The sequence below is a fragment of the Clostridium bornimense genome (assembly GCF_018917145.1).
GTDB lineage: Bacteria > Bacillota > Clostridia > Clostridiales > Clostridiaceae > Clostridium_AN > Clostridium_AN bornimense_A.
In genome coordinates this window covers 1-57,671 of the sequence record NZ_JAHLOD010000012.1, presented here as the reverse complement: position 1 = coordinate 57,671, position 57,671 = coordinate 1, and the positions used below count along the sequence as shown (strand labels likewise).

The window sequence follows — 57,671 nt, the reverse complement described above, 5'->3', positions numbered from 1 at the left end:
TTTTGCTATAACACATGATACTCCAGCATATTTTATTGCGATAGGTGCATGTTCTCTTGAAGAACCACAACCGAAATTACTTCCTGCAACTATAATATCACCTTTTTTCATTTTCTTTAAAAAATCTACATCTAAATCTTCCATACAATGTTTTGCTAATTCTTCTGGCACAGATGTATTTAAATATCTTGCTGGAATTATTACATCTGTATCGATATTATCTCCATATTTTAAAACATTTCCTACTACCTTCATTCTAATTATACCTCCTCTGGTGAAGTTATTCTACCTGTTATAGCAGATGCAGCAGCTACTGCTGGTGAACATAAGTAAACTTCTGATTTAGGGCTTCCCATCCTACCAACAAAATTTCTATTTGTAGTTGATAACGCTCTTTCACCTTCAGCTAATATACCCATATGACCTCCAAGACAAGGTCCACAAGTTGGTGTAGAAAGAACTGCTCCAGCTTCTACAAAAATCTTAGCTAACCCTTCTTCTATAGCTTGTAGATATACTTCTTGAGTACCAGGTATAATTATTGTTCTTATATCACTACAAGTTTTCTTTCCTTCTAAAATCTTAGCAGCAATTCTAAGGTCATCTATTCTACCATTTGTACATGAACCGATAACAACTTGATCTATTTTAACTTCTTCTTTAATCTCATCGATAGTCTTTGTGTTCTCTGGTAAATGTGGAAATGCTACTGTTGGTCTTAGTTTTGATAGATCTATTTCTATAACTTCACTATATATAGCGTCATCATCAGCATTAAAAATTCTTGGTTCTCTATCAGTTCTATTTTTTATATAATCTAATGTCTTATTATCTACTGGAAAAATACCATTTTTAGCACCAGCTTCAATTGCCATATTAGCTATTGTAAATCTATCGTCCATTGATAATTCACTTACACCTTCTCCTGTAAACTCCATAGATTTATAAAGAGCACCATCAACACCAATTTTCCCAATTATATGAAGTATTAAATCCTTACCACTTACCCACTTAGGTAATTTTCCTTTTAATACAAACTTTATTGCTTCTGGTACCTTAAACCAAGCCTTTCCTGTAGCCATACCAATAGCCATATCAGTACTTCCAACACCTGTTGAAAAAGCTCCTAAAGCTCCATAAGTACATGTATGTGAATCGGCACCTATTATTACATCTCCTGGAATAGCTAATCCCTTTTCTGGAATTAAACAATGTTCTATTCCCATTTGTCCCACTTCAAAATAATTTTTTATTTCATTTTCTTTTGAAAATTTTCTTACACATTTACAATGTTCAGCAGATTTTATATCTTTATTAGGTGTAAAGTGATCTGGAACTATTGCTATTTTATTTTTATCAAAAACCTTAGCATTGTCTAACTTATTGAAAGCGTCTAATGCAACTGGTGTAGTTACATCATTTCCTAACACTAAATCTAAATTTACTGTAATAAGTTGTCCACTTTCTACATACTCTAATCCTGCCGACTTCGCCAATATTTTTTGTGTCATAGTCATAGATTTTTTCATCTTAACTTTGCCCCCTTATATTATTTATTTCCCCTATAATTAAAACAAGCTTAGTAACCTAAGCTTGTTCAATTTTACAGCTGTTCAGTTTTATCTTATAAATAGAATTTATATTACCTCATAAACTCCATCTCTTAGATAATGATCTTAGAATATAGAATAAATCTAGTTTCTAATTAAAATATATTATTTCTTTAACCAGCACATCATTTTTCTTAAATCAGCACCAACTGTTTCGATTTGATGTTCTCTATGAATTCTCTTTTGAGCATTGAAATATGGTCTGTTAATTTGATTTTCAAGTAACCAGTTCTTAGCAAATGTTCCATCTTGAATGTCTTTAAGAACTTCTTTCATTGCTTTCTTAGTATCTTCAGTAATGATCTTTGGTCCTGTGATATAATCACCATATTCTGCTGTATCAGAAATTGAATATCTCATAAGGTTAAGTCCACCTTGGTTTATAAGGTCAACGATTAATTTCATTTCATGGCAACATTCGAAATAAGCCATTTCTGGTTGGTATCCAGCTTCTACTAATGTTTCAAATCCAGCTTGAATTAATGCAGTTAAACCACCACATAATACTGCTTGTTCACCAAATAAATCTGTTTCAGTTTCTTCTTTAAATGATGTTTCAATTACACCAGCTCTTGCTCCACCGATACCAGCAGCATATGCTAATGCGATATCCTTAGCTTTTCCTGTTGCATCTTGATGTACACCGATTAAGCAAGGAACTCCTTTTCCTTCTAAGTATTGGCTTCTTACAGTATGTCCTGGTCCTTTTGGAGCTATTAAAAATACATCAACATCTGCAGGTGGTACGATTTGTCCAAAATGTATTGCGAAACCATGAGCGAATGCTAATGCCTTTCCTGCTGATAAATTTGGTAATATATCTTTCTTATATAATGCAGCTTGTTTTTCATCATTTACTAATATCATGATTATATCAGCATTCTTAACCGCATCAGCAGTAACCATTACTTTTAATCCTGCTTCTTCAGCCTTAGCCCAAGACTTACTTCCTTCATATAATCCTACAATTACATTTACTCCACTTTCATGTAAATTTAAAGCATGAGCATGTCCTTGGCTACCATAACCAATAACAGCTACTGTTTTATCCTTTAATAAATTTAAATTTGCATCACTTTCATAATAAACTTTTGCCATAAAATAGACCCCCTAATATTTTTGTTTATTTGTTTATTTATAAGACAGAGTTTCCTCGTTCCATAGCTATATAACCACTTGTAACAAGTTCAACTATATCCTCTTTAACTAATTCAATAAATGCCTTTAACTTTTCATCATCTGCAGTCATTTCAACTGTTATAGTCTCTTTAGAAACATCTACCACAGTGCCCTTAAATATATTTGCTAAATTAACAATTTCTGTTTTCTTTTTATTGTCACATTTTATCTTAATCATTGCAATCTCTTTACATAAACTCATATCTTTTTCTAATACTTTTACTTTTTTTACTTCTTCTAATTTTGACATTTGTTTGCAAATTTGATCTACAACAAAATCATCTTCAGCAGTTGTGATTAATGTTAATCTAGTAAATCCTTCTTTTTCGGTCTTTCCTGCAGTAACACTATCTAAGTTAAAGCTTCTCCTAGTAAACAACTGACAAATACGTGTTAGCACTCCAGGATTATCTTCCACTATAGTCAATAATACATACTTCTTCATAATCCTTCCCCTTTTTCTATGTCATACTGTTTAATGTATATTATCACTGGAAATTTATACTGTCAACAATGTATAAAAAACTATATAAAAATACTCTAATTTAAAGTTATACATATCAATTTTCATTATTTATTTGAAAGTTGTCATTCATTTTAACTTTTAAATAAATAAGTTCCTTCAAATTTCCAACATAATTATACTTGCAATACAAATAAATCCAGTAACCTCTATTTAAATTTTACTACAGCACCTTTTCGATGTAAATATCTATACCAATCTATAATAATTAATATTTCATTAACTTATAATAAATAGACCTAATATGTCTCTTATCTATTCCAGCACTGTGAACTTATATTCATACTGATGCCTTCTCTATATCAAAATAAAAAGAACTGTCATAAATAACAAATTATATGACAATTCTTCTTTATTACCTTTATATTTTTATTTTTGCCTACACATTTAAAATTATATTAAATAAATTTATCCTACTTTATTTTTAAGTCTCAACTTATCAGCTATCATTGCAATAAATTCACTATTTGTTGGTTTACCTTTACCATTATTTATAGTATATCCAAATAACTTATTTATTGTGTCTATTTGACCTCTGCTCCATGCTACTTCAATAGCGTGACGAATTGCTCTTTCTACTCTTGATGCTGTTGTATTGTATTTCTTAGCTATAGAAGGGTATAGCTCTTTTGTAACAGCAGATAATAATTCTACATTATTAACTACCATTGAAATAGCTTCTCTTAAATACATATAACCTTTTATATGTGCTGGCACTCCTATTTCATGTATTATTGATGTAATTTCTGTTTCTAAATCTACAGGTTTATTTTCTGTCACTTTTTGAACTACTGGCTCAGAATATACCTCTACAGATTTTTTATTTTCATTTTGTACAACATTATTAGTGAACATATCTCTTATTCTCTTAACAAATACATCCATATCAAATGGTTTTACAACATAATAATCTGCACCTAAAGCAATAGATCTTTGAGTTATTCTTTCTTGACCAACTGCTGATAATACTATAACTCTTGGCTTATCATCTGATTCTGATAAATTAAGTTTTTCAAGTACTCCTAAACCATCTAAATGTGGCATTATTATGTCAAGAATCACCAAATCTGGCTTTTTAGCCTCAATCATTTCTAAAGCTTCAAGTCCATCTTTAGCGACACCGACAACCACCATATCTCTCTGATTAAGTAAATAATCATTCAAGATATTACAGAACTCTTTATTATCGTCGGCAATTAGTACGTTAATTTTTTGATTATCCATAAATAAATCCCCCAATTCACAAATTAATTTCCATATCTTTACATCATTATATATTCGACATCTTTTCTTTAATCCCTTCTAAATTTCTTAAAAAAAATTTTTTTTGAAAAAAAATTAATAAAAGTAAACTCTTTATTAAATAATAAACTATTTTATTCCTTTATTCAATTCATTTAACATAGTTTCTATAAAAATTCCATATCCTGCACATGGATTGTTTACTAGTACATGATTAACTGCACCAACTAACTTACCATTTTGTATAATAGGACTTCCACTCATTCCTTGTACAATACCACCAGTTTTCGAAAGTAGTTCTTCATCTGTAACTACTATTAACATATTTTTAGAAGATGTACTAGCATTGTCTAGAACCTTCTCAATTTTTATATCATAGTATTTAGGTCCATCAGCATCTACTGTAGTTAAAATTTGAGCATTTCCTTCTTTAATTTCGCTAATTTTAGCAACTTTTATAGGTTCGTTAAATTTTATATTTTCTAAAGACTCATTAGATATACCAAAAACGCCATTTAGACTATTTTTGGTGATTTCTCCTCTTACATGAGTTTCATTCACAAATATCCCTCTTAACTCTCCTGGATTTCCTTTTTCTCCACGTTTTATTGATTTTATTTCTGCAGATAAAATATCCCCTTTTTCAATTGGCATTATAACATTAGTGTCACTATCTATAATTCCATGACCTAATGCTCCAAATATATTGTTTTTTTTATCATAAAAAGTAAGAGTTCCTACTCCAGCTGTAGAATCCCTAATCCATAGTCCTAATTTATAATTATCATCTACACACTTTACAGGTTTTACTTCTTTAACTAATTCTATATTATCCCGTAATAATTTAATTTTTATAGTATTTCCTTTAGTTTTATTAATTATTTCTGTTATATCATTTGAATTTTTTAGTTCAATTTCATTTATAGAAATTATATTGTCACCAACTTTTATACCACCTTCACTAGCCGGCGAATAAGGCTCTTTTTCATAATTTTCTATTTCACTAAGAGATATTACAATAAAACCTTTAGTCTTTAGCTTAATTCCTATAGGGTATCCACCTAAATAAACAGTATCATGCTTATCTTTATCTTTTTCAACTACGAGTGTTTTATCTAGGTTTCTTCCAAATGTTATTAGAGGCGAATTTCCAAAAATAAATAAAAAAATAAATAAAAGTATAGCTATATTACGAAACAAGAAATTTTTTGAATATAATTTTCGCAAAATCTTCACCTCCAAATCTTTTCTGTATTTTTAATTTTCCCTTAAGTTAAAATATTATTCTTATCTATATTTACATAAAAAATAAGAAGGAGAATTTATTCCTTCTTAATTTCCATTTTAATATCATTAGCAAGATTCACTAGTTCTCTAGCATTTTCTATAGTAAGTTTAGTCAAATCACTTCCACCAATCATTCTTGCTATTTCATTTATTTTTTCTTCTTCTTTTAACTTATTTACATAAGAATAAGTCTTTTCATCTCTAACTTCTTTTGTTACAACAAAATGATTATCTGACATCACAGCTATTTGTGGAAGATGCGTTACAACAAATACTTGCGTATCTAAAGACACATAAAACATTTTTTTTGCAACAGCTGATGCTATACTACCACTTATTCCTATATCTATTTCATCAAAGATTATTGTTGGTATCTTATCCTTGTTTGTAAAAACTACTTTAAGCGCTAACATTATTCTTGAAAGTTCTCCACCTGACACTACTTTATCTATAGAATATAGCGGTTCACCTGGATTTGTACTAATTTTAAATGTAACTTTATTGCAACCTTTATTACTTAGATACTTTTCATCAAATAAAACTTCAATTGAAAATCTTGCTTTTTCTAATCCTAATTCTCTAAGTTGCATATGAATATTATCCTCTAGAGTCCTAGCAAGATTATTTCTTATTTCAGATATCTCTGATGATAATTTAATTAATAGATTATGCTGATCTTCTATTTCCTTTTTTATCTTATCAATAATCTCATTTTTGTTGCAAATATCATAATATTGCTTTTCTAGTTGTTCTTTAGTATCAATAATTTTTTCAACAGTTTCCCCATACTTTCTTTTTAAAGAATCTATTAAAAATAATCTACTATTTAGATAATTTAATTCGTCTTCATCATAAACTAAAGAATCTTTAATATCCCTTATAGCATTAGCATTATCTTGAATTGAGTAATATGAATCTTCTATAGATGCTATTATTTTATTTAATTCTTCACTAGGACTATTAAGACTTCTTAATTCTCTTACAACGATATTTAAAGAATCCAATACAGATAATCTTTCTTCTGATGATTCCTTTAATATATTATTTACACTTAAAAATGTTTTAGTCATATTTTCAGAATTTGATAACAAAGCAACTTTCTCTTCAAGTTCTAGATCTTCACCTATCTTCAGCTTTGCTTTCTCTATTTCATCAATTTGATAACTGATAAAATCTTTCATTTTTTCAGAACCATCCTCTGAATTTTGAAGTTCCTCTAAACGCTTCTTAAGATTCTTAAACTTATCAAACTCTTTATGATATATTTTTAATGTTTCTTGAAATTCATCATTTCCAAAGTCATCAAGATAATTTATATGTAAATTTGTATTCAAAAGGCTTATATTTTCATGTTGCCCATGTATATTTAGAATAGTTTCTCCCAGTTCTCTAAGTTGACTTAATGTTACAGTTCTGTTATTTATCTTTGCTACACTTCTTCCTTCACTTAAAGTCTCTCTACTAATGATTATACTTTCTTCAACTGGTATGTTAAGTTTCTCTAGTATCTTAATGCTTTTATTATTAGAAACTTCGAAAACACCCTCTACAAATACTCTTTCCTCTCCATTTCTAATAATACCACGATTATATTTTCCTCCAAGAATGTAACTGATAGCATCTATTAATATTGATTTCCCTGTACCAGTTTCTCCTGTAAGAACATTAAATCCTTTATCAAAATTAATAGATAAATTATCTATTAACGCAAAATTACTTATATTAAGTTGAACAAGCATTTATTCCTCCTGAGAATTAATTATTTTCTTTATCTTAAAAATCATATCTTCAGCCTTTTCTTTATCTCTTAACATAACAAAAATAGTATTATCTCCTGCTATAGTCCCTGCAACACCATCTATATTAATTGAGTCTAAAGCTTCTGCCGCTGCCCCTGCAGAACCTGTTATTGTCTTAACTACAACAAAGTTGTTTACTCTTTCTACCGAAATAACTGTATGAGCAAGAATGTTTAATAACTTATCAGATAGAAATCCCTCTTTAGGAGAAATTGTTGCATATTTATATCTTCCTTCATTCCCCATAATCTTAATAAGCTTTAGCTCTTTTATATCTCTTGATACTGTAGCCTGTGTTACATCAAATCCACTTTTTTTCAAAATCTCTGCTAATTCTTCTTGCGTTTCTATATCCTTAGAATTTATAAGTTCTAAAATTTTAGAGTGTCTTGAAACTTTCATCTTCTAATACTCCTTACCATTACTCAATATTTTTTTATTTAATATATTAAAATAATCATAATTGTCTGTTCTAATAAACTTTATCTTCTTGTGATAGCTTGTTAATGTTATAATGTCTTTTTCGTCTACTTTTACATATTCTTGCCCATCTATTGTTATATATACCTTATCTTTAACTTCACTAAGATATACTTTAACTTTTGAGTCTTTATCTAGAACCATAGTCCTAATTGAAAAGTTTTGACTACAAATAGGTGTTATAGAAATCAACTCTAAACTAGGCTCTATAATTGGACCACCTGCTGATAGAGAATATGCTGTAGATCCTGTAGGTGTAGATATAATAACACCATCACCTTTAAAACTACTATACATTTTATCATTAATATCTATATTATACTTAACTATCCTTGAAAGAGTACCCTTTGTAATTGTAACCTCATTTAATGCTATGAAGTTAAATTCATGATCACCTTGAATATTACAATTTAATACTAATCTCTCTTCTATATAATATTGCTTAGCAACTATTTTCTTTAAAATTTCCTCTAATTCTTCTAACTCTCCTGAAGTTATAAATCCTAAAGATCCAATATTTATAGGTAAAATAGGTATTTCTTTTTCTATTACAGCTTTAGCACTTCTAAGTACTGTGCCATCTCCTCCTAATACTAAAATAAAATCTAACTTTGAAATCTTTTTCTTATGTATATTAGGATCATCAAAAATTTGTATTTCTACATCACTGTAAAAAATGCTAAGTTTTTCTTTTACAAATTTAATTATTGCACCATCGATATCTTTTGAAGCATTTATAATTATACCTATTTTCATCCCAATATCCTCCAGTTCTATAAACTTATATGAGAATTTTCAATAACCTCATTAATACTACTTTCTATATCTATAGTATCTTCACAATTCTTTTTAAAATATACTAAATATTCTCTATTTCCCTCTGGTCCTTTTATTGGTGAATATGTTAGTCCTATAATACCAAAACCATTTTCTTTAAGAAAATTGACTATATCAACAACAACTTCTCTATGTGTTTCTTTTTCCCTAACTACACCTTTCTTACCAACTTTCTCCCTACCAGCTTCAAATTGTGGTTTTATTAATGCAACAATTTCACCATCATCACTCATTAATGATGCAACAACTGGTACAACTTTCTTTAAAGATATAAATGAAACATCTATAGATGCAAAAGCTGGTGTATCTTCAATATCTTCTTTTTTAAGATATCTTATATTTGTTCTTTCCATACAAACTACACGTTCATCTGTTCTTAACTTCCATGCTAGTTGTCCATATCCTACATCTACAGCATATACTTTAGTTGCTCCATTCATTAGCATACAATCAGTAAAACCACCTGTAGATGCACCTATATCAAAGCAAACTTTATTAGAAACATCTGTTCCAAATTCTTTTATTGCTTTTTCTAATTTTAATCCACCTCTACTTACATATGGTATATCATGTCCTTTTACCACTATCTCTGCATCGGGATTAATTTTTTCTCCACATTTATCAACTCTTATGTTATCTATAAAAACATTTCCTGCCATTATAGCCCCTTTTGCCCTCTCTCTAGAAGCAAAAAAACCTTTATTAACTAATACTACATCTAATCTTTCTTTAGCCATATATACTACCTACACTTCTTCTTTTATTTTATTATATATCCCTTCTGAATCTAACTTATACAATTTATACAATGTGTCAACATTTCCATGAGGAACAAATTCATCTGGGTATCCTAAATTTTCCACCTTTATTTCTGCCGAATTTATATATTGATTTACATAAGATCCAAATCCCCCAGCAATAACATTATCTTCAACAGTAATAACTACTTTATAATACTTCTTTATTTTATCTAATAAAGCATAATCTAACGGCTTTACAAACATAGCATTAATTAGCGTTATGTTAATGCCCTCTTCTTTTAACTTTAGTACAGCTTTATAAGCAAATTGAACCATTTTACCTACAGCTATTATAGCTATATCTTTTCCTTCTATAATAGTTTCCCACTGTCCAGGAGTAAATTCTTTTTGTGGTATCAAACCATCAATAAATAAATCTCCTCCTCTTGGATACCTTATAGCTAGTGGTCCAGGAAAATTCCTAGAATAGTATAACATATTTTTAAGTTCTTCTGTACATTTAGGACTCATTATTGTTATATTAGGAATCATTGATAAATAAGACAAATCAAATATACCTTGATGAGTTTCACCATCATTACCAACTATACCACTTCTATCTATTGCAAAAACAACTGGAAGGTTTTGAATACATACATCATGAAGAACTTGATCATATCCTCTTTGAAGAAAAGTTGAATATACAGCAAAATACGGTTTAATTCCTGTGCTAGCCATTCCTGCAGCCATAGTAACTGCATGTTGTTCAGCAATACCAACATCGAAAAATCTATCTGGGAATTCCTTTGAGTACTTAGTCAATGCACAGCCGTCTGGCATAGCCGCTGTTATCGCAACTATATTTTTATCTTCCTTTGCCATGTCTATTATAGTATCTCCAAAAACTTTAGAATATGTCGTTTTGCAGCTACTATTCTCTACCTCTCCATTTTCTGAGTTAAATGGTCCAATACCATGAAACTTATATGGATTTTTTTCAGCATAATCATATCCTTTACCTTTTGTAGTTTTTACATGAATTAATACTGGTGCATCTATATTTTTAGCGTTTTCTAATATTTTAGTTAACTCTTTAATATTATGTCCATCAATTGGTCCAAAATATTTGAAACCCATATCTTCAAATACTGAACTTGGAAGTAAGATCTTTTTTAGAGAATCTTTTATATGCTTCATTGATTTATTTACAGTTCTTCCTATACTACTTCTCGTAAAACTTTTTATTTCTTTCTTTAATTTATTGTATTTTTTATCTCCTCTAAGTTTAGCTAAATGTATGGACAATCCACCAACATTTTCAGCTATAGATATTCCATTATCATTTAATATAACAATGATTTTAGACTTATTAAATCCAATATCATTCATTGCTTCAAATGCCATTCCTCCTGTAAGAGCACCATCACCAATAACTGCTATAATTTCATGTTTTTCTTTTCTTATATCTCTACTTCTAGCCATTCCCACTGCAGCAGATATAGATGTGGACGAATGTCCTGTTTCAAAAAAATCATATTTACTTTCATTCTTTTTAGGGAATCCACTCATTCCATGATATTGCCTAAGAGTATCAAATTCTTTTGCTCTTCCTGTAAGAATTTTATGAACATAAGCTTGATGTCCTACATCCCAAATAATCTTATCTTTATTAAAATCGAAAACTTTATATAAAGCTAATGTTAACTCTACTACTCCTAAATTAGAAGAAAGATGTCCTCCTGTAGCAGATACCTTATTTATTAAAAAACTTCTTATTTCATTAGAAAAATCTTTTACCTCTTCTTCCGACATATTTTTTATGCCATTTATATCTTTATATGAATTAATAATTTCATACATGTCTTATCTTCTCCATTACTTATCTTTCTTATTTTATTATATCAAAGCAAAAAAATAGTAGCAACTTTTACAATCTACTACCACATCTTAAAACTTCGACAAATTTATATACTATATCTTATATAGTTTATATCAATTCATGATAAATTTCCATATAAAAATAAAAGAGCTATCGCATAAACAAATAAAAATTTGTAAGCGAGAGCCTCTTTTAGTGCACAGTAATGGTTAAAATTCTTACAGAATTTCTAAGATTGTAAATGCGAAGTCACAACTCATAATTTAGTCTGAGTATCTTAATAAATTTAAGTTTTCTAAATAAGTTGTTACAGAAGGCTTTTGCCCGGTATACTCGCATGTCACTTAAATTATGCGTTCCTAAAATGCTAATGTAAGTTGGAACTTGCAGTTATAACATAATTTTTTCATCTATAGTAAAAATGGAAACATTCTGCCGTCCGCAGGACTATAATTTTTCCCCTTTAAAGGAAAATATCCTTCACTCTGTGCACTGACAATTGTGCACTGTTAGAGATAAACTTATTATATGACAGTCTTATTCCTCTCTATTTAGAAGATATTTTGTAATTTCATATAATTCATCGGTATTTTTATCAATCTTATCTAAAATATCATAACATTTTAAAGTAAGTTTTTCTGCATAACGCTTAGATTCTTCAAGACCAATAAGAGTAACAAATGTGCTTTTATTATTTGTCTCATCTGATCCAACTTTTTTGCCTATTTTCTCTTCACTACCTGTAACATCCAAAATATCATCAATTACTTGGAACGCTAGGCCTAAAGCATCACCATACTGTTCTAAAAGCACTATCTCTTCTTCCGTAGCTCCACCTATAATTGCTCCTGATACTATCGATGCTTTAATTAAAGCTCCTGTTTTTAATCTATGCATTCTTTCTAACTCTTTTAGAGATACTGTTTTATTTTCATTTAAAATATCAATTACTTGTCCACTAATCATACCATCAACACCTGATGAATTACATAAATATTTTAATGCTTTTGCATGACTTGGATGATCTACTACATATTGAAACGCAATATTAAATGCCTCATTTAATAGTCCATCTCCAGCTAATATTGCCATAGCATTACCAAAAACCTTATGATTTGTAGGCTTTCCTCTTCTTAAATCATCATTATCCATATCTGGCAAGTCATCGTGAATTAAAGAATAAGTATGAATCATTTCAATGGCACAAGGTATCCCCATTGGAATTTCACTATTTGAAAATATATTATGTGTAGCCATAAATAATATCGGTCTAATTCTTTTTCCTCCAATATTTGTAGAGTATGACATAGCCTCGTATATGATTTTTTCTTCTTCACTATATTTTATTTTATCTTCAAAATAAAGTTTCAATTCCTTATCTATACTTTTCTTATATTCTTCAATACTCATAGCTCTTCCTCTTCATTAATAAATTTCTTCTCACCTTGAGATGTCAATACATTTATTTTACTTTCTGCAGTATCTAACATATCCATAAGTTCTTTTGCTAGAAAAACTCCTTTTTCGTACTCTTTCATAGCTTTATCTAATGTTAAATTCTCATCTTCTAAATTTTTAACTATTTGCTCTAATGCTACTGACTTTTTTTCAAAATCTTTCATTATTCTTTCCTTACCTTTATATCAAAATATTCACTACCATCTTTTAATGTTATTTTTACAGTATCTTTCTTTTTCAAAGTATCAATTGAAGAAATCACCTTACCATCAGATTCTATACAACCATAGCCTTTTTTTATAATATTCATTGGGCTATTAGCCTCAATTAAATCAACCATTGAAGCTAATTTTCTTTTTCTATTTTCAACATAATGTTTTATATATATATTTAAATTGTTGTTTAAATATTCAACTTTTTCTTTTCTTTGTATTATTTTATTTATTGGCGAATACCTTTTAAGTCTTTCTTTATTTTGACTTATAATACTCTTTTTATCTCTTATATAAGAAGTAATATTACTTTTCAGTTTATCACTACAGTCATTTAAATAGTCTTCCATTTCTCTTAACTGTGGCACAATAATTTCTGCTCCTTGTGATGGCGTTGCACCTCTTAAATCTGCAACAAAATCTGAAATTGTAAAATCTACTTCATGACCAACAGCACTTACAATAGGTGTATCACAATTAAAGATTGCCCTAGCTAAATCCTTATCATTAAAAGCCCATAATTCTTCAATTGATCCTCCACCTCTACATAGTAAAATTACATCTATATCTTCTCGTGCATCTAATGTTTCTATACCTTGAATTATAGTTTGTGGTGCATTAACGCCTTGCACAAGGCATGGATAGATTAGTATATCTACCTTTTCATTTCTACGAGTAGATACATTAATAACATCTCTTACTGCTGCTCCAGTTGGTGAAGTTATCACACCTATCCTCCCTGGATATTTAGGTATAGCTTTTTTATATTTTTCTTCAAATAATCCTTCTTCCATAAGATCTAATTTTAATTTTTCAAAAGCTTTATGTAATTCTCCTACACCTTCAACTTCCATTTCTTTTGCATAAATTGTATAACTACCATCTTTAGGGTACGAAGATATTTTTCCTGATATAACAACTTGCATACCTTCTTCTGGAATTATTTTTAAATCTTCAGCATAATTAGAAAACATTATTCCGTTTATTTTTCCACCTTCATCTTTCAATGAAAAGTAAATATGCCCTGATGAATGCACCTTTACATTAGATAATTCACCTTTAATCTTTGAGTTTTTTAATATAAAATCATTATCAAATACCTTTTTTATATAATTATTTACTTCTGTTACTGTAAGTACTTTTAAAAACATTTATTATAAACCCTCACATAAATTTTTTAATAGTATTGTAGTTGTTAAAGAACCTACACCACCTGGTACTTTGGTTATATATGAAACTTTTTCCATTACATCTTCTAAATCAACATCTCCAGTAATCTTACCGTCTACGTCAGAAGTTCCTACATCAATAACTACTGCACCATTCTTTACAAAATTACTATTTATATATTTAGGCTTACCTATTGCACTTACTAATATATCTGCTCTTCTACATACCTCTTCAATATTCTTTGTTCTTGAATGAACAGTAGTAACTGTACAATTTGCATTAAGTAGTAATTGAGCTAATGGCTTACCTACAACGTTACTTCTTCCTATTACAACTGCTTCTTTACCTTCTAACTCAGTAACTGATTTTAAAATTTCCATTACTGAAAGTGGTGTGCAAGGAATAAAAGCTTTATTTCCAGAGTAAAATTGACCTATATTATGAGTTGTCACTCCATCTATATCTTTCATAGGACTTAAAGCCTCTTTTACTTTGTCACTATCTATTCCTTTAGGCATTGGCAGTAACATAAGAACACCATTTATATTATCATCATCATTTATCTTCTTTACAACAGATATAATTTCTTCTTCTGTCACATTCTCTTCCATTAAAAATTCTTTAGATTCTATACCTAACTTTTTTGATAGCTTAACTACACTATTTCTATAAAAATTACTTCCTCCATCATTTCCTACTTGAAGTATTCCTATAGATACTGTTAGTCCCTTATTTTTCTTTTCATCAACTATCGTCATAATTTCATTTTGAAATTTAACTACTAAGCTCTTAACATCAATAATAGCCCCCATCTTGTGACTTCCTCCTAATCTATTTTGTCTAAAATACCGTTTATAAAACTTTTACTTTTATCTTCACTATATTTCTTAGACAATTCTAACGCTTCATTTATTGATACAGCTTTTGGAATATCATCTTCATATTTTATTTCATAAATTGCTACAAATAATATAGCTACATTTATTTTTGAAATTCTTTCAAACTTCCACTTTTGTGAACTTTCACTAATGTATCCTTTTAGTTCTTCATTCTTTTCACATATATCTTTTAATTTTTTCTTAAGATATTTAAGATCTATATCTTTAAATTTATCTTCTTTTCCTGCTACTTCATTTTCTATAAAGTTTTCAAATACTTCATCACAATCAAATTTATGTATAATACTTTCATATACTAATTTAAATGTAAGCTCTCTTGTTTTTCTACGATTCATAACTTCCTCCTAAATACTTATCTTCATTTATATTATACATATAATATAATAAAATAAAACACCCTCTTTTAGAGGGCGCCCTATTCTTCTTCACCTACAGTTTCATTTTCTGGCTTTGGAAACATAACATTTTGAACATAAACATTTATTTTATCTACTTTCAATCCAGTCATAGTTTCAACAGTTTTCTTTACATTTTGTTGTACTTTTATACAAGCATCAGTAATTTTTAATCCGTATTCCACAATAACATAAATATCTATTGTTGCATTATCATCAGTAAAGTTAACCTTAACTCCACGACTTATATTTTTTTTGCCACTAAATTTAGATGTTATTCCTTCTACAAATCCAGCGCTCATACTATGAACACCTTTAATTTCATTTGCTGCAAGACCAGAAATTATACCTACAACATCATCAGAAATTTTTATTATTCCTATTTCTTGATTTAACTCTTGTTCCATAAAAGATACCCCCTTATCTTGCCTTTGCAAAATATTTATCTTGAGATAATTATATCATATAAATATGATTTTACAAATCCTTATTGTTTATACGTAATTTCAAAATCTTTAATATTTGCTATAGTTATAATTGATTTTTGAATCATTCTATTTTGCTCATCAGTTAGTTCTTTATCACTTTTAACTATTACTGATGCCTTATCATTTCCAATAGTAACTACAGCATCTTCAAACCCTTTTCCTTTTAAATCTTCTTCAATTTTAGTTTCATTTTGTGCATTTAAATTAACACTTACATATTGATCTTTAGCCTCTCTTCTTGAATCTTCTGGCAATGACTCATCTTCCATAATAGTTCTTAAATTCTTCAATGTATCTTCAGATTGTGAAGTCTTATTTAACTTTGCTTGTGAAAAATACTCATTGCTAGATTCAGTACCCTTTTCTACATCTTCAGAAGATGCTGTCTCATCAGTTGGAAAATATAAAGGTCCTTGTACCCTTGTTGCTAGAACTCCTGCTATAACTATAAGTACTAATAGAGACACAATAATTATGCCTTGTTTCTTATTCATTTAATTAACCCCCTAATATGTATTTATTAATTTATATGAATGTTTTAATTTAATTATGTTAACTTTTATTTAATGACTTTATATATTTTATTATTTAATTATTTTTCATAGGATGGACATTCACCTTTGAAGATGGAATGTCAAAAAGATTACATACAGTTTGAACTAATGTAGCTCTTTTATATTCATCATTAACACCTTCTGCTACAATAACAATTCCTGTTATATCTGGTGCATCTACTCTTTTTATAAATGGTTCACTACTACTGCCATTGTTCCCCACTACTACAGAATTCCCTGTATTATTTTGATTTGTAGTTCTTTTGCCTCCAGAGCTGTCTGTTTCCTCTGTAGTATTTGCTGATGCATTCTCATTATAGACAGGTATTTTTTCTTCTCCGCTCTTTATATATACCATTGCATCAACTTTTCCTATTCCATCAATTTCACTTAAAATATCTTCTAATTGTTTTTCTATTTTTTCCTTATATTGTTCTTCTGCTGAAGACACCTCAGCTTTTTTATTTACTGCATCTTCACCATAAACAGTTTTAGTTTCTCCCCCCCAATATTTCCCCATAAAAATTATCAAAACTCCAACCATAACACCTGCAATAGTTATAAAAGGTAAATTATTTTTTTGCTTTTTCAAATTATTTTTAATATCTTTAAACAATACCCTCACCCCTTAATTACATTAATTTTACTAGGTTCTACTTTTAATTCATTGCATAAAAATTTTTCAATATCAGCCCCTTCCTTATCTAAAACTTCTCTATTTGACTTTTTATCTCCTATAGTAACCTTTTCTACTGGTTTTACTACGCCACTATAATATGTAACTGTAACTTTATCTATTGCAACTTCTTTATCTTTATACTGAACCTTTGTATCTATTTCAAAATCTATATCTCTAAAGTTTTTCTTTAATAAACTTTTAATCGAACTATCTAAATTATTTTTAAAAGTAGCCATAGTTAAATTTTCATCTTCTTTTGCATACCTATCTAAAATTGCATCACTACTATATTTCTTCTCTATTTTGTCATAAAACTGATTTACTTCTTTATCTATAGATATATTAAGCATAAATTTTGTTATAGGATCTAATACAATACCTATAAGTAATAATCCAAACACTAGATTTATGTACTTTTTCATTGAATTGTTTGGTAATAATAGTCTTGCAGTAGAGAAAAATATAATTGCCACAGCTATTATTAATATATAGTTCTTTATACTCTCCAATATATTCCCCTCCTATATAGGTTTTGCTGATGCTATTATTGCAATAATAATAAAAAACATTAGAGAAACAACTACAACACAAGATATTATTTGCATTAAACTATTACCTACTTCATTTATAGAATCTATAATCTTTTTATTTCCTATTGGCTCTAAAATAGCTGCAGTAAACTTATTTATTAAAGATAGTACAAATAGCTTTATTATTGGCGTTAGTATTAAAAGTACTATTACAATTAATCCTACTGATGATAATGAATTTTTTATTAATAATGAATAATTAGCTACTGATGTAACTGCATCTGATAATGCTCCACCTACCACTGGTACAAAATTGTCTACAGCAAATTTAGCAGTTTCTACTGCTACCTTATCAAAAGTGCGAGTAGTAACACCTCTAATTGTTAAAATAGTAATAAAAATCGTAAGCATTATACCCTGTGTATACTTTATTATGGAATTAAACAATGACGTTAATTTTGTCAGTTTATCATCATCTGATAAATTATTAATAAGTTTTAAAACAGTTACCATTAAAATAGCTGGCAGTAAAAAGTTTACAACGATTGTTACACAAATATTTACTACTGCTATTACAATAGGATCCATTGCTACTGCCTCTGTAAATCCTCCAATCCCTATAAGCATGGTAAGAAGCAATGGTATTAACACAACCATGAAGTTTGATAAAGACTCAATAATTTCTTTACACTGTTCCACCCCTATTAACATATTTTTCATTAGCAACATCATTATTAATCCATAAATTGCATAAAAGCTTATATTTATTAAATTATTTCCTGAAAAAGCTTCCTGTAAACTCATTAGAAATGATGTCAACAATACCATTACTGCTAGTAATGCCATAATCTTTATTGATGCATAAATTTCTTTCACTGTATATTTTATTAATGTTATAGATATCTCTTTAAAATTTAATTCTCCATTTCCATTTTTAAAGGTTTCTTCTATGTATTTGCTAAAGTCTATATCATTTAAGAGATCATACTTCGTCTTAAAATTATTTATGTAATTATCAAATTCCTCTACACCTTCAATATCATTAGGCTTAATATCTTCTTCACCTAATGCTATTACTGATGGAAAAAACAATATCAACATTGATATAATAAAAACTATTAACCTTTTCATAATCCTTCCTCATAACAATTTAACAATAGTATCTAATAGCCCATATATTATAGGCACAGCTAACATTAGTATCATTACCTTCCCTGCCAGTTCCACTTTACTTCCTAGGGATCCAACACCAGCATCTTTGCATATTTCAGATGCAATAGTAGTTATATAAGCAATTGCTATTATTTTAAATGTAGTTGCAATGTAAAAAGGTTCAATACTTCCCTTTTCTGCTAATCTTTTTATAAGATTTAAAACTTCAGCTACTTGCGGCATAACAAATAATAAAATAACTACACCTATTGATAAGGAAAATAGAATTGCTATATCATCTCTCCACTTTTTCAACACTAAATATCCTACTAGGCCTACCATCGCCATAGACACAACTTTCAATATTCCTTCCATTTTACCTCCTTAAAGATTAAACATAGTCCTAACTGTTGTAAGTAACTTGAAAACTTGCTCTATCACCATAAATAATATTATTGTTATTCCTGCTATATTTGCCAGAGTCGCAAAATCATCTTTATTCGCAGCTTTTAATAACCTATCTGAAACAATTGTTATTATTCCTATTCCTATTATTTTAAAAACCAATACTAACTCCATACATATTCTCCTCCTAAAATATAAAAATAACTATAATCAATCCAATACATACTCCTAAGGATCTATACATTTTCAAATTCTTATTCTTTAGTTCCTCCGATTCTTTTAATTGCCTTTCAATATTGATTAACGTCAAATTTAGTAATTCACTTTCACCATTAACATCAAAATTTCCTATAGAAGTAGCCATAGTACGTATTACTTCTATATCATCTTTATTCAAATTATGATTTACATCTTCTAAAGCCTTATCAAAAGCTTCTTTAACGCTATCAACTTCCTTTACATATATAATTTCACTAGCTCGTCTAAATATTTCGCTTACAGGTCCTTTCACATGCTTTGAAGTAGTTAATAAAATATTTTCTAAAACATCAAAAGAATATATAATTTCGTTTTTTATAATATTTATTGCTTTTTGTAATTCCATAAGTTGATCAAATCTTCCCTTTACAATATCCCCCAATATAAATCCTGCTATAGTAGTGCTTCCTACAATAATTAGTGATCCAATAATCTTTATAATCATAATAAAATCCTCTTATTCTTATAATCATATACTCTTTTTACTGTTCCCACCTTTGGACAACCAGTTAACTCTATAACCCTATCAAAAAATTTATTGTCAAATATCTTCTTGTACATAATTCTCCCTTCAACATCACTTATATCATTACCATGAATTGAAGTAATTACAGATACGCCACAATTAAGTGCTGTTATTAGGCTATTTATATCGTCATCAGTACCTATCTCATCACACACTATTACATCAGGACTCAATGACCTTATAGCAATCATAATGCCTTTACTTTTGGGGCATCCGTCTAACACATCACTCCTTAAACCTATATCAAACTGTGGTACACCTTTATTACAACAGGCTATCTCACTTCTTTCATCAATAATGGCTACCCTAGTTCCTCTATTAATATCACAATTCTCACCATTAGAGATGTATCTAGATATATCTCTTAAAAGTGTTGTTTTACCACACTTTGGCGGAGATACAATTAACGTATTATATACTCTTCCATTTTCACATATGTACTTTAGGATTCTATCAGAGCAACCTTTTACTTCCCTATTAATTCTTATATTAAGAGATGAAATATGTTTTATAGTCTTTATATTTCCACCATCAGTTATGTATTGTCCACCTATACCTACCCTATGACCTCCTTTTAAAGTAAAATAGCCACCTTTAATCTCTTCTTTATATGCATACAATGAATATGAGGTAAGTCTATTTAGCGTTAACATAAATTCTTCATTTGTGATTCGTTTCTCTCCTAAAATTTCTTTATTTTCTCCTAATATAACAACAGGTTTATTAATTGACACTCGTATCTCTTCAATAGATTTAATTAGTTTTTTCTTTATTAATACTGCCACCGATTCTGGCAATAATAATATTACTTCTTTCCAGTTTTCCATTTTAATCCTCCTTTACATAATTATTTTTATTACTGCAGATAATAAATTATGCAAAAAAAAATTGTTGCAATAACGAAATTTAATCGTTATTGCAACAATACCCCATATTACTTATCTTCATCATCAAATTTTACAGTATAAGAAATTGTATCATTATAAGTAGATCCTTTATCTTCTTTAGAGTTATTAATCTTTTCTCTAAAATTAAGTGCTAAATTTGAAACTTTGCTTTTTATATCTTTAGCACTATTTTCTATCATTGTATTTACTTCTTGTATATTTCCTTCATCATCAGTTATCTCTATAATAACATTAGAGATAACACCACCTATAACTGTAAGTGGAATTAATATAGGTGATATAGCAATTCCTAATAATCCTACAGCTATTCCTCCATTTACAGGAATGTCTACTAAAATTTTATTCTCTTTTTTTATTCGTATTCTAGAAACATTACCTTTTTTTATAAGTTCCTCTAAATACTTAATAACACCATCGGTAGTTGTTTTTAAAACAGACTCTGGTTCATTTTCTTTCATTTTCTCTGCATAAACTAAAGCATCTACAATATTACCATCACAAATTTCTAAAATCTCTTTAGCTTTCCCATAGCTTATGCCTGTTCTTTCAATTAACGTATCAATTTTTTCAAGAGTAATATCTTCCATCTTTATTCCTCCCTTATAATATTTCTAAAAGTTCTAAACTTTTAGGTCTTTTTCCTATACTTGTAACTATTAATTCTGAATTAATTTTTTCTATTTCAGAAATTATAGATTCATTTTCTTTTAGTATATGTAGTTTCATAATATCTATATGATACAAATATTTCATAAATGAAAATACGCTATATGCTATATCTATACCATTTTTTTTATTACAATTACCACAAACTCCACTAAACGGTGGATATATAACATAATTACTAGATATAATCTTCCTTCTACACACACCGCAATTTTCAAAATTTAAACTATGCCCTGTATATTTTAGCAAATCTAATTCAAATTTTCTTATTACAATTTTATCGCTAACAGCCTTATTTTTTAAGAAATAAAATGATACAATCACACTTTTAAATAATTCAGTATTTACTTCATCATCCACCATACTCATATCTATTAATTCTAAAATATAATTTCCATAAGTTAAAGTGTATATATCCTTTAACATCTCTTGAAAAGAATCTATCAAAAATCCTTCATTCAACGTATACATTCCTTTGCCTTTAAATAAAACTAATTCACTATAAGACATCGGCAAGGTCAACGGAAGCATCTTGCTCTTACTACTCTTTACTCCCCTAACCATAATTGATATCTTTCCTAAACTTTCACTAAAAACTGTTATTATCTTGTCTCTCTCTTTATAATCTATAGATTTTAACACTATAGCTCTAGTTTTTATTATGGACAGAATATCATCTCCTACTTTAAGTTTTTATAACCTAGATCTTTTAGAAGTAAAGCATTATCTCTCCACTCTTTTCTAACTTTTACCCATACTTTTAAATTTACTCTAGCATCTAAGAATTTTTCAATATCTTGTCTAGCATAAGTAGATATTTTCTTCATCATGGCACCATTTTTACCAACGATAATTCCTTTATGAGAATCTTTTTCACAAATCATATTAGCATCAATATGATACATACCTCTTTCATCTTTCTTCATAGATATTACTTCTACTGCTATACCATGAGGAACTTCCTTAGATAATAATCTTAGTGCTTTTTCTCTTATTATTTCCATAACTACAAATCTTTCATTTACATCTGTAATCATGTCTTCTGGATAATACATAGGTCCTTCATTAAGGTTATCAACCATTAATTTTAATAATGTATCTACATTTTTACCATTTGATGCTGATATCGGAATAACTTCATCAAAAAAATCATACTCTTTTATAGACTCCAAAAATTCTGCTACTTTTTCAGATGGAGTTTCATCAATTTTATTTATTATAAAAATCTTCTTACCTTTTGTAGACCTTAAATCCTCAAGTATCTTTTTATCTCCAACTCCAAGCTCTTTTTCTGCTGTTGTCATAAATAATACAAGATCAACATCTTTTAATGCTTCTTGAGCATTTTTCATCATAAATTCACCAAGTTTATGCTTAGGCTTATGCATTCCTGGAGTATCTACAAAAACTATTTGATAATCCTTAGTTGTGAGTATAGTTTGTATATTGTTTCTTGTAGTTTGTGGTCTAGAAGAAACAATAGATAATTTTTCCCCCACTAAATAATTCATCAAAGTTGATTTTCCTACATTTGGTCTTCCTATTATTGTTACAAATCCTGATTTAAACATATTTCCTCCTTATTTTAAGAAATCTTTTGTAAATGCTCCTGGCATAATTTCTTCAACAGTTTTAATTATATACTCTTCTTCATTTTTTGCTAGAATTATTTTAGTATCTTCTGTAGAAAATTCTACTATAACTTGCCTGCATATTCCACAGGGCGCTATAAGTTCTTCTGAATCCGCTACGATAGCAATTTCACTTATAATTTTTTCTCCTTCTTTAATTCCAGAAAATATTGCTGTTCTTTCAGCACAATTAGTTGCACCAAATGATACATTTTCTATATTGCATCCACCATATACATTTCCACTTTCAAAACGTACTGCTGCACCTACTCTAAAATTTGAATATGGAACATAGGCTTTCTCTTTATATTCCAGAGCAAGCTTTATTAAATCTATCATAATACCTTTTCCTTTACTATGTAAAAATTTTAAATATAATTATTGTAAGTAACATTCCAACAATTGCTCCAACTACTACTTCCCAAACTGTATGTACCTTGGAATCTACTCTGCTTTGCGCAACTATAATTGCTAATATAAATGATAATAATATTATATTCTCATTTTTTGCAATTAAAGATATCATTGTAGCAATAGCAAAACTAATAGATGCATGACCACTTGGCATTCCGCCTCTAAGTGGGGTTCCTTCACCAATAACAGCTTTCAAAAATAATATTATCATACAAATTAGTATTAATACTATAAAAACTAAATATGTATCAGATTCTTTTATTATATTAACTAATTGAAAAGATAATTTTCTAAGTTTATCCCAAAATATAACATACCCAACAAAGATAGCATTGATTGCTGTAACCAAAACAGCTCCAGCTGCTGTATTTTTAGCAATCTTTGCAAGTGGGTGAAAATTATTTGTTAATATATCAACGGTAGCTTCTATTGCAGTATTGATAAGTTCAGCAAATAACACTAATGTTATAGTTATTGCTAATACCAATATTTCAGCTTTACTAAGCTTATAGAAAAAACAAGCTGTGAGAATACCTAATGATGTAATCAGGTGTATTCTCATATTTCTTTGAGTTCTAGTTGCATATACTAATCCTTCTATAGCATAATTAAAAGAATCCACTATGCTATGAACTTGCTTCATAGTATCACCTACCTAGTTATTTGAAATTTATTTAGTATTTCCTCTTCACGTCTTCTCATTTTTTCTTTATCACTATCATTCATATGATCATATCCTAACAAATGTAACACTGAATGTACTGTTAAATATGCTGCCTCCCTTAAAAATGAATGTCCGAATTCCAATCTTTGTTCTTCAGCTCTTTCTAAAGATAGAACAATATCACCTAATACTAATATTCCATTATCTAAATTTCTTTCTAATAATTCTCTATCTTTATAATATACATCTTTATAAACTTCACCTTCTGGATAACTTAACATAGGAAAGGATAATACATCTGTTGCTCTATCTATTTTTCTAAACTCACTATTAATGTTTTTTATTTCATCATTATCTACATATAGTAAACTTACTTCTACATCAACATCTACCTTTTCCTCTTTTATAGTAAAGTTAATTACTTTTTCTAATAAATCATTTAATTCATCTTTCACTTCAATTTTTGATTGATTATTTTCTATATAAATCACTTTTCTCTATCTCCTTACTGTTTTTATCTTTTGGATACTCAATTCTTTGATGATACATAGACATAAGCACTTTTATAAATGCTTTCTTTATTCTATCTAAATCTTTTAATGTTAAATCACAATCATTCAATTGTCCTTCAGAAAGTCTATTTGTAAATATGCTATTAACCATATCAGTTATAGATTCTACTGTTGGATTTTTAATACTTCTTACTGCTGCTTCTACACCATCTGCAAGCATTATTATAGCACTTTCTTTACGTCTTGGAATTGGTCCTGGATATTTAAATAAATTAACATCTACATCATCTGGATTTTTAGCATTATTTCTTTCTGTAATATAAAAATATTTAACTAAATCTGTACCATGATGTTCTCTTATAATATCTTCAATAACTGTTGGCAGGCCATACTCTTTAGCTAATTTTATACCTTCAGTAACATGAGAAATAATAATCATTGCGCTTATTTTGGATGATAAATTATTATGAGGATTACTTTCACCTACTTGATTTTCTTTAAAAAATATTGGATTTGAAATTTTACCTATATCATGATAAAAAGCTCCTACCCTTGCTAATGTTGCATTAGCCTTTATTTCTTCTGCTGCAACTTCTGCTAGATTTCCTACCATCAATGAATGATGATATGTACCTGGTGCTTCAACTACTAATCTCTTTAATAACGGATTATTTGGATTTGATAATTCCAATAATTTTATATTAGTTACTATATCAAAAACATTTTCGATAATTGGCAATGCACCAGCAGCAAAAATAGCTGATAAAATCCCCCCAACCATTAGCAATGCTGAATTTTTTAAAACTTCAATAATATTACTACTTATAATATTTCCTACAACAATATTAATAATAATTGTAACTACAGATATAATAAGTGACGAAGAAAAAATATCATTTCTAACATTCAATTTTTTCATAAACATAAATGCTAAAATTATATTTAATAAAAATACAATCACTATTTGAACATTAAAATTTACTACAACAGATAACAATATTGCTGTAAGGCAATTAATCACCAATGCTGTCTCTCTATCAAAAATTAATACCATTAAAATTACAATAGCACCTAATGGAATAAGATACGGCTGAATGACTAAAATTCTAGCAAATAATATTTGTATAGTAATAAGAAAAAATATAAGAGAAAATTTTCTAGGTGAATAAAATATATCTTTTCTAAATTTGTATAAATATCTTCCTTGCATAGCTGTAACAATAGCTACTATAAGAACTATAGATGCATAAATAAAAAAATTATTTCCTCTAGAAGAATTAAGTAGTCCTAATGATTCTAAAACCTTCACCTGCCATTCTTCTATAGGTTCACCTTCTTTTACGATAGTCTGATCCTTCTTTATCATTACCGATTGAACCTTTTTTAAAGCTTCCTCTTCCAAAAGTTTTGTCTTATCTTCATCTACTACTGCATTAACTTTGACACAATTATTATCAATCTTACTTATTATATTCTTTGCTTCCGAAGAAAGATTATATCCTGATACTTTTGAAGATATGCTTTTTCTAACAGTTGCCAAATCTTCTGAATTATTATCTCTTATAACTATAGTTAATAATGAATCCACGGATTCTTTCAAATATGTACGAAATGCAGTGTAGTCTGCATCATTAAGGCTTATTATCGTATTCAAATCATCAATATCTAAATCGTATGTACTATCAATTTTATCTAATATCTCTTCACTGTTTTTATTTACTCTAACCTTATCAAAAGTATCTATCAATGATTGAATTTTTTGTAACTGATTATTTTTAATAGTGCTATCAACCTTATATACTTTAGGTACAGATTGCAATGCCTTTTCTTTATCTTTTTCAGTTGTAACTTTATCCTCTACATCTCGAGGTGATTTTATGCTTACTTTCGCTATATCCCCAACTTTTAAATTATATTTTACTGAATGATATCCAGTACAAATTATTAGAGATATAACAGAAAAAGCTATTATATATATATATACTATACTACTCCATTTTCTTTTGGAAACCTTTCTCTTATCTTCCATGTTAATTCTCCTTTAACTAGATATATCTTCCTCACATTGAATAATCATTCTTATTTCGCAACAATCACCTTTTTCTTCCTTATCTATCTTTTTATCCATAATAGAGCTATTTACACTAATATTACTTTTTATTTTTTCTAACAATTCACCTTCTGCTTTTTTTATCACTGACTCTTTATCAAGGTCTATCTCATTTTCAATAACCTCATAATATTTTTCTATTACAAAAGGTCCATAGTTTTCTTCTATTTTATCATATTTTTCAAATTTATTCTCAGCTTTTTTTACGCATATTTTATTTCCTGCTATAATTATGTATTTATTACTTATATACTTACCAGTTCTATCCCTATTTTTTTCTTTATATGGAACAACTATCTTATCTTCATAAAATGTCTTAGCCATCACAACACCTTTAGGAACGACTTCATAGGAATGTGTTTCATCACCTTCTATATAAGATATTAAAGGATCTCCACATTTAACAACATCTCCTGCTTTAACAAGAGCAGTCCCATTAGCTGTATACACTCTAGATATTATTCCATCCTTCTTTGCAATTAGATCCTTCTTTGTATCATCTTTAATTAAACTAGGTGGCAATTGTTTTTCTCTAATATCAATAAGCAGCTTACTACCATATGGTCTTACAGATACCCATGATATTTTAGGATGATCTTCCTTTAACTTTTCTTCTAAATCTTCATAATTTATCTTTCTTTTAAAAGTGCCTTCCTTTATTCCTTCTTTATATAAAAGATTTCTAATCTCAAAGGGTGAAATATTCTTTTCTGTTTTTATGTCTATTGACCAAACAAATTCATTTAGTAACATTAATGATAAAAAGAATATTACTATTCCTATAACTAATGATATCCTATTTCTTAAAGTATATATCGTTGTACTTCTTTTATCTTTACCTATGATTTCATAACTTCCATCATATTTATTAAATATCTCTTTAAACTTCTGAAAATCTTTATATTGAATAGATAAAATTGCTGATGATATAGATAACCTATTTATACTATCTATGTCAATATCATTTTTTATAAGAGTATTAATGAGTTCTTCCAATTCTATAACTTCTATTTTTAAAGTCAATCTTGCATCATAAAATAAATTTAAATATTGTCCTTTATTCATGATCTTCACCTACTAATATTTTGTTAATCTTTCCTCTTATAACCATCGTCCCCTCTGAAATATAACATATCTCAAAGTTATCTCCATATAATGAAATATTCTCTTTATAAGTAGCAATTTCTAAATATTCCTTTGAAAAACTTATAATCCCCTTATGATTTTCTACTGTTATCTCCTCATCCCCCAAAACTGTGATTTTCGCTTTTACTCCAACTAATTCCATAGGTATATCAAGCTTTTCAGAAAGAAACTCTGCTGATTTTCTCATTTTCTCATTCATATAGTATCAACCTCCTTCATATTAAATCTATGTTTAAAAAGTCTCAACTATAACATTTATTCAAAAAATGAAAATAGACCTCATATGAGGTCTATTTATAATTAACTTACATTATTTCTATTCTTTAGCTATCTACCCACTTAAAATTTAAAGCAATATAATACAACTGCGCAGGAAGGCAACTCAAACAATTTTAACTGTAAAGTTTTAAACTTATATAGTATTGAATTGTAGTACCTTCTAATAATAGACAATTCTATTTAAATTTTCTCTTTCTTGCAGCTTCTGATTTTTTCTTTCTCTTAACGCTTGGCTTTTCATAATGTTCTCTTTTTCTTACTTCTGAAAGAACACCAGCTCTTGCGCATTTTCTTTTAAATCTTCTTAAAGCGCTATCTAATGTTTCGTTTTCTCCAACTTTAATTTCTGACATATATATCCCTCCCTCCGCTAGCCATTTAATAAAATAATTAAAATACAGCGGGCTTCAATAGCACATTGATTATTATACACTATATCTTAATTAATTGTCAATATAAAACCTTATCCAAGTGTAGTAATTAACTCTTTTCCACCAAGTAAGTGAAAATGAACGTGGAATACTGTTTGACCGGCATTCTTATTACAGTTACTTACAACTCTATATCCATCTTCATCTATTCCTAAATCCTTGGCAATTTTATTAGCAACAGTAAAAATATAACCTATCACTGATTCATCATATTCTTCTATATCATTAATTGTGCTAATATGTTTTTTGGGCACTATTAGTATATGAATTGGAGCCATTGGCGATATATCTTTAAATGCATAAACTAAATCATCTTCATATACCTTTTCTGATGGTATTTCTCCTTTTATTATTTTACAAAATAAACAATCCATTATATCCTCTCCTTCACTAAAGAACCCTCTAAGTATATTGTGTGATTTTCTTTAATATCTACATCAAGAATTAATCCACTAATATCTTCATCAGATTCTGCCATTACCTTAATATAATTTTCTGTATATCCACTGTAAAATCCTTCTTTTCCTTTAACTTTTTCTTCAAATAGTACTTTTACTGTTTTACCTACATATTTTTCTGCAAAATCTTCTTCATTTTTTCTATCTGCTGCAATAATTGCTTTACTTCTTTCTTCTTTTATAGTTCCATGAACATCATCATCAAATGTTGCAGCTCTTGTTCCTTTTCTTGGTGAATACTTAAATACATGTATTTTTGATAATTTTATATCTTTAACAAAATTCAATGTTGTTTCAAAATCTTCATCAGTCTCTCCTGGGAAACCTACTATTAAATCTGTAGTTATTGAAACATCTTTTATTTTTTCTCTTAAATTTTTAACTATATCTATATATTGCTCAACAGTATATCTTCTATTCATTCTCTTTAATGTCTTATCACAACCACTTTGTAATGAAAGATGATAATGAGGACAAAGTTTCTTTAGCTTACTAATTCTATCTACTACTTCTTTTGTAAAGTATGTTGGGTCTATAGATCCTATTCTTACCCTCTCTATACCTTCAACTTTTTCTACTTCTTCTAGCAAATCAGCTAATTCATATTGTTCATCTAAATCCATACCATATGATGCAATATGTATTCCTGATAAAATAACTTCTTTAAATCCATTTTTACCTAAAATTTTAACTTCTTCTATAACCTTCTTAGGATCTTTTGAACACACAGCACCTCTTGCAAATGGAATAAGACAAAAAGTACAAAATCTATTACATCCATCTTGTATTTTTACAAAAGCTCTAGTTCTATCTTGATATTCGCTGATTTCTAATTCTTCAAATTCTTTATTTCTTAATACATCATTTACTTCAACAAATTGATTTTTTTCTGCCATAGCTCTATTTGCCCAGTAAACTATATCCCCTTTATTTCTTGTACCAAGAACTACATCTACACCTTCTATATTAGATACTTCATCTGGCGATGTTTGAGAATAACACCCTACAACTGCTACAACAGAATCAGGGTTTGCTTTTTTAGCTTTATTTATCGCTTGTCTTGATTTCTTATCTCCCATATTAGTAACTGTACATGTATTAATAACATATACATCTGCTTTATCACTAAAATCTACAACTTCAAAGCCTTCCTTCTTAAACTTCTCTGTCATAGCTTCACTTTCATATGAATTTACTCTACATCCTAATGTTTGAAATGCTACTTTCATTATCTTACACTGCCTCCCATATCTCCTAATTCATAACATAACAATGATGTTGCTACAAATCCTGCTGTTTCCGTTCTTAAAATTCTTTTTCCTAAAGTAACTATCTCTGCACCTATCTCTTTTAATTCTTCAATCTCATCTTCTTCAAATCCACCTTCTGGACCAATTACAATAGCAATATTCTTTATATCTTCCCTTTTGATATTCATAGAAAGAGATTTTATTCCGTAACCATCTGCTCTTTCATAAGGTACCACTATTAAATCATATTCTTTTAACTCTTCTTTTGTTTTTTCAAAATTAATTGGCTCACTTATAGTTGGAATAATGCTTCTTTTACTTTGCTTACATGCTTCTAATATTATTTTTTTAAGTCTATCAAGCTTTTTATATTCCTGAAAAGCTACATCAACTCTTTTAGTAATAATAGGTTGAAACTTTGATACCCCTATTTCAGTACCTTTTTGTACTATAAGGTCCATTTTACTTCCTTTTGGCATTCCTTGATATAAAGATATCTTAACTGGAGATTCATTACTAGTTTCAAGTTTTTCTAAAATTTTCACTTTTACTTCTTTCTTATTTATATCTTCTAATTTTCCAAGAAACTCATTTCCACTACAATCATTAATTGCGACATCATCACCTACAGAAAGACGTAATACTTTATAAATATGTTTTACATCATCACCTATTATGGTTACATTATTGTCTATAATATTAGAACTATCTACAAAAAACTTATGCATATATGCTCTCCTTGACTATTTAGTTATCATCTTGTGTTTCTTCGCAATTATGCAAATCCACTCACCTTGATTATTTATTTCCATCGGTTCAAAACCATTTTTAATTAATACTTCAATAACTTCATCTTTTTTATCTTTAATTATACCCGAAGAAATGAAATATCCATCATCTACAATATAATCTTTCACCATTGGTGTTAAGAACTTAATTACATCTGCAATAATATTAGCCACTACTATATCAGCTTTTCCTTCTACTACTTCCATTAAATCGCCATGTAATATTTCTATATTATCTGATAACTTATTTAAAGCTACATTTTCTTTTGCAGAATCTACAGCTACAGGATCTAAATCAACACCAACAGCTTTTTTGGCACCTAACATTGCCGCTCCAATTGCAAGAATACCTGATCCAGTACCAATATCAAATACTGTTGTATCTTCTCCAACATATCTTTCTAACCCTTGTAGACACATTCTTGTTGTTTCATGAGTTCCTGTACCAAATGCCATTCCAGGATCTAACTCAATAATTAATTCATGAGGTTTCTTTTCATATTCTTCCCATAATGGTTTTACTACTAATCTCGCACCTACTTTTGTTGGTTTATAATACTTTTTCCAGTTATTTGCCCAATCTTCTTCTGAAACTTTATTTACAAATATTGTTCCTTCACCTTTATCTATTCCAAATTCACCTAAATTATCTACTTTTTCTTTTATATATTCTACTATTTCATCAATATTATCTTCTTCTACATAATATCCCTTTACAACAGCACCTTCTTTAATGTTTAAAATTTCTTCATCGAAGTAATCCCAATCACCAGGATGTTTCTTTTTAAACTCTAAATCTTCACTATCTACAACGGATACACCTTTTACATCAGTTGTATATAATATTCCTTGAACTGCTTCTACCGCCTCTGAAGAAGTTATAATTGTTATTTCTATCCAATCTTTATTCATATAATCACCTTTTCTTAATTTTAATACTGTTTTTCTATAATAAAATTCATAGTTTTTTAAATCATTAATGCAAGTTATATATTAACACACTTTATTATAAATTAACAATAAAATAGATTCTATCTTTATAATAGTTTACTTACAAAATACAAAAAGAGAATGCTACATACTTATGCAACATCCTCATAAACAAAATTATTTCTTTTTACCAAATAATCTGCTTTTGAATTTTTTTGTATGAACTCCATCAAGAGACTCTCCTGATGCTTCCATAAACATTTCAATTGCTTCATGTTGAGATTCATTTAACTTCTTAGGAATATCAACTATAATCTTTACATATTGATCTCCTCTATAAGAAGTATTAACTTTGCTTACACCTTTTCCTTTAAGTCTAAAGGTTGTTCCTGATTGTGTTCCTGCTGGAACATCATACTTAACATCTCCATCAATAGTAGGCACTTTAACTTCCGCACCTAATATAGCTTTTCCAATTGAGATATGTTGTTCAATATATATATTAGAACCTTCTCTTCTAAATACTGAACTTGGAGTAACTCTAATTCTTACATATACATCTCCAGCTGGTCCACCATTAGTACCATGATTTCCTTGTCCTCTTAGTGGAATTATATTATCATTATCTACACCTGCTGGTATATCTAATGTAATACTTCTTTGTCTTCTTTCAATACCTGAGCCACCGCAATGTGAACATGGATCTTTTATAATTGAACCTTTTCCTCCACATGCATCACATGTCCCAGTTTGAACAAATGTTCCAAGTGGTGTATTTCTTTGAACTTTAACTTGACCTGTTCCTCCACATTTTGAACATGTTTCTTTTCCACTACCAGCCTTAGCACCTGTACCATTACAAGTTTCGCAACTTTCATTTCTAACAATCTTTATCTCTTTTTTACAACCAAAAACTGCTTCTTCAAAAGTTAAATTAATTGTTACTTCTAAATCTGATCCTCTTTCTGGACCATTTCTTCTCTTACTTCTTCCGCCACCGCCAAAGAAGTCTCCAAATATATCACCTAAATCAAAATCAAAACCGCCGCCACTACTAAAGCCGCCAAATCCACCAAATCCATCGAATCCAGCACCATCGGCACTTCCGAATTGATCATATCTTTGCTTTTTCTCTGGATCAGATAATACTTGAAACGCTTCATTTATTTCTTTGAACTTTTCTTCAGCTTCTTTGTTACCTTGATTTTTATCTGGGTGATATTTTATAGCAAGCTTTTTAAAAGCCTTTTTTATTTCATCTTGAGATGCATCTCTTGATACACCAAGCACTTCATAATAATCTTTATTTGCCAATTTCTTCACCACCCTACTTAAATTAAGGGAGGGGTAAAACCCTTCCCTTTAGTATTTGACTTATATATTATATACTATTTATCATCTACTTTAAAGTCTGCATCTACAACATTATCATCAGCATTTCCATTGTTAGCAGCACCTTCAGCACCTTGTGCACCTTCTGCTCCTTGTGGATTTGCTTCAGCATACATCTTTTGAGATATTGCGTAGAATTCTTGAGTTAATTCTTCTTGAGCCTTCTTGATAGCTTCGATATCATCACCATCTTTAACTTTCTTTAACTCTTCAATCTTAGCAGTTACTTTAGCTTTTTCATCTTCAGAAATCTTATCTCCAAGATCACTTAATGATTTTTCCATTTGATATACTAAGTTATCAGCATTATTCTTAACTTCTATAGCTTCTTTTCTATTCTTATCAGCTTCTGCAAATTGTTCAGCTTCTTTTACAGCCTTATCTATTTCTTCATCTGAAAGGTTAGTTGAAGCAGTAATTGTTATATTAGCTTCCTTACCAGTTCCCTTATCCTTAGCAGAAACATTAACGATACCATTTGCATCGATATCAAATGTTACTTCTATTTGAGGAATTCCTCTTGGAGCTGGAGCTATTCCTGATAATGTGAATCTACCAAGTGACTTATTATCTACAGCCATTTGTCTTTCACCTTGAACTATATTAATTTCAACTGATGGTTGGTTATCTACAGCAGTTGAGAATACTTGGCTCTTCTTAGCTGGGATTGGTGTATTTCTTTCGATTAATGGAGTAGCTATTCCACCCATTGTTTCAATTCCTAGTGTTAATGGTGTTACATCTAATAAAAGGATATCTTTAACATCACCTGTTAATACACCAGCTTGAATTGCAGCACCTACAGCAACTGCTTCATCTGGGTTAACTCCCTTAGATGGTTCTTTACCTGTGAAGTTCTTAACAGCTTCAACAACTGCTGGTATTCTAGTTGATCCACCAACTAAAATTACTTTATCTATATCACCAATTGACATCTTAGCATCAGCTAATGCCTTCTTCATTGGAGCTATACTTCTTTCAACTAAGTCTCTTGTTAATTCATTGAACTTAGCTCTTGTTAAATCTTCATTTATATGTTTTGGACCTGTTGCATCAGCAGTAATAAATGGAAGATTTATATTTGTGCTTTGAGAAGATGATAATTCAATTTTAGCTTTTTCAGCTGCTTCTTTTAATCTTTGAAGAGCCATTTGATCATTTCTTAAATCAATTCCATATTCTTTCTTGAAGTTATCAGCTAAGTAGTTCATGATTTTTTCATCAAAATCATCTCCACCAAGTTTAGTATCACCATTTGTTGATTTAACTTGGAATAATCCATCACCAAGTTCTAGTATAGATACGTCGAATGTACCACCACCTAAGTCATATACTAAAATAGTGTGGCTATCGTCTTGCTTATCTAATCCATATGCTAAAGAAGCTGCTGTTGGTTCGTTTATAATTCTTAAAACTTCAAGTCCAGCAATTTTACCAGCATCTTTAGTTGCTTGTCTTTCTGCATCATTAAAGTATGCAGGAACTGTTATTACAGCTTGAGTAACTTTTTCTCCTAAATAACTTTCAGCATCAGCTTTTAATTTTTGTAAAATCATTGCTGAAATTTCTTGTGGTGTATATGCTTTTCCATCTATATCAACTTTGTAGTCAGTACCCATATGTCTCTTTATTGAGATTATTGTTTTATCTGGGTTTGTAATTGCTTGTCTTTTTGCAACTTGCCCTACTAATCTTTCTCCATCTTTTTGGAAAGATACTACTGAAGGTGTAGTTCTAGATCCTTCTGAGTTAGCTATAACTACTGGATCTCCACCTTCCATAACTGCTACACATGAATTTGTTGTTCCTAAATCAATACCTATTACTTTTGACATAATAATTACCTCCAATTTTCTATCTATTTTAATTTGCTACTTTTACCATACTATATCTTAGTACTTTTGATTCTTTCTTATATCCCTTTTGGAATACTTCTACTACTTCATTTTCGCCATAAGAATCATCATGTACATGCATTATAGCTTGATGAACATTTGGATCGAAACCTTCATTTGTTGGTATCTCTTCAACACCAAGCTTTGCTAGCGAGTCTAATAAACTCTTTAATGTCATTTCAACTCCAGTTCTAAGAGCACCTTCATCGCCCACAGCAGAAACAGCTCTTTCTAGATTATCTATAGCTGGAACTATTTCCTTTAAAGTATCAACAACAGCATTATCATAGATTTCTTCTTTTTCTTTTGCTGATCTATTTCTGTGGTTTTCATATTCTTTATCTAATCTTGTAAGCTTATCACGAAGAGCCTCTACTTCTCTAGAAAGCTTTTTACTATTTTCAACTTCCTTAGTATACTTTAACTTATAGTCCTCTTCTTTTGCTTTAGATTCTTCTTCTGATTTATCTTCAACATTTTCTGAATTCTCTTTATTTTCAACTTCTTCAACATTTTCAACATTTTCAACATTTTCTTTGTTATCATCATTGTTAGCACAATCTTCAGATACACATTGCTCTTCACAATTAGAATCTTTAATTTCTTCTTTTATTTCTTCATTGTTAATTGCCAATTATATCACCTCTTTACTCTTCACCTAATCTTTTAGTTATAGTTCTATTTAATTCATTAACAAAAGATGTTAATATAGATACTATCCTTGAATATGGTATTCTTGTTGGTCCAATAAGTCCTATAGTACCAAGTGGTCTATCACCTAGCTTATAAGTAGCTTTTATAAGAGAACATTCCTTTGCTCCTATTACTTTATTTTCTTCACCAATAATAATATTAAAATCACTATCAGCTTTAAGTAAGCTATTTACATTACTAGTATCCTCTAATAGGTCAAACATATTTTTAACCTTATCAATGTCTTTATATTCAGGCATAGAAAATAAATTTTGAATTCCTTCAACATAAATTTCAGATTCATAATCATCTTTCATTTCATTAATTATTTGATTCATTAAGGTATCAAATATTTTTTCATTACCTGCAAAAGAACTCTTTAATTCTACAATTACTTGATTATCTATAGACCCTAAATCTACTCCTTGAAGAAATGAATTTAGTAACGCATTTATTGAATTTACTGCATCAATATCAACTTCTTCATCAACTCTAATCATTGCATTCTTTATAATGCCAGAATCACTTACCATAACTAAAAGTAACTTAAGCTTATCTACGTATACAATCTGTAACGATTTTAGATAACTCTTACTTAAGGCTGGTGTTTTAACTACACAAGTAAGTTTCGTCATATGAGATAGTAATTCTGTTGATGACTTTATTATTTTACTTAAATCATAATATTTTTGATTTAAAACACTATGAATTAAGCTTTTTTCTTGAGGTGTTACTATAGATGGTATCATAAGTCTATCAACATACAGCCTATAACCTTTATCAGAAGGAATTCTACCTGACGATGTATGAAGCTGAACTAGATATCCCATTTCCTCTAAGTCTGACATCTCATTTCTTATTGTAGCGGGACTAACGCCTAAATTGTATTTCTTTGCAATTGTTCTAGATCCTACTGGTTCACCAGTATTTATATAATCATCAACAATAGCTTGAAGTATTTTAATTTTTCTCTCATCCATTTCCATCATATCACCTCTTATTAGCACTCGGTATTATTGAGTGCTAACATCTTGACTATAAAATACCACCTTGGAATATTATTGTCAATATTGATTTTTCTATGCTCTATTCTTATTTTTCTTCATAAGTAGTCATTTAATTAAAATAAGTCTATTTTCCTTCATTTTTCATACCAATGTGATTTACAGTATAAAATCACTCATAATATAGTTTGATACTTCGATTCCCTTTTTAGTCAAGAACATATTTCCATTAGATATATTTAATAAATTCATATTTAAATATTTTTTTATAACATCACCATATACTTCTTCAATATTTTTATTATATCTTTTATAAAATTCATCAAGGGATATTCCTTTTATCATTCTTAATCCCATGAAAACAAATTCCTCCATATCGTCATTGGTTGAATTTTTTATTATCTCCTCTATTGCATTATCATTATTATTCATAAGCTCAATATATTTATCTACATTATTAACATTTTTTATTCTTTTATGACCACAATAAGACGCCGAAGATGATCCTATTCCTATATAATCATTTAATCTCCAATAAACAATGTTATGTCTACATTCTTTATTTTCTTTTGAAAAATTGGAAATTTCATATTGATGATATCCTGCTTTTTTCAATTCTTCTAATGTAATACGATACATCTCTCTTTCTGCATCTTCATCTGGCAACTTTAATTTATCATTATTATATAAATCAAAAAACCTTGTTCCTTCCTCAATTATTAGTGAATATGCTGATATATGATCTAACCCTAAATTAATCATAGATTCTAAAGACTTTTTATGATCTTCTACTAACTGACCTGGAAGACCAAACATTAAATCTGCATTTATATTATCAAACCCTACATCCCTAGCATCATTATAATTTTTTAAGAACTCTTCATATTTATGTATTCTCCCTATAGATTTCAATAACTCATTGTTAGTACTTTGAAGTCCCATTGAGAGTCTATTTACTCCAATATCCTTCATCATGCGTAACTTTTCCTTAGTTAAAGTTCCAGGGTTTGCTTCCATAGTAAACTCGTAATCTTTAGCTATATTTATATCGCTTATTATATTCCCTAACTTTTCAATTTGTTTTTCATTTAAATATGTTGGTGTACCTCCACCAATAAAGATAGTATCATAAGTATCTTTTGCCCTTAACTTAGCTTCCTTTTCTAATGCATTTAAATATTCTTCTATACTATTTTCCATACAAGAATATGATGGAAAATCACAATAGAAACACTTATTTTTACAAAATGGTATATGTATATATAAACTGCTCATAATTCCTCCTATATATAAAACTAAAATATTCAAATATAAATGCCCACCAATAAGTCATATAATCTTTAGGATGAAATTCACAATTATAGTTCAAGAAATTCCGCAGGAATTTCCACCTTAATTGAGAATCGTGAATTAAAAAAAGAGGATCGTAAACAATTTTAAATTTATTGTCACGACACCTCTTCTATTTCTAATCTACTTTTAAGATAGACATAAATGCTTCTTGTGGTACTTCTACTGAACCTACTTGACGCATTCTCTTCTTTCCTTCTTTTTGTTTTTCAAGAAGCTTTTTCTTTCTTGAAATATCTCCACCATAACATTTAGCTAATACATCTTTTCTCATAGCTTTTATAGTTTCTCTTGCTATAATTTTTGCTCCTACTGCTGCTTGAATTGGTATCTCAAACATTTGTCTTGGAATAACTTCTTTTAACTTTTCTGCTATTCCTCTTCCTCTAGTATATGCTCTTTCTTCTGGTACTATCATAGATAATGCATCTACAACTTCAGAATTAAGTAATATATCTAATTTAACAAGCTTAGTTCTTGAATAACCTATAAGTTCATAATCAAATGAAGCATATCCTTTTGTTCTTGATTTTAAAGCATCAAAGAAATCATAAATTATTTCATTTAAAGGTATGTCATAAGTAAGCATAACTCTTGTTTCCTCTAAATATTGCATATCTTTAAATGTACCTCTTTTATCTTGACAAAGTTCCATTATAGCACCAACAAAATCTGATGGTGTAATAACTGTCGCTTTTACCATAGGTTCTTCCATATAATCAATTTCTGTAACTGGTGGAAGATTTGTTGGGTTTGTCAATTCAATAATTTCTCCATCTGTCTTTATTACTTTGTATATAACTGATGGCGCAGTTGTTATGATATCTAGGTTAAATTCTCTTTCTATACGTTCTTGAATTATTTCCATATGTAATAATCCAAGGAAACCACATCTAAATCCAAATCCAAGTGCTACTGATGTTTCAGGTTCAAAAGATAAAGCTGCATCATTAACTTGTAACTTTTCTAAAGCTTCTTTAAGTTCAACATATTTAGCTCCATCAACAGGATAAATTCCTGAGTAAACCATTGGAATTGCTGGCTTATATCCTGGTAGTGGTTCTTCTGTTCCACCCTCAGCATAAGTTACTGTATCTCCAACTCTTGCATCTCTAACATTTTTGATTGATGCAGTAAAGTATCCAACACAACCTGGACCTAATTCATCTACAGGCATATAGTTTGGTGCAAAAACACCTACTTCAGTAACTTCATATTCTTTCTTTGTTACCATTAACTTTATTTTTGTTCCTTTTTTAATCTTTCCATCTTTTACTCTTATATAAGATACTACACCCTTATATGAATCATAAAATGAATCAAAGATTAATGCCTTAAGTGGTGCATTTTCATCACCAGTTGGCGCTGGTATCTTTTCAACTACTGCCTCTAAAACATCTTCAATATTTAATCCAGTTTTAGCTGAAATAAGAGGGCACTCAGATGCTTCTATCCCTATAACATCTTCAATTTCTTCTCTTACTTCATCTGCTCTAGCTGATGGCAAATCAATCTTATTAATTACTGGGACCAACTCTAAATCATGATCTAGTGCTAAATAAGTATTTGCTAAAGTTTGTGCTTGTATACCTTGAGTAGCATCTACTACTAATATAGCTCCTTCACAAGCAGCTAATGATCTTGATACTTCGTAGTTAAAATCTACATGTCCAGGAGTATCTATAAGATTTAATATATATTCTTCTCCATCACTTCTTTTATATACCAACCTTGCAGCTTGTGACTTAATTGTTATTCCTCTTTCTTTTTCAAGCTCCATATTATCTAAAACTTGAGCTTCCATCTCTCTTTGAGTTAAGGTTCCTGTCTTTTCTAATAGTCTATCAGCTAATGTAGACTTACCATGGTCAATATGGGCTACAATACAAAAGTTTCTTATGTTTTTTTGATTTATGCTCATTTTTTCTTCCCCCACTCTATTTTTGTTTGGGTATTTATTCTATTCCACCTTATGTAGAATGATTATCTATTTATCAATGTTAAATTATATCATAGAATCCCCGATAGTTGTCAATATTATAGTATTATTTATAATTATATATTATTATATAGGATTATATTGAATTGTTTATAACAAATATACTATTTTTTTAAATATTCACTAATTGCACGAGCTATTATTCTCGCAGTATTTTTAGCTTCTCCTAAATTACTTGCTTCAGATCCCATCTCTATCAATATTGAATTTGTACTTAAATCAGCATTAAACTTACTTGATGTACTAGTATAAACAAAGTCATCTCTTCTTAAGTTCGGGAAATCTCTATCAATTATATTGCGTAATCCTTCAACTATTCGTAAATTTTCATTTATATTAGGTACAGATGTATCATAAACAAACATTGGTCTTGCCAAAGTAACTCCATTAATATTTCCTGTTACTGCTCCTTTATTAGATACAGCATCTCTATGTAAATCTATAATTATATCAAAACTATTATATGTAGCTAAATTTCTTCTTACTGTTTCCCTAGATGCAGAATAAGCAGCCATATAATTTCCATCATTAACAGTCTTATCATGAACAACATCAATATTATATCTATTTAATTCTTTTGTTAATTCTTCACCTACTGAAATTATGTTCTCATTTTCATTTCTACTAGATGCTTGATATGGTACAAAAGCTTCCCCTGTATGAGTATGATAAATTAGTACCTTTGGCTTTATACTATTATTATTTATGTAATTTTCATCAAAAACATTTAAAGTAGCATCTAATAATGGATTTCCATTCTCTGATGCAGGTTCTACTTGACAATTTTCTTTTGTTTTTATAACTATACTATCTGATGCAAATCCCTTCACTCCAGTATTACTTGACATATTTTCCTTTTCAACAATACTTATACCTATAAATTCTTTTCCTATAATACTTTTAGGATTGTCTATAGAAAAATCAAAAAGAAAATTCATTATATTTTTAAAAGTAAATTGATTTTCTACCATGGCAGTATTATCAAAATGAACTGTTTCAATAATTGGCACTGTCTTATTTACCATAGTCACATAAAATAAATTTCTATTTCCTTTCGAAATTTTACAATTAAATTCCATAAATTTTAAAAAACAAAAGGCTATTAGCATTAACATAATTGTAAAAAACAATATTATTTCAAATATTGTTTTTTTCTTCTTTAAGTTATCCAATTTATATCCCATAGTTATCCCTCCCCTTTTAAATCTATGAGGAGGGATTTCTTTTTATTACTAATTCAAATACCTATTAATATCACTTAATTCTAATGCTGGTTGTAGTGCAATATTTATTCCATTTGCTATTATTTTAGATATTGATTCTATTACATCATCTACTTCTTTTGGAGTTACAATTAAATCTCCTACTTCTGGTGTTAAAAGTGCAGTTATAAGTTTATGTTTATCTTCTCTATCTATGCCCTTTAATATTTTGTAAAAATCCCCATCTTTGGTAGATTCCCTTATAAGATCATCTATAACTAAATCTATAGTATCAGATGCCATTGTTGCTGCATCAACTACTGTGGGAACACCTATAGCTATTACTGGTATTCCTAAAGTCTTTTCTGATAATTCTTTCCTTTTATTTCCTACTCCTGCACCTGGAGCTATTCCTGATGTTCCAATCTGAATAGTAGTATTTACTCTATTAAGCCTTCTAGATGCAAGAGCATCGATACAAATCAAAACATCTGGTTTAACCCTCTCTACTATACCTTTAACTATTTCACTTGTTTCCATACCAGTAATCCCAAGAACTCCAGGAGATATTGCACAAACAGGTCTTATTCCTTCATCAATCTCATCTGGAACTAATTCTTTTAAATGTCTTGTTACCATTATTTTTGACACAACTTTAGGTCCTAATGAATCTGGAGTGACATTCCAATTTCCAAGCCCTACAACAAGTGCAACTTTCTCTTCATCAATTTTTAATACACTTGTAAGTTCCTTTGCCAGTGATCTTGCTACTGATTCTTTTGTATCTTCATCATAGTGAACATGGTCTGGTATTTCAATTGTTATGTAAGTTCCTTCTGCCCTTCCCATTTTTTTTGCGCCTTCAGCATTTTTGATTACTACTGTTGTAGTTTTTACATTATCCTCCTCTTTTTCAGTTGCTTCTACACCTTCTATAGTTTTAGGCTTAGATGTCTCTTCTATCATTTCTTTTGCTTCTACTGCTAAGTCTGTTCTTATACTATAATTATACATATATATACCTCCTTCATATATTTATATTGTTTTATTTTCATATTTTTAATATTCATTATAAATATCTATTGAAAGTGTCCTTCTCAGATGTTATAATAGTATTCGTTGTTAAACGTATGTAAAGTGGCGCTATTCCCCAGCTGTTACTTTATTTTTACAAGGTGGTGAAAAACATGGCAAACATAAAATCAGCTAAGAAAAGAATTAAAGTTACTGAAAAGAAGACTTTAAGAAACAAGATGATTAAGTCTGCATTAAAGACTACTATAAAGAAGTTTGAAGTTGCTGTTGCAGCTGGAAACACTGAAGAAGCAACTGCTGCTTTCGGAGCTGCAGTTAAAGCTTTAGACATGGCTGCTTCTAAGGGCATTATTCATAAGAATAAAGCTGCTAGAGGTAAGTCAAGATTAAACGCTAAATTAGTAGCAATGTAATAAAAGACCGGTTTATTCCGGTCTTTTATTTTTTATACTGCACCAAGAGAAATAAGTAATAATTCTAAATTATCCTCTGACGAAGTACTTTTTATTTTCTTTTCTGTCTCCAAAATTTTCTCTATACTTTTTTCTAATGTTACAAAAGTGTATTTTTTGCTTAAAATATATAAATTATTACCTACAAATTCATTAAGCTTTAATTCTTTGCTTATAGATTTGCTATCATATCCTTGTTCACTATATGATTTTATTTTATATAATAACCTATATTGCCTAAGAATCATAAATAATATCATAGGTTCTTTCTCACCACGAGTTATAAGTTCATTTAATATATCTAAAGCATCTTTTATTTTTCGCTTACTTATACAATCTACTAAATTAAAAATATCATTTTCATTTAACGGTGGCATAAGCTTAATTATATCTTCTTTTGTGATCGGTCTATCTTTACAATAGTTAATAAGTTTTTCAATTTCATTATTTATTACATCAATATTCCCATCTAATACTGATGATAAATAACTAAGTTCAGCTCTTCCTATATCTTTTCCTTTTTCTTTAAAAAGATTTCTTAAAACTTTATTTAATGCCTCACCTTTCAATTGCTTAAATTCTACCAATTCTGCATCCTTACTTAATGCTTTCACCTCTTGTGGGATTTTTTCACGTTTATTATCAAAAACACAGTAAGTTATAAGTATTGTAGTACTTGGCATATTTTTTATATATTCTTTATATTCTTTAAAAATCTTTTTATATTCTTTATCTTTAGAATTTCTTAAAAAATCTCCTCTATATATTACAACTACTTTCTTATCATCAAAAAAAGGTAATGTTTCGCAAGCATTAATTACTGCTTGGAAATCTAATTTAAATCCATCAAATTTCACAAAATTTAAATCTAAAAAATCTTCTTTTACATTTTCTCTTACTATATCATCTACACATTCTTTTATAAGATGTTCATTAACTCCCATAAGAATATAATTGTTTTTAAATTTATTATTCTTTATATCATCTTTAAGTTTGAAATAATCAATCACTTTTTCTCTCCTTCTATAACATATGTATCAATAACAACTGGTGAAGATTGATAATAATAATTCTCTTTTAGATTAATTATATCAAATTTTTCATTTGCATTTGAATAAATTTCATTAACTAAAAGATATTTTTTCAAAAACTTCTCTTCTTTCATAGATTTAATTTTCCCATAATAATAAAACTTGCCAGTTCTGTCTTTTCTCTCTACTACTCCATAGTTATCTTTATATTTTATAACCTCTATCCTATGTATTGGATTTAACATAAACACATAAAATAATATAATTGTTCCCATTATTAATTTCTTAATTTTGATATTATATTTATATAAAAAAGCAATAAAAATAAATGTAACTAATAATATAGCTGCTTCACTTACAAAAAATATTTCATCTAATGTATTGTAATATAACTTATCTATAACATAATCAATAATTGTTGAAATCTTATCTATCATATAACATAAAAAAGTAAATACAGGATCCCACATAATGAAAAATAATGATATAAAAATCATAGCTATTATCACTGAAAATATAGGTGATAAAATCAAATTCGATATTATACAATTAACTGATAATCCTTTTATAGTTATAAAAATGAATGGTGCTGTAGCAATTGTAGCACTTATTGACACTGCTATTGCTTCTCCTAACTGTCTTGGCAAAAAAACTAACTTCTTCTTAAAAAAGTTACTAAAAAAATATATTCCAAAAACCCCTGCATAACTTAGAAGAAATCCTAATGAATATAATTTTATGGGATTTAGTATTAAAATTACAATAGCGCTTATTATAAGTGCATTAATTCCATCATAATTTCTGTATAATTTATAACTAACTATATTAATTAAAATCATAATGAAGGCTCTTAACACTGGTATTGGCACCCCTAAAAATATTATATATCCTAAAATAAATATTATAGAAAAGGTCTTGTTCGCAAATCTATTCAGTAAATTAAATAACAGTGATAAATGAAATCCTGATATAGATATTATGTGATATATTCCTAGCGATTTCATTTTTTCTTTCTCAATGTTTGGTAACGTACTTGTATCACCTAACAACAAAGTATCTATTTTCATAACTGCATTTTTACTTAATTTTTCACTATATTTGTCTTCAATAATTTCTCTAAGTCTCATAAGATAATATCTATATGTTCTTCTATAACCTTTTATATTCTCTATATCATATATACCGTAATAGCCTTTATTTAAATCTAGAGCTTTCGTAAATTTACCTTCTAATAAATATTCATAACCAACTACAACATTACTACTATTTATTAAAATACGATGATTTCCACTTATCCCTACGGCACTTATCCCATTGTTCTCTGCAATATACAACTTATTAACATCCCTATATGATAAATAATTGCTGCATATAAAAGACGTAACAATAAAACTTATAATAAAAAGTAAACTGTAACTTGTCTTATAATGACTAAATATAAATAAAAGCACTATAAATAAGATAGCCGCTGTCATCATCTTATAATCATTAAACCAATAATTTATAGATAATATAATTGCTACTAAAGAAAATCCCGCAATATATTTACCTTGTAATTTTTCATCATAAAATATTTTTACATAGAAAAGTATATTTTTCAAACAAAACACCTCTATTTAAGAATTCTTAACTCTTAAATAGAGGTTTAAACACTACACTAAAAAAATATATATCAAAATTATTACACTTGGTAATATTACCAATACATCTTGTGCTATATTAGTCTTATCACCCTTTAACAAAGCGTTTATTGTGTAAATTAATGTTAATATTATCATTAATATATACTTCTTAACATTAAACTGTAAAATAGGAACACAAAATGGAATCAATATAATTACTGTATTTATCATAATATTTTTTACACTTAATTTTATTAGCGATAAATTATCATTAAACTTGTACTTTTTATGATTAATTACTTTTTCTGAGGGAAAATTCATAATTAAATAGCCCAAATATATAGAAATACAAACTACATTTAAAATAAGTAAATCCATAAAATTGTATAATTCTCTTCCACTTAACTTCATAATTATAATATTGGATAATAGTATTGTTGCAAAATATGATATTAAAAATTCTTGAATGTAGTTAATCCTATTTATTATTTGTTTTGATAGATTCATTGCTTTTAAAATTTTAGATAAATGATTATTTTTTATAGTAAAATCACATACTTCTTTACATAAACTATTTTTATTATTGCCCTTATACATTGAAACATATGCTTCATTTAATATACCTAAATCTCCAAGACTATCTCCTGAATATAAAGTATTATATTTCTTATTTTTCAATTCCTTAACAACATATTCCATTTGATCTTTAGTAACTTTTGATAACACTTTATATCCTTCTATATTTCTTTCCATTTCATCTTTTGTCATATTTCTAAGTTCAATTCCAGAAATTATATCTCTTTCTTTATATATACTTCCAAGTAACTTTCCTTTATTATAAGCTACTAATTTATTATCTTCAGTATATGTCAATAGCTTTATATTCATATCTCTTATTAATTGAGCATTCGTTTCATAATCACAATTTACTCGTGATTTATATACTAAAATACCTACAAAAACCATGTTGCTTTCTATATTTTCGTATTCTGAAGGCTTATAATTAAAAGGTCTATATGAAAAAGCTACTGTTTTTAATCCTTTTTTGCTAATTTCCATATCCAGTTTCTTGATTTTTTCTATATATTCTTTTTCTAATTTTACTTCTAGTCCATTAGACATCCTAAATGTAGCACTATTAATTACAGTGTTTATATTTCCTAATGAGTATGCCCTATAACCATTCTCTACAGCTATAACTTTTGTTACTACATCATTCTCTATATTATATGGCAATGTGAAACATGACTTTATCTTAGCTTTACATTGATTATAATTAAATCTCATATCATCTAAAAAATCTATAATTTTCGTAGATATTTTCTTATCAAAGCCTTCTGGCACATTTAAAGAACAAATATATAATATTTCAAAGGCTCTATCAAGAGTATATTCATCTGGTACTACTGATAAACTTGAGTATCTTTTCTCATCAATAATTACCTCCACAATATCTATATCATCATCATAAAAGCTCTCTTTATCTTCTATAATAATATAATCAATGCTATTAAGTTTCTCTAAATCTAATATATCATTAACTTCTATTTTATCTTTTCTGAATTCAGATTTTATGTATTGTATCACAAGACCGATATATATTGGCATAAGTGGTAAAGTTATCATTAGTGACTTGCAATAATTATCTTTTATAATTACTAATTCAAGCAAAGCTATAATTATTGATATTAAATATATTGGTGAAATCATATTATCTATATATTTTAACAACTTAACTTTATGATTTCCTATGTCATAATTTAAAAGTTTTTCACCTAATTTTGTATTATATCCAACAGCAATAACAACTCCGATTCCTTCTCCAGAAATAATCTTTGTTCCCTTATATAAAATATTACTTCTTTCTTTAAAATCACTACTTTCATCTACCTCAAGAGAAAATTTACTTACTGGAACATCTTCACCATTTATAAGACTTTCTCTCACCATTATATTATTTCCTTGTATTATTCTTATATCAGCAGGTGAACTACTTTCTTCTTCAATAAAAACTATATCTCCTACTACTAATTCAGAAGATTTTATACGTTGAATTTTCCCATCTCTTTTTACTCTAACATCTCTATTATTTACCCTCTCAAAAGAAATAGAATTATTAACTCTTCTGATCATTATCACCGCAATTGACAATATAAAAAATAAATTAATATAAAATATGATTTTATACTTAGAATAAAACCATGTAAATACAGAAAAAATTGTAGCTATTAAAAAGAATTTTGATATAACAAAATTTTTAATATTACCCAAAATAGTATTCTTGTGTTCTTTAATGATATTGTCTCCATATTTATTTATTCTAGATTCAACTTCCTCAGATGAAATACCTGTAGAAATCGTAGTATCTAAGTTCCTTAGAACTTCATCCCATCGTAAACTATGCATATATCATCCCCCTCGTAGATTATGGCACGTACACTTTATCTTTAATTGTTTCAAAAGTTTTGTCTCCAATTCTAGCACCTATTGTTTTCAACTGATCAATATTTTTATATGGTCCATTTTCTTCCCTATACTCCACTATCTTAGAAGCTCTAACTTCTCCAATACCATCAATGGATTTTAATTCTTCTACTGTAGCCTTATTTATATTTATACGTCCATCTTTTCTAACGCTACTATTACTTTCACTGCCTATAATATTATTCGTAATATCAACTTCATTTTCTCCTACTGAATATACGTATATATAGTCTTCATCATTTAGCTTTTGAGCCAAGTTTATATCTTTACTTTCTGCAGTATCTAAAAATCCACCTGCTACTTTAACTAAATCTTGTATTCTTGAACCTTCTACTAATTTATATACATTGGGTTTTTCAACTGCTCCCCCTATATAAACAGCTATTTCTTTTTCTTCTTTTTCTTCATTTTCTTTGTAATTATTATCTTCTTTTATCTCTGTTTTTTTATTATATTTCTTAAATGCATCATCATCGCTATTTGCGTTACTTACAAAACTACTGAAAATAATTAGAAATCCTAATAAGCAAATTCCTATTATTATAAAAAACTTATATTTATTAAGAAATTCTTTCATAAAATCACTCCTTACTTTAAGTAATATCCATAAAAAGTGATTTTAATCAATTTCTACTTAAGCTTCTCTAACAAACTAAGCATATCTTCAGGAATTGGAGCAACAAATTCCATTTTTTCACCAGTCTTAGGATGATTAAATCTTAATTTATATGCATGTAAACTTTGTCTTCCTATATACTCTTTTTCTTCTTTACCATATAAGTTATCACTAAATATTGGGCAACCATTATAAGCTAAATGTACTCTTATTTGATGAGTCCTGCCTGTTTCTAATTTTAACTCAATATATGTGGCATCCTTTAATTCCTCAATAACTTTAAAATGAGTTATACTTCTTTGTCCTCTCTCATCAACAATACGTCTTGGCTTTGATTCCTCTGAAGCATATATAGGTAAATCTATTGTACCTTCCTTTTCATTCATCGTATTATGACATATTGCTCTATAAATCTTATCAACATTGCCGTCTGTCATCTCTCTTTGTAAAGCCATATGAGAAAATTGATTTTTTGCTATAATTATAAGTCCTGATGTATTCATATCTAATCTAGAAACTAGTCTTACTATAGAACTATCCCCGTTTTCTCTAAAATGATATAACACCCCATTTGCTAGTGTACCACTTTGATGAGATTTAGTTGGATGCACAACAAGATTCGGTGGCTTATTTATAATAATAATATCATTATCTTCATATATTATATCTAAATCCATCTTTTCTGCTGCAATATCTTGACTTTCTTCCTTTTTTAAATTTATTTCAATTTTGTCTCCTGCTTTTAATATATATGATAATTTCACCACTTCACCATTAACTAAAATGTTTTTATTTAATGCAGCACTTCTACAAAATCTTGATGATAAATTACATTTATACTTTAAATAATTTCTAATTTTATCTCCATTATCTGCTTCATCTACTATATAACTTATAAAGTTGCTCATGTTTCCTCCTTAAAAAAAGTCTGTGCTAAGAACTTTAATATTCTAACACAGACCAGTTTTTATTTCTATTCTGTAACTAATGCAATAACCTCTATTTCAATTGGAGCATTTTTAGGCAATTTAGCCACTTGAACACATGATCTTGCTGGCTGTTTTACTGCAAAATACTTTGAATATATTTCATTCATATCTTCAAAATCTTCCATATCTCTTAAAAATACCATTGTTTTTACAACCTTATCAAAAGATGTACCTGCTTCATCTAAAATTGCCTTTATATTTTCTAAGCATTGTACAGTAGCCTTTTTTATGTCATACTTAACCAACTCTCCAGTACTTGGTATTAGCGGTATTTGACCTGATGTAAATACTAAGTTCCCTACTTTTATTGCTTGTGAATATGGTCCTATTGCTGCCGGTGCATTAATAGTACTTATTATTTCCTTTTCCATTTTATTTCCCCCTTAAAATTTATTTTGTTGATAAGTATATTATACATCAAATACTATTTTATTAGTAGTAATATTATTGCTACTAGTTATTACCACTACTACTGTTGTAACCACTGCTATTACTGTAACCATTACTTGTTTCACCTTCACTATCAGTAGTAACAACTTTTTCTTTAAGGTTATAGTTGTTAATTACATTAATACTATCATTCCCTAAAGTTATTATCATATCATATTCTATATCTTCCGATTTATCATTATTTTTTATGACATCAGTTAAAAAATCATCTTTTAATAGATTGTCATATTTTTCTTCTATTCCATAAACATCTAATGAAGTATTTTCTGCTACATCATCAGAAGTATTTTCTATATTAATATTGTATCTATTATATGAGTAATCGTTAACTAATATAGTTTTAAGTTTATTCCCAATACCAGAATCTGAAGATTTATTTATAATCTTCACCTTTTTATCATATCTACTAAAAAATTGTTTTCCATTTAAAGCTTGTAAAATATCTCTGTTCCACTCAGGATAATAAATGAAATATGAAGCTTCTCCTGGTTTCCAAGGAGGTGTATCTCCTCTAAGTGTGGCAAATTGAACTTTATCTACTCCTAACTTAGCAAAATTCAATGCATATTTTAGTATATAATCTCCATCCATATTAGTATATAAAACATTACTAAGAGACTGTATTAGTCCTGGAATCTTAGTAATTATACTAGAAGATGCTACTTTTTCTATAAAAGCTTTAATAAATACAACTTGATTGTCAATTCTACTTAAATCTCCGCCATCTTTTTCATTGGCTATTCCATCATTATTTTTTCTCCATCTGAAAAACTCTTCTGCTTTTTGTCCATTTAATGTCACTACATCACCTTTTGTAAAGTTAATATGTAGATCTTGAACTGGATCATCATATATCATTGTTTGAGGTATCGTAACAGTTACCCCACCTATAGCATCAATCATTTTATGAAATCCACTATAATCTATTTTCATATAATAATTAATATTTATTCCTAATAAATCTTCAACAGCTTCTTCTAAATCTTGTATCCCTGAGTTATGCAAATCTCCATATGCATGAACTTCGGTAATTTTAATATAACAATTTTGTCTCTTGCTATATACCTTAGTATCTCTAGGTATTGAAATTACTGACATCTCATCTAAAGATGGTTCATAATGTGCAACCATAATTGTATCAGTTCTTTGCGGATTAGATTCTGATCCACTTTCTCCACCTGGAGTTCCTATATCTACACCAGCAATAAGGATATTTACAGGATCTGTTATCTTAGGAATATCTTCTTCCTTCTTTGTATCTGACGATCCATATACATCAGTTTTAAATACAAATCCTGAATAAAGATATGTTACTGCTGATCCTATACTACCTATTATAACCATCATAATGACTAAAATATTTCTTAATACTCTTCCCCATTTACTATTCATTAATACACACCTACTTTGTATTTATAATTAAATAATTTCTAGCTTCTATTGTACTTTTATGTATAATGCTTCTTTTACTCATTAAAAATTCTATTGTGTTGTTTATTGCCTTTATCATTGCTTCATCAATATCTTTATCATATGCTAATGTTCTAACTTCTTGAATTTTTTCAAAAGTTCTTCCTGGCTCAATATAATCAGCTAAATAAATTATTTTTTCTAGTAGTGTCATATTTTTTCTACCAGTAGTGTGATACTTAACTGCATTTATAATCTCTTCATCATTTATATTAAACTTTTCCTTAGCTATTACAGCAGCTGCATAAGCATGCCAAATAGGTTTACTATTGAAATCATCTTCTGTAAATATAATATTTCCTTTTTCACAGATTTCTCTTAACTCATTATAGCTCATATTTTTAGCACAATCATGAGTCAACGCTGCAATTTCAGCCTTTTCCTCATCAACTCCATATAATACCGCTAATTTTTTTGCTTCATCTACTACCCTCATTGTATGATTATATCTATCTGTATTTAGGGTATCCTTTAATAAACTTTTTATTTTTTCTTTTAAAATAAGCGTATCCCCCTTTTCATAAAGTTTAAATTTTTTTATATACTCCATTACAAATGAAGGTAATAAAAAAGAAACTTCATGATTCTGATTTATAGATTTTCTAATAAATGTAGAAGATATATCTATAACTTTATTGTTAAGTAATATTATATTTGTGTCATACTTTTTTTCAATAATCTCTTTATACTCTTTTAACTTGTCATTATTTTTGTCTGTTCTCTTAAAAACAACTAAAGTAGCATATCCTAATACCTTATCTGGATTTTTCCATTTTTCAATATCTAATAAACAATCTTCTCCTACTATAAAATACCATTCTACATCTTTTTCTGAATTTTTGAAGTATTCTAAAGTTTCATAAGTATAAGATTTATCTTTTTTTTCAACTTCATAAGTACTTAAAGATAATTTATCATATTTATCTATTGTCCCTTTTATCATATTAACCCTATGATAATTACTAGTTATGTGCTTTTTATGAGGAGGATTTCCAGTAGGTACAAATATCACTTCATCTAAATGAAGTAAATACAATGCTTCAAAAGCTATATTTATATGTCCTATATGTAATGGATCAAAAGTTCCTCCAAATATAGCCTTTTTCATACTAATCACTCCTCACAAAACAAACTTCTTATATTATGGTAATTCAATTACAGGTTTTTTAGAGCTTTGTTTATAAAGTACTATTTTTTTACCTATAGCTTGAACTCCCTCACATTTTAATTTTTTACATATTTCATCGCTAGCTTCTCTAGCTCCATAATCTGAATTATTCAATATAGAAATTTTTATTAATTCTCTAGCCTCTAGTGCAGAATCTATAGCTTGTAACATATTATCATCTATACCACCCTTACCTATTTGAAATATAGGTGTTATATTATTTGATAATGATCTTAAATAACTTCTTTGCTTACTTGTTATCATATTGCCTCCTATAATAGATATTCAAATTCAAAATCATTTAATCTTACCATATCTCCATCTTTGATTCCCATTTCTCTAAGTTCAGTCATAATACCTTTCTTCATTAGAACCTTATGGAAATATCTTAATGAATCTGGATCATGAATATTAACTGCTAATAGTAATCTATCTACAAAAGTACCTTCAATTATATATACCTTACTATCTTCTTCATAATCTTCTACTCTTATATCGTAAGTAAATCTCTTTTCTTCTGGGATATACATTTCATCTTCATTTATCTCAAGATCAACTACAGGTATCTTAGATAATTCTTCTGCTGCTACTTTTATTAGCTCTTCTACTCCTGACATTGTTGCTGCAGAAATTTTAAATACTTTATCATATCCCATTTCTTTTAATTTATTTTTGAAATTAATAAATACTTCTTCATCATATAACATATCACTCTTGTTTGCAGCAATAATTTGTGGTCTATCCCATAACTTAATAGAGTATTTTTTTAGCTCTTCATTTATTTTGATAAAATCATCAATTGGATCTCTTCCTTCGATACCACTAATATCAACAACATGAATCAGTAATCTTGTTCTTTCTATATGTCTTAAAAACTCTAATCCTAAACCTACGCCTTCTGACGCACCTTCAATAATTCCTGGTATATCAGCTATAACAAAAGGATTTATTCCTGGAAGTGCCACTACACCTAAATTAGGTTTTAATGTAGTAAAGTGATAATTAGCAATCTTAGGTTTTGCCTTACTTATTGTAGATAATAGAGTAGACTTACCTACATTAGGGAATCCAAGTAATCCAACATCAGCTAGTAGTTTTAATTCTAGTCTTATAAACATTTCTTCCCCTGGCATACCTGGTTCTGCAAAATGAGGTGCTTGCCTAGTAGGTGTTACAAAGTGTACATTTCCTTTTCCACCTTTCCCACCTTTACATACAACGCATCTATCTCCTGGGTGAGCTAAATCTGCTATTATCTTATTACTTTCTTCTTCTCTTACTACTGTTCCCATTGGTACTTTTATGATTAAATCTTCACCTTTTCTACCAAAACATTTAGATGTTCCACCATCTTGACCTCTCTCAGCAGAATACTTTCTCTTATATGTGAAGTCTAATAGTGTTGTCATATTAGTATCTACTTCTAATATGATACTTCCACCATTACCACCATCGCCTCCATCTGGTCCTCCAAGTGGAACATACTTTTCTCTTCTGAAAGAGATTGCACCATTACCACCATCACCTGACTTAACAAAGATCCTTGCTTTATCTATAAACAAATTAAGTCACCTCTCTTTTATTAGTATTAGTATTTCTATTAATATTATTGTCTTTTACTAATGAACTTATCACATTAGTTATTTAATCTATTAAAGAAAAAGACATCCTATAAGGATGCCTTTTTGTTATTCGTTAATTGCTTCTTCTACAGCGATTGGATATACGCTTGCTTTTTTCTTATCTCTACCCATTCTTTCGTATCTAACTATACCGTCAACCTTAGCAAATAAAGTGTCATCTCCACCTTTACCAACGTTTGTACCTGGGTGAATCTTAGTTCCTCTTTGTCTAACTAATATGTTACCAGCTAAAACAAATTCTCCATCAGCGCATTTAGTTCCTAATCTCTTTGATTCAGAATCTCTACCGTTCTTTGAGCTACCTACCCCTTTTTTGTGAGCAAATAACTGAAGGTCAATGATAAACATTCCACTACACCTCCTTTATATGGACATTTACATAGTCTTTATAATTTACTTCTAAACTTTTTAATGAGACTAGCATTGTTTCCATCAATACCTGACATTTTTCTATCTCTTCATTACTTAAAGAATCAAGAGACATAATCATATGCCCATCACTAAAATCATAAGGTGCATCTATTTTTAATACATCTGTAACACCATTAACAACAGCACCTGAAAGCACTGAAACAGCGCTACATATTATATCGCGTCCAGATTCATCGAATCCCGCATGCCCACTTATGTTGAAAGAAATTAATTTGTCACAATGCTTTAGAAAATCAATCTTAATCATAATTAAGCTTCGATTTTTTCAATAACTAATTTAGTGTAAGGTTGTCTATGACCTTGTTTCTTTCTATAATCCTTTTTAGGCTTATATTTGAAAACAATAATCTTCTTTGCCTTATCTTGAGCAACAACCTTAGCAACAACTTTAGCTCCTTCAACAACAGGCTTACCAACCTTGATTTCACCATCCTTGCTAACTGCAAGAACTTTGTCAAGTTCAACTGTAGAACCAACCTCTGCTTCTAATTTTTCAACAAAGATTGTATTTCCTTCTTCAACTTTATACTGTTTTCCACCAGTAACAACAACTGCGTACATTCAAATACACCTCCTCTATCCAGTCTCGCCATAAAGGCACATAAATGTTTCAACCTTTTCTGTGCGGTCTACAAACGATATTCTAACATAACTTTTATATCTTGTAAAGAAGTTTACTTCGTTATTTTGAAATCTTCTAATTTTTTTCTCATATTTTCAAAAATTATAGGTTCTACTTTATATGTATCAACCTCATTTGTATATGTAATATAAATATCGCATTCTATATTCTTATATTCATCAATAAGTATTTGTTTTTTATCTTCAATTATATCCTTATATGATTTATTTACAGCAATATGAAACTCTTTTACCAAATACTCTTTCATTTGTCTAGTTATTTCATTTTTCATAAGCATTTTTAGATATGAAAATTTCAATACACTTCCTTTACCATGACAAACACTGCATCTCTCATCGATATATTCTAAAATAGATTTTCCTTTTTTCATTCTACTTATGTGTACAATATTTAGCTCATTAAAATCTACTATAGAGAACTTACTATTATCTTCCTTAAGATAATCTCTTAGTATATCAATAACAATTTTTTTATATTTTTTTGAAGTCATATTTATAAAATCTATAGCTACAATTCCACTTATATTTCTAAGCAAAATTTGCCTACCTATCTCTTTTGCCGCTTCTACGTTAGTATCAAAAATAGCTTTTTCTACATTTTTACCTTTTACATTTTTACCTGTGTTTACATCTATTACTGTCATTGCTTCTGTTTTTTCAATAACTATATCACCACCGCAAGGTAACTTTACTTTTTTATTTCTTAACTTTAATATTTCACTTTCTATTCCATACTTTTCGAACATCGGTATATTTTCTTCATAATAATTAATATCACAAAAATCACAATTTTTAGAAAGATTCATTTCTATTACATTGTCGTAGTCTTTTTTATCATTTAATATTATTTTTACATCTTCCTCTAAAATATTTCTTAGAACTTTGCCAATAGTACCTCCTCCATCATATATTTTTGATGGTTTTAGAGAAAATTGTCCTTTTTTAAGGATATCACTATAGATATCATACAATATTCCTATCTCTTTATTAATGTCACTTACTGATGATTCTAAAGCTTTTGTTCTTATTATCACACCTATATCTTTAGGCTTCACTATTTCTTTTACTATACTATCTTTATCTATTTCTGTATCAATCTTAGAGGAAAACTTTATTCTATCTAAAGAAGTATCTAAAACTACATATTTCCCTTGTATTGAAATCATAGTAGTAACCTTAGGTCCTTTTTCTCTAGTGCCTTCTTTTAAAACTTCTACTATAACTTCATCACCATTTTTAATTCCACTATTGTTAAATTTATTATCTATATACATATAAGCATTTTTCTTAAATCCTATATCAACAAATGCACTTTTTAGATTCGGTATAACTTTTCTTACTATACCTTTATATATCTCCCCTTGTATAGGTTCCTTTTCTTCTTCTTCAATATATAACTTTTCTAACTTCCCTTTATTTTTTACAGCTATTCTAAGTATTTCTTTATCCCTATCTATAAATAATTCTTTCATAATTTTCCCTTCCATATAAAAAAGATAGTGTAAAGTTTATTTACACTTCTTTCTTTAAAAATCTTTATATATCAAGGTTTTAGAAGTTTTTTTGTATAAAAAAACAACGACCCCCTGATTTCTATGTTAAAATTGAATCTC

The 57,671-nt window shown here is 28.5% G+C and carries 62 protein-coding genes (1 of these 62 running past the window's edge); 1 reads left to right on the top strand and 61 read right to left on the bottom strand.

Annotated elements, in window-relative coordinates:
- The 47 genes from leuD to gpr all read right to left on the bottom strand — a co-directional run.
- Positions 1-255, bottom strand: partial view of a 3-isopropylmalate dehydratase small subunit gene (leuD, locus tag KQI30_RS06135; RefSeq protein ID WP_216462392.1) — the 5' portion only. The gene continues 237 nt to the left of window position 1, outside the view; the window shows 255 of its 492 coding nt (coding positions 1-255); its start codon is at positions 253-255; its stop codon lies beyond the left edge, outside the window.
- A gap of 5 nt (positions 256-260) precedes the next feature.
- Complete coding sequence (leuC, locus tag KQI30_RS06130) at positions 261-1,529, bottom strand: 3-isopropylmalate dehydratase large subunit (protein WP_216462390.1); 1,269 nt, start codon at positions 1,527-1,529, stop codon at positions 261-263.
- A 186-nt stretch (positions 1,530-1,715) separates the two neighbouring features.
- A complete protein-coding gene (gene ilvC, locus KQI30_RS06125) occupies positions 1,716-2,708 on the bottom strand; it encodes a ketol-acid reductoisomerase (RefSeq protein ID WP_216462389.1) in 993 nt (330 codons plus the stop codon).
- Positions 2,709-2,745: 37 nt separating this feature from the next.
- Positions 2,746-3,234 carry an acetolactate synthase small subunit gene (gene ilvN, locus KQI30_RS06120; RefSeq protein WP_216462388.1) on the bottom strand — a complete coding sequence of 163 codons (489 nt, stop codon included), beginning with the start codon at positions 3,232-3,234 and terminating at the stop codon, positions 2,746-2,748.
- A gap of 486 nt (positions 3,235-3,720) precedes the next feature.
- The gene (gene spo0A / locus KQI30_RS06115; protein ID WP_216462387.1) at positions 3,721-4,536 is read right to left on the bottom strand and encodes a sporulation transcription factor Spo0A; all 816 of its coding nucleotides are present in this window, start codon (positions 4,534-4,536) and stop codon (positions 3,721-3,723) included.
- A 147-nt stretch (positions 4,537-4,683) separates the two neighbouring features.
- On the bottom strand, positions 4,684-5,781 hold the full coding sequence (gene spoIVB / locus KQI30_RS06110; RefSeq protein ID WP_216462386.1) for a SpoIVB peptidase: 1,098 nt from the start codon (positions 5,779-5,781) through the stop codon (positions 4,684-4,686).
- Positions 5,782-5,876: 95 nt separating this feature from the next.
- Positions 5,877-7,580 carry a DNA repair protein RecN gene (gene recN, locus KQI30_RS06105; protein WP_216462385.1) on the bottom strand — a complete coding sequence of 568 codons (1,704 nt, stop codon included), beginning with the start codon at positions 7,578-7,580 and terminating at the stop codon, positions 5,877-5,879.
- Complete coding sequence (locus KQI30_RS06100; RefSeq protein ID WP_216462384.1) at positions 7,581-8,042, bottom strand: arginine repressor; 462 nt, start codon at positions 8,040-8,042, stop codon at positions 7,581-7,583. It abuts the gene before it with no gap.
- A 3-nt stretch (positions 8,043-8,045) separates the two neighbouring features.
- Complete coding sequence (locus KQI30_RS06095) at positions 8,046-8,876, bottom strand: NAD(+)/NADH kinase (RefSeq protein ID WP_216462383.1); 831 nt, start codon at positions 8,874-8,876, stop codon at positions 8,046-8,048.
- A 17-nt stretch (positions 8,877-8,893) separates the two neighbouring features.
- Positions 8,894-9,694 carry a TlyA family RNA methyltransferase gene (locus KQI30_RS06090; RefSeq protein ID WP_216462382.1) on the bottom strand — a complete coding sequence of 267 codons (801 nt, stop codon included), beginning with the start codon at positions 9,692-9,694 and terminating at the stop codon, positions 8,894-8,896.
- Positions 9,695-9,703: 9 nt separating this feature from the next.
- A complete protein-coding gene (gene dxs, locus KQI30_RS06085; protein ID WP_216462381.1) occupies positions 9,704-11,557 on the bottom strand; it encodes a 1-deoxy-D-xylulose-5-phosphate synthase in 1,854 nt (617 codons plus the stop codon).
- Between the two features lie 556 nt (positions 11,558-12,113).
- Complete coding sequence (locus KQI30_RS06080) at positions 12,114-12,986, bottom strand: polyprenyl synthetase family protein (protein WP_216462380.1); 873 nt, start codon at positions 12,984-12,986, stop codon at positions 12,114-12,116.
- Entirely contained in the window at positions 12,983-13,198 is a 216-nt protein-coding gene (gene xseB / locus KQI30_RS06075) for an exodeoxyribonuclease VII small subunit (RefSeq protein WP_216462379.1), read from the bottom strand. Before xseB ends, KQI30_RS06080 begins: the two co-directional genes overlap by 4 nt.
- Entirely contained in the window at positions 13,198-14,397 is a 1,200-nt protein-coding gene (gene xseA, locus KQI30_RS06070; protein WP_216462378.1) for an exodeoxyribonuclease VII large subunit, read from the bottom strand. Before xseA ends, xseB begins: the two co-directional genes overlap by 1 nt.
- A gap of 3 nt (positions 14,398-14,400) precedes the next feature.
- The gene (locus KQI30_RS06065; RefSeq protein ID WP_216462377.1) at positions 14,401-15,228 is read right to left on the bottom strand and encodes a bifunctional 5,10-methylenetetrahydrofolate dehydrogenase/5,10-methenyltetrahydrofolate cyclohydrolase; all 828 of its coding nucleotides are present in this window, start codon (positions 15,226-15,228) and stop codon (positions 14,401-14,403) included.
- A 14-nt stretch (positions 15,229-15,242) separates the two neighbouring features.
- Positions 15,243-15,650: a transcription antitermination factor NusB gene (gene nusB / locus KQI30_RS06060; protein ID WP_216462376.1), complete on the bottom strand. Its 408-nt coding sequence runs from the start codon at positions 15,648-15,650 to the stop codon at positions 15,243-15,245.
- Positions 15,651-15,730: 80 nt separating this feature from the next.
- Positions 15,731-16,117, bottom strand: a complete 387-nt coding sequence (locus tag KQI30_RS06055; RefSeq protein ID WP_216462375.1) for an Asp23/Gls24 family envelope stress response protein — start codon at positions 16,115-16,117, stop codon at positions 15,731-15,733.
- A gap of 80 nt (positions 16,118-16,197) precedes the next feature.
- Complete coding sequence (locus KQI30_RS06050) at positions 16,198-16,692, bottom strand: SpoIIIAH-like family protein (protein WP_216462373.1); 495 nt, start codon at positions 16,690-16,692, stop codon at positions 16,198-16,200.
- Between the two features lie 94 nt (positions 16,693-16,786).
- The gene (locus tag KQI30_RS06045) at positions 16,787-17,368 is read right to left on the bottom strand and encodes a stage III sporulation protein AG (RefSeq protein ID WP_216462371.1); all 582 of its coding nucleotides are present in this window, start codon (positions 17,366-17,368) and stop codon (positions 16,787-16,789) included.
- A gap of 5 nt (positions 17,369-17,373) precedes the next feature.
- Entirely contained in the window at positions 17,374-17,940 is a 567-nt protein-coding gene (locus KQI30_RS06040; RefSeq protein ID WP_216462369.1) for a stage III sporulation protein AF, read from the bottom strand.
- Between the two features lie 12 nt (positions 17,941-17,952).
- Positions 17,953-19,092, bottom strand: a complete 1,140-nt coding sequence (gene spoIIIAE / locus KQI30_RS06035) for a stage III sporulation protein AE (protein ID WP_216462368.1) — start codon at positions 19,090-19,092, stop codon at positions 17,953-17,955.
- Between the two features lie 9 nt (positions 19,093-19,101).
- Entirely contained in the window at positions 19,102-19,488 is a 387-nt protein-coding gene (gene spoIIIAD / locus KQI30_RS06030; protein WP_216462367.1) for a stage III sporulation protein AD, read from the bottom strand.
- A 9-nt stretch (positions 19,489-19,497) separates the two neighbouring features.
- Positions 19,498-19,692 (bottom strand): stage III sporulation protein AC, encoded by a 195-nt coding sequence (spoIIIAC, locus tag KQI30_RS06025; protein ID WP_044037832.1) that lies wholly within the window; start codon positions 19,690-19,692, stop codon positions 19,498-19,500.
- Between the two features lie 13 nt (positions 19,693-19,705).
- Entirely contained in the window at positions 19,706-20,221 is a 516-nt protein-coding gene (locus tag KQI30_RS06020) for a hypothetical protein (protein WP_216462366.1), read from the bottom strand.
- Positions 20,218-21,129, bottom strand: a complete 912-nt coding sequence (gene spoIIIAA, locus KQI30_RS06015; RefSeq protein WP_216462365.1) for a stage III sporulation protein AA — start codon at positions 21,127-21,129, stop codon at positions 20,218-20,220. The genes KQI30_RS06020 and spoIIIAA overlap by 4 nt, the downstream gene beginning before the upstream one ends.
- A gap of 107 nt (positions 21,130-21,236) precedes the next feature.
- Entirely contained in the window at positions 21,237-21,797 is a 561-nt protein-coding gene (locus tag KQI30_RS06010; protein WP_216462364.1) for a DUF4342 domain-containing protein, read from the bottom strand.
- A 13-nt stretch (positions 21,798-21,810) separates the two neighbouring features.
- Complete coding sequence (recO, locus tag KQI30_RS06005) at positions 21,811-22,536, bottom strand: DNA repair protein RecO (RefSeq protein ID WP_294341943.1); 726 nt, start codon at positions 22,534-22,536, stop codon at positions 21,811-21,813.
- A gap of 20 nt (positions 22,537-22,556) precedes the next feature.
- Positions 22,557-23,447 carry a GTPase Era gene (gene era / locus KQI30_RS06000; protein WP_216462362.1) on the bottom strand — a complete coding sequence of 297 codons (891 nt, stop codon included), beginning with the start codon at positions 23,445-23,447 and terminating at the stop codon, positions 22,557-22,559.
- A 9-nt stretch (positions 23,448-23,456) separates the two neighbouring features.
- Positions 23,457-23,846 (bottom strand): cytidine deaminase, encoded by a 390-nt coding sequence (locus tag KQI30_RS05995; RefSeq protein WP_216462360.1) that lies wholly within the window; start codon positions 23,844-23,846, stop codon positions 23,457-23,459.
- Positions 23,847-23,862: 16 nt separating this feature from the next.
- Positions 23,863-24,564: a diacylglycerol kinase gene (locus KQI30_RS05990; protein WP_216462359.1), complete on the bottom strand. Its 702-nt coding sequence runs from the start codon at positions 24,562-24,564 to the stop codon at positions 23,863-23,865.
- An 8-nt stretch (positions 24,565-24,572) separates the two neighbouring features.
- On the bottom strand, positions 24,573-25,076 hold the full coding sequence (gene ybeY / locus KQI30_RS05985) for an rRNA maturation RNase YbeY (RefSeq protein WP_216462358.1): 504 nt from the start codon (positions 25,074-25,076) through the stop codon (positions 24,573-24,575).
- The gene (locus KQI30_RS05980; RefSeq protein WP_216462357.1) at positions 25,057-27,126 is read right to left on the bottom strand and encodes an HD family phosphohydrolase; all 2,070 of its coding nucleotides are present in this window, start codon (positions 27,124-27,126) and stop codon (positions 25,057-25,059) included. The genes ybeY and KQI30_RS05980 overlap by 20 nt, the downstream gene beginning before the upstream one ends.
- Positions 27,127-27,138: 12 nt before the next feature.
- Positions 27,139-28,272, bottom strand: a complete 1,134-nt coding sequence (yqfD, locus tag KQI30_RS05975; protein WP_216462356.1) for a sporulation protein YqfD — start codon at positions 28,270-28,272, stop codon at positions 27,139-27,141.
- Positions 28,265-28,552 carry a YabP/YqfC family sporulation protein gene (locus tag KQI30_RS05970; protein WP_216462355.1) on the bottom strand — a complete coding sequence of 96 codons (288 nt, stop codon included), beginning with the start codon at positions 28,550-28,552 and terminating at the stop codon, positions 28,265-28,267. The genes yqfD and KQI30_RS05970 overlap by 8 nt, the downstream gene beginning before the upstream one ends.
- Positions 28,553-28,808: 256 nt before the next feature.
- A complete protein-coding gene (gene rpsU / locus KQI30_RS05965; RefSeq protein WP_032121923.1) occupies positions 28,809-28,985 on the bottom strand; it encodes a 30S ribosomal protein S21 in 177 nt (58 codons plus the stop codon).
- 110 nt (positions 28,986-29,095) lie between these two features.
- Positions 29,096-29,437, bottom strand: coding sequence for a histidine triad nucleotide-binding protein (locus tag KQI30_RS05960; RefSeq protein WP_253287407.1), 342 nt, complete (start codon positions 29,435-29,437; stop codon positions 29,096-29,098).
- Complete coding sequence (gene mtaB, locus KQI30_RS05955; protein ID WP_216462354.1) at positions 29,437-30,750, bottom strand: tRNA (N(6)-L-threonylcarbamoyladenosine(37)-C(2))-methylthiotransferase MtaB; 1,314 nt, start codon at positions 30,748-30,750, stop codon at positions 29,437-29,439. The genes KQI30_RS05960 and mtaB overlap by 1 nt, the downstream gene beginning before the upstream one ends.
- The gene (locus KQI30_RS05950; RefSeq protein WP_216462352.1) at positions 30,750-31,499 is read right to left on the bottom strand and encodes a 16S rRNA (uracil(1498)-N(3))-methyltransferase; all 750 of its coding nucleotides are present in this window, start codon (positions 31,497-31,499) and stop codon (positions 30,750-30,752) included. The genes mtaB and KQI30_RS05950 overlap by 1 nt, the downstream gene beginning before the upstream one ends.
- 15 nt (positions 31,500-31,514) lie before the next feature.
- Entirely contained in the window at positions 31,515-32,471 is a 957-nt protein-coding gene (gene prmA, locus KQI30_RS05945; RefSeq protein ID WP_216462351.1) for a 50S ribosomal protein L11 methyltransferase, read from the bottom strand.
- Positions 32,472-32,666: 195 nt separating this feature from the next.
- The gene (gene dnaJ / locus KQI30_RS05940) at positions 32,667-33,803 is read right to left on the bottom strand and encodes a molecular chaperone DnaJ (RefSeq protein ID WP_216462349.1); all 1,137 of its coding nucleotides are present in this window, start codon (positions 33,801-33,803) and stop codon (positions 32,667-32,669) included.
- A 74-nt stretch (positions 33,804-33,877) separates the two neighbouring features.
- Complete coding sequence (gene dnaK, locus KQI30_RS05935) at positions 33,878-35,716, bottom strand: molecular chaperone DnaK (protein WP_216462348.1); 1,839 nt, start codon at positions 35,714-35,716, stop codon at positions 33,878-33,880.
- Between the two features lie 28 nt (positions 35,717-35,744).
- Positions 35,745-36,410: a nucleotide exchange factor GrpE gene (gene grpE / locus KQI30_RS05930; RefSeq protein ID WP_253287406.1), complete on the bottom strand. Its 666-nt coding sequence runs from the start codon at positions 36,408-36,410 to the stop codon at positions 35,745-35,747.
- 13 nt (positions 36,411-36,423) lie between these two features.
- Positions 36,424-37,458: a heat-inducible transcriptional repressor HrcA gene (gene hrcA / locus KQI30_RS05925; protein WP_253287405.1), complete on the bottom strand. Its 1,035-nt coding sequence runs from the start codon at positions 37,456-37,458 to the stop codon at positions 36,424-36,426.
- 174 nt (positions 37,459-37,632) lie between these two features.
- A complete protein-coding gene (gene hemW / locus KQI30_RS05920) occupies positions 37,633-38,748 on the bottom strand; it encodes a radical SAM family heme chaperone HemW (RefSeq protein ID WP_216462347.1) in 1,116 nt (371 codons plus the stop codon).
- A 193-nt stretch (positions 38,749-38,941) separates the two neighbouring features.
- Positions 38,942-40,744 (bottom strand): translation elongation factor 4, encoded by a 1,803-nt coding sequence (lepA, locus tag KQI30_RS05915; protein ID WP_216462346.1) that lies wholly within the window; start codon positions 40,742-40,744, stop codon positions 38,942-38,944.
- Between the two features lie 182 nt (positions 40,745-40,926).
- On the bottom strand, positions 40,927-42,006 hold the full coding sequence (locus KQI30_RS05910) for a stage II sporulation protein P (RefSeq protein WP_216462345.1): 1,080 nt from the start codon (positions 42,004-42,006) through the stop codon (positions 40,927-40,929).
- Between the two features lie 48 nt (positions 42,007-42,054).
- On the bottom strand, positions 42,055-43,038 hold the full coding sequence (gene gpr / locus KQI30_RS05905; protein WP_216462344.1) for a GPR endopeptidase: 984 nt from the start codon (positions 43,036-43,038) through the stop codon (positions 42,055-42,057).
- Between the two features lie 173 nt (positions 43,039-43,211).
- Between gpr and rpsT the strand changes: the two genes are divergently transcribed.
- Positions 43,212-43,472, top strand: a complete 261-nt coding sequence (rpsT, locus tag KQI30_RS05900; protein ID WP_216462343.1) for a 30S ribosomal protein S20 — start codon at positions 43,212-43,214, stop codon at positions 43,470-43,472.
- A 32-nt stretch (positions 43,473-43,504) separates the two neighbouring features.
- On the opposite strand, the gene holA is transcribed toward rpsT, so the two are convergent.
- The 14 genes from holA to KQI30_RS05830 all read right to left on the bottom strand — a co-directional run bounded on the left by holA (position 43,505) and on the right by KQI30_RS05830 (position 57,530).
- Positions 43,505-44,521 carry a DNA polymerase III subunit delta gene (gene holA, locus KQI30_RS05895; RefSeq protein ID WP_216462342.1) on the bottom strand — a complete coding sequence of 339 codons (1,017 nt, stop codon included), beginning with the start codon at positions 44,519-44,521 and terminating at the stop codon, positions 43,505-43,507.
- Positions 44,518-46,143, bottom strand: a complete 1,626-nt coding sequence (locus tag KQI30_RS05890; RefSeq protein ID WP_216462340.1) for a ComEC/Rec2 family competence protein — start codon at positions 46,141-46,143, stop codon at positions 44,518-44,520. Before KQI30_RS05890 ends, holA begins: the two co-directional genes overlap by 4 nt.
- Positions 46,144-46,194: 51 nt before the next feature.
- The gene (locus tag KQI30_RS05885; protein WP_216462339.1) at positions 46,195-48,570 is read right to left on the bottom strand and encodes a cation-transporting P-type ATPase; all 2,376 of its coding nucleotides are present in this window, start codon (positions 48,568-48,570) and stop codon (positions 46,195-46,197) included.
- A 19-nt stretch (positions 48,571-48,589) separates the two neighbouring features.
- The gene (locus tag KQI30_RS05880; protein WP_216462337.1) at positions 48,590-49,225 is read right to left on the bottom strand and encodes a helix-hairpin-helix domain-containing protein; all 636 of its coding nucleotides are present in this window, start codon (positions 49,223-49,225) and stop codon (positions 48,590-48,592) included.
- Between the two features lie 53 nt (positions 49,226-49,278).
- Positions 49,279-50,172: an RluA family pseudouridine synthase gene (locus KQI30_RS05875; protein WP_216462335.1), complete on the bottom strand. Its 894-nt coding sequence runs from the start codon at positions 50,170-50,172 to the stop codon at positions 49,279-49,281.
- Positions 50,173-50,237: 65 nt separating this feature from the next.
- Positions 50,238-50,624: a RidA family protein gene (locus KQI30_RS05870; protein WP_216462334.1), complete on the bottom strand. Its 387-nt coding sequence runs from the start codon at positions 50,622-50,624 to the stop codon at positions 50,238-50,240.
- A gap of 82 nt (positions 50,625-50,706) precedes the next feature.
- On the bottom strand, positions 50,707-52,095 hold the full coding sequence (locus tag KQI30_RS05865) for an LCP family protein (protein ID WP_216462333.1): 1,389 nt from the start codon (positions 52,093-52,095) through the stop codon (positions 50,707-50,709).
- Between the two features lie 10 nt (positions 52,096-52,105).
- Positions 52,106-53,281 carry a nicotinate-nucleotide adenylyltransferase gene (gene nadD / locus KQI30_RS05860; RefSeq protein ID WP_216462332.1) on the bottom strand — a complete coding sequence of 392 codons (1,176 nt, stop codon included), beginning with the start codon at positions 53,279-53,281 and terminating at the stop codon, positions 52,106-52,108.
- A 33-nt stretch (positions 53,282-53,314) separates the two neighbouring features.
- On the bottom strand, positions 53,315-53,605 hold the full coding sequence (gene yhbY, locus KQI30_RS05855) for a ribosome assembly RNA-binding protein YhbY (RefSeq protein WP_216462331.1): 291 nt from the start codon (positions 53,603-53,605) through the stop codon (positions 53,315-53,317).
- Between the two features lie 8 nt (positions 53,606-53,613).
- Positions 53,614-54,903 (bottom strand): GTPase ObgE, encoded by a 1,290-nt coding sequence (gene obgE / locus KQI30_RS05850; RefSeq protein ID WP_216462330.1) that lies wholly within the window; start codon positions 54,901-54,903, stop codon positions 53,614-53,616.
- A 126-nt stretch (positions 54,904-55,029) separates the two neighbouring features.
- Positions 55,030-55,332 (bottom strand): 50S ribosomal protein L27, encoded by a 303-nt coding sequence (gene rpmA / locus KQI30_RS05845; RefSeq protein WP_044037906.1) that lies wholly within the window; start codon positions 55,330-55,332, stop codon positions 55,030-55,032.
- A gap of 4 nt (positions 55,333-55,336) precedes the next feature.
- The gene (locus KQI30_RS05840; RefSeq protein WP_216462328.1) at positions 55,337-55,663 is read right to left on the bottom strand and encodes a ribosomal-processing cysteine protease Prp; all 327 of its coding nucleotides are present in this window, start codon (positions 55,661-55,663) and stop codon (positions 55,337-55,339) included.
- Between the two features lie 2 nt (positions 55,664-55,665).
- Positions 55,666-55,977, bottom strand: coding sequence for a 50S ribosomal protein L21 (gene rplU / locus KQI30_RS05835; RefSeq protein ID WP_044037910.1), 312 nt, complete (start codon positions 55,975-55,977; stop codon positions 55,666-55,668).
- Positions 55,978-56,090: 113 nt separating this feature from the next.
- The gene (locus KQI30_RS05830) at positions 56,091-57,530 is read right to left on the bottom strand and encodes a ribonuclease E/G (RefSeq protein WP_216462327.1); all 1,440 of its coding nucleotides are present in this window, start codon (positions 57,528-57,530) and stop codon (positions 56,091-56,093) included.
- Between the last annotated feature and the right edge of the window lie 141 nt (positions 57,531-57,671).

Coding starts and splice junctions, on each gene's coding strand:
- leuC (WP_216462390.1), bottom strand. CDS start 1,529: ATGAAAAAATCTATGACTATGACACAAAAAATATTGGCGAAGTCGGCA.
- ilvC (WP_216462389.1), bottom strand. CDS start 2,708: ATGGCAAAAGTTTATTATGAAAGTGATGCAAATTTAAATTTATTAAAG.
- ilvN (WP_216462388.1), bottom strand. CDS start 3,234: ATGAAGAAGTATGTATTATTGACTATAGTGGAAGATAATCCTGGAGTG.
- spo0A (WP_216462387.1), bottom strand. CDS start 4,536: ATGGATAATCAAAAAATTAACGTACTAATTGCCGACGATAATAAAGAG.
- recN (WP_216462385.1), bottom strand. CDS start 7,580: ATGCTTGTTCAACTTAATATAAGTAATTTTGCGTTAATAGATAATTTA.
- KQI30_RS06100 (WP_216462384.1), bottom strand. CDS start 8,042: ATGAAAGTTTCAAGACACTCTAAAATTTTAGAACTTATAAATTCTAAG.
- KQI30_RS06095 (WP_216462383.1), bottom strand. CDS start 8,876: ATGAAAATAGGTATAATTATAAATGCTTCAAAAGATATCGATGGTGCA.
- KQI30_RS06090 (WP_216462382.1), bottom strand. CDS start 9,694: ATGGCTAAAGAAAGATTAGATGTAGTATTAGTTAATAAAGGTTTTTTT.
- dxs (WP_216462381.1), bottom strand. CDS start 11,557: ATGTATGAAATTATTAATTCATATAAAGATATAAATGGCATAAAAAAT.
- KQI30_RS06080 (WP_216462380.1), bottom strand. CDS start 12,986: ATGAGTATTGAAGAATATAAGAAAAGTATAGATAAGGAATTGAAACTT.
- xseB (WP_216462379.1), bottom strand. CDS start 13,198: ATGAAAGATTTTGAAAAAAAGTCAGTAGCATTAGAGCAAATAGTTAAA.
- xseA (WP_216462378.1), bottom strand. CDS start 14,397: ATGTTTTTAAAAGTACTTACAGTAACAGAAGTAAATAATTATATAAAA.
- KQI30_RS06065 (WP_216462377.1), bottom strand. CDS start 15,228: ATGGGGGCTATTATTGATGTTAAGAGCTTAGTAGTTAAATTTCAAAAT.
- nusB (WP_216462376.1), bottom strand. CDS start 15,650: ATGAATCGTAGAAAAACAAGAGAGCTTACATTTAAATTAGTATATGAA.
- KQI30_RS06055 (WP_216462375.1), bottom strand. CDS start 16,117: ATGGAACAAGAGTTAAATCAAGAAATAGGAATAATAAAAATTTCTGAT.
- KQI30_RS06050 (WP_216462373.1), bottom strand. CDS start 16,692: ATGAATAAGAAACAAGGCATAATTATTGTGTCTCTATTAGTACTTATA.
- spoIIIAE (WP_216462368.1), bottom strand. CDS start 19,092: ATGAAAAGGTTAATAGTTTTTATTATATCAATGTTGATATTGTTTTTT.
- spoIIIAD (WP_216462367.1), bottom strand. CDS start 19,488: ATGGAAGGAATATTGAAAGTTGTGTCTATGGCGATGGTAGGCCTAGTA.
- spoIIIAC (WP_044037832.1), bottom strand. CDS start 19,692: ATGGAGTTAGTATTGGTTTTTAAAATAATAGGAATAGGAATAATAACA.
- KQI30_RS06020 (WP_216462366.1), bottom strand. CDS start 20,221: ATGATTATAAAGATTATTGGATCACTAATTATTGTAGGAAGCACTACT.
- spoIIIAA (WP_216462365.1), bottom strand. CDS start 21,129: ATGGAAAACTGGAAAGAAGTAATATTATTATTGCCAGAATCGGTGGCA.
- KQI30_RS06010 (WP_216462364.1), bottom strand. CDS start 21,797: ATGGAAGATATTACTCTTGAAAAAATTGATACGTTAATTGAAAGAACA.
- era (WP_216462362.1), bottom strand. CDS start 23,447: ATGTTTAAATCAGGATTTGTAACAATAATAGGAAGACCAAATGTAGGA.
- KQI30_RS05995 (WP_216462360.1), bottom strand. CDS start 23,846: ATGATAGATTTAATAAAGCTTGCTCTGGAATATAAAGAGAAAGCCTAT.
- KQI30_RS05990 (WP_216462359.1), bottom strand. CDS start 24,564: ATGAAGCAAGTTCATAGCATAGTGGATTCTTTTAATTATGCTATAGAA.
- KQI30_RS05980 (WP_216462357.1), bottom strand. CDS start 27,126: ATGGAAGATAAGAGAAAGGTTTCCAAAAGAAAATGGAGTAGTATAGTA.
- yqfD (WP_216462356.1), bottom strand. CDS start 28,272: ATGAATAAAGGACAATATTTAAATTTATTTTATGATGCAAGATTGACT.
- KQI30_RS05970 (WP_216462355.1), bottom strand. CDS start 28,552: ATGAATGAGAAAATGAGAAAATCAGCAGAGTTTCTTTCTGAAAAGCTT.
- rpsU (WP_032121923.1), bottom strand. CDS start 28,985: ATGTCAGAAATTAAAGTTGGAGAAAACGAAACATTAGATAGCGCTTTA.
- KQI30_RS05960 (WP_253287407.1), bottom strand. CDS start 29,437: ATGGATTGTTTATTTTGTAAAATAATAAAAGGAGAAATACCATCAGAA.
- mtaB (WP_216462354.1), bottom strand. CDS start 30,750: ATGAAAGTAGCATTTCAAACATTAGGATGTAGAGTAAATTCATATGAA.
- KQI30_RS05950 (WP_216462352.1), bottom strand. CDS start 31,499: ATGCATAAGTTTTTTGTAGATAGTTCTAATATTATAGACAATAATGTA.
- prmA (WP_216462351.1), bottom strand. CDS start 32,471: ATGAATAAAGATTGGATAGAAATAACAATTATAACTTCTTCAGAGGCG.
- dnaK (WP_216462348.1), bottom strand. CDS start 35,716: ATGTCAAAAGTAATAGGTATTGATTTAGGAACAACAAATTCATGTGTA.
- hrcA (WP_253287405.1), bottom strand. CDS start 37,458: ATGATGGAAATGGATGAGAGAAAAATTAAAATACTTCAAGCTATTGTT.
- hemW (WP_216462347.1), bottom strand. CDS start 38,748: ATGAGCAGTTTATATATACATATACCATTTTGTAAAAATAAGTGTTTC.
- lepA (WP_216462346.1), bottom strand. CDS start 40,744: ATGAGCATAAATCAAAAAAACATAAGAAACTTTTGTATTGTAGCCCAT.
- KQI30_RS05910 (WP_216462345.1), bottom strand. CDS start 42,006: ATGGGATATAAATTGGATAACTTAAAGAAGAAAAAAACAATATTTGAA.
- gpr (WP_216462344.1), bottom strand. CDS start 43,038: ATGTATAATTATAGTATAAGAACAGACTTAGCAGTAGAAGCAAAAGAA.
- rpsT (WP_216462343.1), top strand. CDS start 43,212: ATGGCAAACATAAAATCAGCTAAGAAAAGAATTAAAGTTACTGAAAAG.
- KQI30_RS05885 (WP_216462339.1), bottom strand. CDS start 48,570: ATGCATAGTTTACGATGGGATGAAGTTCTAAGGAACTTAGATACTACG.
- KQI30_RS05880 (WP_216462337.1), bottom strand. CDS start 49,225: ATGAAAGAATTTCTTAATAAATATAAGTTTTTTATAATAATAGGAATT.
- KQI30_RS05875 (WP_216462335.1), bottom strand. CDS start 50,172: ATGAGCAACTTTATAAGTTATATAGTAGATGAAGCAGATAATGGAGAT.
- KQI30_RS05870 (WP_216462334.1), bottom strand. CDS start 50,624: ATGGAAAAGGAAATAATAAGTACTATTAATGCACCGGCAGCAATAGGA.
- KQI30_RS05865 (WP_216462333.1), bottom strand. CDS start 52,095: ATGAATAGTAAATGGGGAAGAGTATTAAGAAATATTTTAGTCATTATG.
- nadD (WP_216462332.1), bottom strand. CDS start 53,281: ATGAAAAAGGCTATATTTGGAGGAACTTTTGATCCATTACATATAGGA.
- yhbY (WP_216462331.1), bottom strand. CDS start 53,605: ATGATAACAAGTAAGCAAAGAAGTTATTTAAGATCATTATCAAATAAT.
- rpmA (WP_044037906.1), bottom strand. CDS start 55,332: ATGTTTATCATTGACCTTCAGTTATTTGCTCACAAAAAAGGGGTAGGT.
- KQI30_RS05840 (WP_216462328.1), bottom strand. CDS start 55,663: ATGATTAAGATTGATTTTCTAAAGCATTGTGACAAATTAATTTCTTTC.
- rplU (WP_044037910.1), bottom strand. CDS start 55,977: ATGTACGCAGTTGTTGTTACTGGTGGAAAACAGTATAAAGTTGAAGAA.
- KQI30_RS05830 (WP_216462327.1), bottom strand. CDS start 57,530: ATGAAAGAATTATTTATAGATAGGGATAAAGAAATACTTAGAATAGCT.